54 protein-coding genes, 1 tRNA gene and 1 pseudogene (2 of these 56 only partly in view) are annotated in these 55,078 nt (G+C 68.4%); 30 read left to right on the top strand and 26 right to left on the bottom strand.

The window, feature by feature from the left end; genetic code table 11:
* Window positions 1–288: pseudogene (locus tag J7500_RS03655) on the top strand (4a-hydroxytetrahydrobiopterin dehydratase); its annotated part reaches 6 nt to the left of the window's first position; the annotation flags it as partial.
* On the opposite strand, the gene J7500_RS03650 reads toward J7500_RS03655, so the two are convergent.
* The gene (locus tag J7500_RS03650; RefSeq protein WP_294060080.1) at window positions 285–1,073 is read right to left on the bottom strand and encodes an SDR family oxidoreductase; all 789 of its coding nucleotides are present in this window, start codon (window positions 1,071–1,073) and stop codon (window positions 285–287) included. The pseudogene J7500_RS03655 and the gene J7500_RS03650 sit on opposite strands and share 4 nt — an antisense overlap.
* Window positions 1,074–1,239: 166 nt before the next feature.
* Here J7500_RS03650 and J7500_RS03645 point away from each other — a divergent pair, with 166 nt between their 5' ends.
* Both J7500_RS03645 and J7500_RS03640 read left to right on the top strand, forming a co-directional pair.
* Entirely contained in the window at window positions 1,240–3,702 is a 2,463-nt protein-coding gene (locus J7500_RS03645) for a glycoside hydrolase family 3 protein (protein ID WP_294060078.1), read from the top strand.
* Window positions 3,703–3,730: 28 nt separating this feature from the next.
* Window positions 3,731–4,783, top strand: coding sequence for an aldose epimerase family protein (locus tag J7500_RS03640; RefSeq protein WP_294060076.1), 1,053 nt, complete (start codon window positions 3,731–3,733; stop codon window positions 4,781–4,783).
* 224 nt (window positions 4,784–5,007) lie between these two features.
* Here J7500_RS03640 and J7500_RS03635 read toward each other — a convergent pair whose 3' ends face one another.
* From J7500_RS03635 to J7500_RS03625, 3 genes are all read right to left on the bottom strand, one after another.
* Entirely contained in the window at window positions 5,008–6,582 is a 1,575-nt protein-coding gene (locus J7500_RS03635; RefSeq protein WP_294060075.1) for an aldehyde dehydrogenase (NADP(+)), read from the bottom strand.
* Between the two features lie 91 nt (window positions 6,583–6,673).
* On the bottom strand, window positions 6,674–7,462 hold the full coding sequence (locus tag J7500_RS03630; protein ID WP_294060074.1) for a FadR/GntR family transcriptional regulator: 789 nt from the start codon (window positions 7,460–7,462) through the stop codon (window positions 6,674–6,676).
* 22 nt (window positions 7,463–7,484) lie between these two features.
* Window positions 7,485–7,577, bottom strand: a tRNA-Ser gene (locus tag J7500_RS03625).
* Between the two features lie 162 nt (window positions 7,578–7,739).
* Between J7500_RS03625 and J7500_RS03620 the strand changes: the two genes are divergently transcribed.
* The 6 genes from J7500_RS03620 to J7500_RS03595 all read left to right on the top strand — a co-directional run bounded on the left by J7500_RS03620 (window position 7,740) and on the right by J7500_RS03595 (window position 15,639).
* Window positions 7,740–8,492, top strand: coding sequence for an EipA family protein (locus J7500_RS03620; RefSeq protein ID WP_294060073.1), 753 nt, complete (start codon window positions 7,740–7,742; stop codon window positions 8,490–8,492).
* 81 nt (window positions 8,493–8,573) lie between these two features.
* Window positions 8,574–10,544, top strand: a complete 1,971-nt coding sequence (locus J7500_RS03615; RefSeq protein WP_294060072.1) for a PAS domain-containing sensor histidine kinase — start codon at window positions 8,574–8,576, stop codon at window positions 10,542–10,544.
* A gap of 41 nt (window positions 10,545–10,585) precedes the next feature.
* Window positions 10,586–11,512, top strand: coding sequence for a bifunctional riboflavin kinase/FAD synthetase (locus J7500_RS03610; RefSeq protein ID WP_294060071.1), 927 nt, complete (start codon window positions 10,586–10,588; stop codon window positions 11,510–11,512).
* A 278-nt stretch (window positions 11,513–11,790) separates the two neighbouring features.
* Window positions 11,791–14,715, top strand: a complete 2,925-nt coding sequence (gene ileS, locus J7500_RS03605) for an isoleucine--tRNA ligase (protein ID WP_294060069.1) — start codon at window positions 11,791–11,793, stop codon at window positions 14,713–14,715.
* A complete protein-coding gene (gene lspA / locus J7500_RS03600) occupies window positions 14,712–15,233 on the top strand; it encodes a signal peptidase II (RefSeq protein WP_294060068.1) in 522 nt (173 codons plus the stop codon). The genes ileS and lspA overlap by 4 nt, the downstream gene beginning before the upstream one ends.
* The gene (locus J7500_RS03595) at window positions 15,226–15,639 is read left to right on the top strand and encodes a DUF3035 domain-containing protein (RefSeq protein WP_294060066.1); all 414 of its coding nucleotides are present in this window, start codon (window positions 15,226–15,228) and stop codon (window positions 15,637–15,639) included. Before lspA ends, J7500_RS03595 begins: the two co-directional genes overlap by 8 nt.
* A 72-nt stretch (window positions 15,640–15,711) precedes the next feature.
* On the opposite strand, the gene J7500_RS03590 is transcribed toward J7500_RS03595, so the two are convergent.
* From J7500_RS03590 to J7500_RS03575, 4 genes are all read right to left on the bottom strand, one after another.
* Entirely contained in the window at window positions 15,712–16,494 is a 783-nt protein-coding gene (locus J7500_RS03590) for a TorF family putative porin (protein ID WP_294060065.1), read from the bottom strand.
* Between the two features lie 178 nt (window positions 16,495–16,672).
* Window positions 16,673–17,143, bottom strand: coding sequence for a RidA family protein (locus J7500_RS03585; protein ID WP_294060063.1), 471 nt, complete (start codon window positions 17,141–17,143; stop codon window positions 16,673–16,675).
* Between the two features lie 9 nt (window positions 17,144–17,152).
* Window positions 17,153–17,788 carry an HAD family hydrolase gene (locus J7500_RS03580; RefSeq protein ID WP_294060061.1) on the bottom strand — a complete coding sequence of 212 codons (636 nt, stop codon included), beginning with the start codon at window positions 17,786–17,788 and terminating at the stop codon, window positions 17,153–17,155.
* Window positions 17,785–18,051 carry a DUF3572 domain-containing protein gene (locus J7500_RS03575; RefSeq protein WP_294060059.1) on the bottom strand — a complete coding sequence of 89 codons (267 nt, stop codon included), beginning with the start codon at window positions 18,049–18,051 and terminating at the stop codon, window positions 17,785–17,787. The genes J7500_RS03580 and J7500_RS03575 overlap by 4 nt, the downstream gene beginning before the upstream one ends.
* Window positions 18,052–18,087: 36 nt before the next feature.
* Here J7500_RS03575 and J7500_RS03570 point away from each other — a divergent pair, with 36 nt between their 5' ends.
* Window positions 18,088–18,480, top strand: coding sequence for a response regulator (locus J7500_RS03570; RefSeq protein WP_294060058.1), 393 nt, complete (start codon window positions 18,088–18,090; stop codon window positions 18,478–18,480).
* 66 nt (window positions 18,481–18,546) lie between these two features.
* Here the strand turns inward: J7500_RS03570 and rpmG are convergent, their stop codons facing one another.
* The gene (rpmG, locus tag J7500_RS03565; RefSeq protein WP_046348982.1) at window positions 18,547–18,714 is read right to left on the bottom strand and encodes a 50S ribosomal protein L33; all 168 of its coding nucleotides are present in this window, start codon (window positions 18,712–18,714) and stop codon (window positions 18,547–18,549) included.
* A 242-nt stretch (window positions 18,715–18,956) separates the two neighbouring features.
* On the opposite strand from rpmG, the gene J7500_RS03560 reads away from it, so the two are divergent.
* Window positions 18,957–19,454, top strand: a complete 498-nt coding sequence (locus tag J7500_RS03560; RefSeq protein WP_294060056.1) for a DNA starvation/stationary phase protection protein — start codon at window positions 18,957–18,959, stop codon at window positions 19,452–19,454.
* A gap of 54 nt (window positions 19,455–19,508) precedes the next feature.
* Here the strand turns inward: J7500_RS03560 and J7500_RS03555 are convergent, their stop codons facing one another.
* The 3 genes from J7500_RS03555 to J7500_RS03545 form a co-directional block, all read right to left on the bottom strand.
* A complete protein-coding gene (locus J7500_RS03555; protein WP_294060055.1) occupies window positions 19,509–19,826 on the bottom strand; it encodes a hypothetical protein in 318 nt (105 codons plus the stop codon).
* Window positions 19,827–19,879: 53 nt separating this feature from the next.
* Window positions 19,880–20,143, bottom strand: a complete 264-nt coding sequence (locus J7500_RS03550; RefSeq protein ID WP_294060054.1) for a hypothetical protein — start codon at window positions 20,141–20,143, stop codon at window positions 19,880–19,882.
* A gap of 112 nt (window positions 20,144–20,255) precedes the next feature.
* On the bottom strand, window positions 20,256–20,777 hold the full coding sequence (locus J7500_RS03545; protein ID WP_294060053.1) for a metallophosphoesterase: 522 nt from the start codon (window positions 20,775–20,777) through the stop codon (window positions 20,256–20,258).
* Between J7500_RS03545 and J7500_RS03540 the strand changes: the two genes are divergently transcribed.
* Window positions 20,776–22,353 (top strand): cisplatin damage response ATP-dependent DNA ligase, encoded by a 1,578-nt coding sequence (locus J7500_RS03540; protein WP_294060676.1) that lies wholly within the window; start codon window positions 20,776–20,778, stop codon window positions 22,351–22,353. The genes J7500_RS03545 and J7500_RS03540 overlap by 2 nt on opposite strands.
* 62 nt (window positions 22,354–22,415) lie before the next feature.
* Window positions 22,416–23,249 carry a DMT family transporter gene (locus J7500_RS03535; RefSeq protein WP_294060052.1) on the top strand — a complete coding sequence of 278 codons (834 nt, stop codon included), beginning with the start codon at window positions 22,416–22,418 and terminating at the stop codon, window positions 23,247–23,249.
* A gap of 58 nt (window positions 23,250–23,307) precedes the next feature.
* Here the strand turns inward: J7500_RS03535 and J7500_RS03530 are convergent, their stop codons facing one another.
* Window positions 23,308–24,102: a cold-shock protein gene (locus J7500_RS03530; RefSeq protein ID WP_294060051.1), complete on the bottom strand. Its 795-nt coding sequence runs from the start codon at window positions 24,100–24,102 to the stop codon at window positions 23,308–23,310.
* 275 nt (window positions 24,103–24,377) lie between these two features.
* Here J7500_RS03530 and J7500_RS03525 point away from each other — a divergent pair, with 275 nt between their 5' ends.
* The 6 genes from J7500_RS03525 (at window position 24,378) to J7500_RS03500 (ending at window position 29,084) form a co-directional block, all read left to right on the top strand.
* Window positions 24,378–24,998, top strand: a complete 621-nt coding sequence (locus J7500_RS03525; protein ID WP_294060049.1) for a ribonuclease D — start codon at window positions 24,378–24,380, stop codon at window positions 24,996–24,998.
* 44 nt (window positions 24,999–25,042) lie between these two features.
* Complete coding sequence (gene lptC, locus J7500_RS03520) at window positions 25,043–25,687, top strand: LPS export ABC transporter periplasmic protein LptC (protein ID WP_294060048.1); 645 nt, start codon at window positions 25,043–25,045, stop codon at window positions 25,685–25,687.
* Window positions 25,687–26,229, top strand: a complete 543-nt coding sequence (locus J7500_RS03515; RefSeq protein ID WP_294060047.1) for an LptA/OstA family protein — start codon at window positions 25,687–25,689, stop codon at window positions 26,227–26,229. The genes lptC and J7500_RS03515 overlap by 1 nt, the downstream gene beginning before the upstream one ends.
* A 121-nt stretch (window positions 26,230–26,350) precedes the next feature.
* The gene (gene lptB / locus J7500_RS03510) at window positions 26,351–27,127 is read left to right on the top strand and encodes an LPS export ABC transporter ATP-binding protein (RefSeq protein ID WP_294060045.1); all 777 of its coding nucleotides are present in this window, start codon (window positions 26,351–26,353) and stop codon (window positions 27,125–27,127) included.
* A 4-nt stretch (window positions 27,128–27,131) separates the two neighbouring features.
* Window positions 27,132–28,643 (top strand): RNA polymerase factor sigma-54, encoded by a 1,512-nt coding sequence (rpoN, locus tag J7500_RS03505; RefSeq protein WP_294060044.1) that lies wholly within the window; start codon window positions 27,132–27,134, stop codon window positions 28,641–28,643.
* A 45-nt stretch (window positions 28,644–28,688) separates the two neighbouring features.
* Window positions 28,689–29,084, top strand: a complete 396-nt coding sequence (locus J7500_RS03500; RefSeq protein ID WP_294060042.1) for a hypothetical protein — start codon at window positions 28,689–28,691, stop codon at window positions 29,082–29,084.
* 33 nt (window positions 29,085–29,117) lie between these two features.
* Here J7500_RS03500 and aroC read toward each other — a convergent pair whose 3' ends face one another.
* The 9 genes from aroC to J7500_RS03455 all read right to left on the bottom strand — a co-directional run bounded on the left by aroC (window position 29,118) and on the right by J7500_RS03455 (window position 40,591).
* Window positions 29,118–30,185 carry a chorismate synthase gene (aroC, locus tag J7500_RS03495; protein WP_294060041.1) on the bottom strand — a complete coding sequence of 356 codons (1,068 nt, stop codon included), beginning with the start codon at window positions 30,183–30,185 and terminating at the stop codon, window positions 29,118–29,120.
* Window positions 30,182–30,709, bottom strand: coding sequence for a GNAT family N-acetyltransferase (locus J7500_RS03490; RefSeq protein WP_294060040.1), 528 nt, complete (start codon window positions 30,707–30,709; stop codon window positions 30,182–30,184). Before J7500_RS03490 ends, aroC begins: the two co-directional genes overlap by 4 nt.
* Before the next feature lie 126 nt (window positions 30,710–30,835).
* Window positions 30,836–31,639, bottom strand: coding sequence for an enoyl-ACP reductase FabI (gene fabI, locus J7500_RS03485; protein ID WP_294060039.1), 804 nt, complete (start codon window positions 31,637–31,639; stop codon window positions 30,836–30,838).
* Window positions 31,636–32,586 (bottom strand): YihY/virulence factor BrkB family protein, encoded by a 951-nt coding sequence (locus tag J7500_RS03480; protein ID WP_294060037.1) that lies wholly within the window; start codon window positions 32,584–32,586, stop codon window positions 31,636–31,638. Before J7500_RS03480 ends, fabI begins: the two co-directional genes overlap by 4 nt.
* 20 nt (window positions 32,587–32,606) lie before the next feature.
* Entirely contained in the window at window positions 32,607–33,557 is a 951-nt protein-coding gene (locus J7500_RS03475) for a J domain-containing protein (RefSeq protein ID WP_294060036.1), read from the bottom strand.
* Between the two features lie 66 nt (window positions 33,558–33,623).
* Window positions 33,624–34,514: a transglutaminase family protein gene (locus tag J7500_RS03470; protein ID WP_294060035.1), complete on the bottom strand. Its 891-nt coding sequence runs from the start codon at window positions 34,512–34,514 to the stop codon at window positions 33,624–33,626.
* The gene (locus tag J7500_RS03465) at window positions 34,514–37,000 is read right to left on the bottom strand and encodes a circularly permuted type 2 ATP-grasp protein (RefSeq protein WP_294060034.1); all 2,487 of its coding nucleotides are present in this window, start codon (window positions 36,998–37,000) and stop codon (window positions 34,514–34,516) included. The genes J7500_RS03470 and J7500_RS03465 overlap by 1 nt, the downstream gene beginning before the upstream one ends.
* Before the next feature lie 232 nt (window positions 37,001–37,232).
* On the bottom strand, window positions 37,233–39,686 hold the full coding sequence (ligD, locus tag J7500_RS03460) for a DNA ligase D (RefSeq protein WP_294060675.1): 2,454 nt from the start codon (window positions 39,684–39,686) through the stop codon (window positions 37,233–37,235).
* 5 nt (window positions 39,687–39,691) lie between these two features.
* Window positions 39,692–40,591, bottom strand: a complete 900-nt coding sequence (locus J7500_RS03455; RefSeq protein ID WP_294060032.1) for a Ku protein — start codon at window positions 40,589–40,591, stop codon at window positions 39,692–39,694.
* 85 nt (window positions 40,592–40,676) lie between these two features.
* Here J7500_RS03455 and pdxH point away from each other — a divergent pair, with 85 nt between their 5' ends.
* From pdxH to J7500_RS03440, 3 genes are read left to right on the top strand one after another with little or no spacing between them, the layout of a single operon-like run.
* Window positions 40,677–41,255: a pyridoxamine 5'-phosphate oxidase gene (gene pdxH / locus J7500_RS03450; protein WP_294060031.1), complete on the top strand. Its 579-nt coding sequence runs from the start codon at window positions 40,677–40,679 to the stop codon at window positions 41,253–41,255.
* The gene (locus J7500_RS03445; protein ID WP_294060030.1) at window positions 41,252–42,178 is read left to right on the top strand and encodes a cation diffusion facilitator family transporter; all 927 of its coding nucleotides are present in this window, start codon (window positions 41,252–41,254) and stop codon (window positions 42,176–42,178) included. Before pdxH ends, J7500_RS03445 begins: the two co-directional genes overlap by 4 nt.
* Window positions 42,175–42,969 carry a PhzF family phenazine biosynthesis protein gene (locus J7500_RS03440; protein WP_294060029.1) on the top strand — a complete coding sequence of 265 codons (795 nt, stop codon included), beginning with the start codon at window positions 42,175–42,177 and terminating at the stop codon, window positions 42,967–42,969. The genes J7500_RS03445 and J7500_RS03440 overlap by 4 nt, the downstream gene beginning before the upstream one ends.
* On the opposite strand, the gene mnmA is transcribed toward J7500_RS03440, so the two are convergent.
* Entirely contained in the window at window positions 42,966–44,075 is a 1,110-nt protein-coding gene (gene mnmA, locus J7500_RS03435; protein WP_294060028.1) for a tRNA 2-thiouridine(34) synthase MnmA, read from the bottom strand. The genes J7500_RS03440 and mnmA overlap by 4 nt on opposite strands.
* A 154-nt stretch (window positions 44,076–44,229) precedes the next feature.
* Between mnmA and J7500_RS03430 the strand changes: the two genes are divergently transcribed.
* From J7500_RS03430 to J7500_RS03420, 3 genes are all read left to right on the top strand, one after another.
* Window positions 44,230–44,457: a hypothetical protein gene (locus J7500_RS03430; protein ID WP_294060026.1), complete on the top strand. Its 228-nt coding sequence runs from the start codon at window positions 44,230–44,232 to the stop codon at window positions 44,455–44,457.
* 102 nt (window positions 44,458–44,559) lie between these two features.
* Window positions 44,560–44,859 carry a DUF1153 domain-containing protein gene (locus J7500_RS03425; RefSeq protein ID WP_294060025.1) on the top strand — a complete coding sequence of 100 codons (300 nt, stop codon included), beginning with the start codon at window positions 44,560–44,562 and terminating at the stop codon, window positions 44,857–44,859.
* Window positions 44,860–45,055: 196 nt separating this feature from the next.
* Entirely contained in the window at window positions 45,056–45,310 is a 255-nt protein-coding gene (locus J7500_RS03420; protein ID WP_294060023.1) for a GlsB/YeaQ/YmgE family stress response membrane protein, read from the top strand.
* Window positions 45,311–45,375: 65 nt separating this feature from the next.
* Here the strand turns inward: J7500_RS03420 and J7500_RS03415 are convergent, their stop codons facing one another.
* Window positions 45,376–46,101 (bottom strand): SIMPL domain-containing protein, encoded by a 726-nt coding sequence (locus J7500_RS03415; RefSeq protein WP_294060022.1) that lies wholly within the window; start codon window positions 46,099–46,101, stop codon window positions 45,376–45,378.
* Between the two features lie 80 nt (window positions 46,102–46,181).
* Entirely contained in the window at window positions 46,182–46,442 is a 261-nt protein-coding gene (locus J7500_RS03410) for a GlsB/YeaQ/YmgE family stress response membrane protein (protein WP_294060021.1), read from the bottom strand.
* 219 nt (window positions 46,443–46,661) lie between these two features.
* On the opposite strand from J7500_RS03410, the gene J7500_RS03405 reads away from it, so the two are divergent.
* The 3 genes from J7500_RS03405 (at window position 46,662) to J7500_RS03395 (ending at window position 52,323) form a co-directional block, all read left to right on the top strand.
* Window positions 46,662–47,861, top strand: coding sequence for an efflux RND transporter periplasmic adaptor subunit (locus J7500_RS03405; protein WP_294060674.1), 1,200 nt, complete (start codon window positions 46,662–46,664; stop codon window positions 47,859–47,861).
* A 12-nt stretch (window positions 47,862–47,873) separates the two neighbouring features.
* Window positions 47,874–51,029 (top strand): efflux RND transporter permease subunit, encoded by a 3,156-nt coding sequence (locus J7500_RS03400; protein WP_294060020.1) that lies wholly within the window; start codon window positions 47,874–47,876, stop codon window positions 51,027–51,029.
* An 88-nt stretch (window positions 51,030–51,117) separates the two neighbouring features.
* Window positions 51,118–52,323 (top strand): DUF445 domain-containing protein, encoded by a 1,206-nt coding sequence (locus J7500_RS03395; protein WP_294060672.1) that lies wholly within the window; start codon window positions 51,118–51,120, stop codon window positions 52,321–52,323.
* Window positions 52,324–52,564: 241 nt separating this feature from the next.
* Here J7500_RS03395 and J7500_RS03390 read toward each other — a convergent pair whose 3' ends face one another.
* Complete coding sequence (locus tag J7500_RS03390; protein ID WP_294060018.1) at window positions 52,565–53,236, bottom strand: HAD family phosphatase; 672 nt, start codon at window positions 53,234–53,236, stop codon at window positions 52,565–52,567.
* Between the two features lie 114 nt (window positions 53,237–53,350).
* On the opposite strand from J7500_RS03390, the gene J7500_RS03385 reads away from it, so the two are divergent.
* Both J7500_RS03385 and J7500_RS03380 read left to right on the top strand, forming a co-directional pair.
* Entirely contained in the window at window positions 53,351–54,460 is a 1,110-nt protein-coding gene (locus J7500_RS03385; protein WP_294060016.1) for an ABC transporter permease, read from the top strand.
* Window positions 54,460–55,078: the 5' portion of an ABC transporter ATP-binding protein gene (locus J7500_RS03380; protein WP_294060670.1), read on the top strand. Its footprint extends 185 nt past the window's final position; the window shows 619 of its 804 coding nt (coding positions 1–619); its start codon is at window positions 54,460–54,462; its stop codon lies beyond the right edge, outside the window. The genes J7500_RS03385 and J7500_RS03380 overlap by 1 nt, the downstream gene beginning before the upstream one ends.

Below are 55,078 nucleotides of genomic sequence, written 5' to 3'. Positions count from 1 at the left end.
ATGGTCGAGCAATTGAGCGATGCCGAGCGCGCCGATGCGCTCGATGACCTGGACGATTGGGATTATGACGAGGCGCGCGACGCGATCACGCGCAGCATCACCTTCCGCGACTTCAACGAAGCCTTTGGCTTCATGACCCGCGTGGCGCTGCTCGCCGAGAAGGCCGACCACCATCCGGAATGGTCGAACGTCTGGAACCGCGTCGACATCCTCCTCACCACGCACGACGCGGGCGGGCTTTCGGGACGCGACATTGAGATGGCGCACGCGATCGACGCGATGGTCTAGGAAAGCCGCCGCCGCATCTGCTTGCGGAGCGTCCCCGGCATCCAGCGCGCGGCGAAGGCGAGTCTGCGCGCGGTGCGGCCGACGATCAGGTGCACCCTGGGGTTCTCCGCGGCGTTCCACACTGCCTGGGCGACCGTCTCCAGCGGCGTGAACTCCAGCCCCGCCTCGCGGACCGATTCGCGCACGCTGCGGTTGCTCCCCGCGACGGTCGAATCGAGCAGCGGCGTGTCGATGAAGCTCGGCATCAGCACGCGCACCGTGATGTCGTCGGCGGCCCATTCGCCTTCGAGCGCCTCGGAGAAGCCGCGCACCGCGAACTTGACCGCCGCATAGAGCGACATGCCAGCGCCGCCATAGATCGCCGCCGCCGACGCGGTGTTGACCAGGCAGGATCCGGGCGTCGCCTTGAGCAAAGGATAGGCCGCGCGCGCGCCGTTGATCATCCCCATCAGGTTGATCGCCACGATCCGGTCGACGTCCTCGTCGCTGGTGTCGGCGAGCATCCCGCCCACGGCGATGCCGGCGTTGTTGAACATCAGGTCGAGCCGTCCGCCGCTCGCCTGGGCGAAGTCGGCGAGCGCCTTGGTCCAGGCCGCGCGGTCGCGCACGTCCATCACATGCGTGGTCACCGGCCCGCCCTCGATCGCAGCGGCGGCGTCCTCCAGCCCTTCGGCATTGATGTCAGCGAGGCCCACCCGCCAGCCGCGTGCCGCGAAATATCTGCCGGTCGCCAGTCCGATCCCCGAAGCGCCCCCGGTGATGAAGATCGCCTTCTCGCCCGCCATGTCCTCTCCTTGGTTGCTGCCCCTTCATTCCGCACAAAGCGGGTGTGCGCCAGAGCTTACTTTCAAAAATGTCAGTAACCTGGTTGCGCAGGACAGGGGCTGGGAAGTGGACTCGGACGCCGGGCTTGGGGTACGCTGGCGCAAAGCGAGACGAGGGAGAGGAAGGATGAAGGGGATCAAGCTGCTGCTGGCGACCAGTATTTTGTGGTCCGTGCCCGTTTTTTCGCAGCAGGCGCCGACAGCGTTGTCTCAAGGCCCGACCGTCGCCAATCCCGAGAAATGGCCGGCGACGCAGAGCGCGGGGCTGATCGATCCGGAGACCGAGAAGTTCGTCACCGATCTGATGGCCAAGATGACGCTCGAGGAGAAGATCGGCCAGATGATCCAGGGGGACATCGGCAGCCTCAAGCCCGAGGACCTTCGCAAATATCCGCTCGGCTCGATCCTCGCGGGCGGCAATTCGCCGCCGCTCTCGGGCAACGACCGTTCGCCCCAGGCCGATTGGGTGGCGACCATGCAGGCGTTCCGCGCCGTCGCGATGGAAAAGCGCGGCAACCATGCGCCGATCCCGCTGATGTTCGGCGTCGACGCGGTGCACGGCAACAACAACGTCATCGGCGCGACGCTCTTCCCGCACAATATCGGCCTCGGCGCCGCCAACGACCCCGCGCTGATGCGCCGCATCGGCCAGGCGACCGCAGCCGAGACCGCGGCCAGCGGCCCCGACTGGGCGTTCGGCCCGACGCTCGCAGTGCCGCAGGACGATCGCTGGGGCCGCACCTATGAAGGCTATTCGGAGGATCCCGCGATCGTCCGCAACCTGGCCGGCGACATGGTCCGCGGGCTCCAGGGCGATCCCGACACGCGCGGACGCATCCAGAAGGGGCTCGTCGCCGCATCGGCCAAGCACTATCTCGGCGACGGCGGCACCTATGACGGCATCGACCAGGGCGACACCCGCGTCTCCGAGGAAGAGCTGATCCGCATCCACGCGGCGGGCTATCCGCCCGCGATCGAGGCGGGCACGCTCACCATCATGGCCTCCTACAGCAGCTGGAACGGCCAGAAGATGCACGGCAACAAGTCGTTGCTCACCGACGTGCTCAAGGGCCGCATGGGCTTCCAGGGTTTCGTCGTCGGCGACTGGAACGGCCATGGCCAGGTGCCGGGCTGCACCACCACCGATTGCGCGGCCACCTTCAACGCCGGGCTCGACATGGCGATGGCGCCGGACAGCTGGAAGGGCATGTTCGAATCGACCGTCGCCCATGTGAAGGACGGCACCATCCCGATGGCGCGGATCGACGATGCCGTGCGCCGCATCCTGCGCGTCAAGGTCAAGCTCGGCCTGTTCGACCCCGCGCGCCCGCTCGAGGGCAAGGCCGGCGTGCTCGGCAGCCCCGAGCACCGCGCGATCGCGCGCCAGGCAGTCGCCGAATCGCTCGTGCTGCTCAAGAACCAGGGCGTGCTGCCGGTGAAGGCCTCTGCCCGCGTGCTCGTCACCGGCCCCGCGGCCGATTCGATGATGCTCCAGAGCGGCGGCTGGACGCTGAGCTGGCAGGGCGACGGCAACCCCAATGACCTCTTCCCCAATGGCGAGACGATCTATTCGGGGATCAAGAAGGCAGTCGAGGCCGGCGGCGGCACCGCCACACTCTCGGCCGACGGCAATTTCACGGCCAAGCCGGACGTCGCCATCGTGGTCTTCGGCGAGCAGCCCTATGCCGAGATGCGCGGCGACATCCGCACGCTCGAGTTCCAGCCCGGCGACAAGCAGGCGCTCGCCCAGCTCAAGAAGCTCAAGGCTGCCGGCGTGCCCGTGGTCTCGGTCTTCCTCTCGGGCCGCCCGCTCTGGGTGAATCCGGAGCTCAACGCCTCGGACGCCTTCGTCGCGGCCTGGCTGCCGGGCAGCGAGGGCGGCGGCGTGGCCGACGTGATCATCGGCGATGCCGCGGGCAAGCCGCGCCGCGACTTCCACGGCAAGCTCTCCTTCTCCTGGCCGAAGAACGCCGCCCAGTTCCGCCTCAACAAGGGGCAGCCGGGCTACGATCCGCTCTTCGCGCTCGGCTATGGCCTGACCTATGCCAAGGGCGGCAACGTGCCGATGCTCAGCGAGGAATCGGGCGTCGACCCGTCGCTCGCCAACACCGGCACCTTCTTCGCCAAGGGCGCCACGCCCGCGCCGTGGCGCTTCGTCTCGCAGGGGGCGATCCGCCAGCGCACCGTCGAGGGGCCGCAGACGCAGGAAGGCGGGCAGCAGTTCACCTGGGCCGGGCCGGGCACGCTCAGCATCCAGGGCATGGAGCTCAACCTCAGCCGCGAGGCGAACGCCGATCTGTCGCTGCAGATCAGCTACCGGCTCGACGCCGCCGCCACGGGCCCGGTGCGGCTCACCATGCTCGGCGGAGCGACCAAGGGCGGGATCGACGCGACCAGCCTGTTCACCGGCCAGACCGGCGCGTGGCGCACCGCCAAGATCCTGCTCAAATGCTTCCAGACGAACGGAGTCGATCTGACCAAGGTCACGGCGCCGGTCGCGATCGAGGGCGACACACCGCTCAGCCTGTCGATCGCCGACGCGCGGATCGTCTCCGATCCCAACAACTCGATCTGCCCCGGGGCCAAGTGACCCGGGCGGGCATTGCAGGGAGGCGGCGATGAACCCCTGGCTGGTAGAAGGCGGCACGATCGAAACGATCGCGATCGCGCGCGGGCGCTACCGCGCCGAGATCCTCACGCTCGGCGCCGCGCTGCACCGGCTCGACGTGCCGGGGCGCGACGGGCAGGCGGCGAATGTCGTGCTCGGCTATCGCGATCTCGACGAATATCGCGCCGCGCCGCGCTTCTACGGCAGCATCGCCGGCCGCTATGCAAACCGCATCGGGGGCGCGCGCTTCAGCCTCGACGGCCATGAATATCGGCTTCCGAAGAACAGCGGCGAGCACAACCTCCATTCGGGGCCGCTCGGCTTCGACCAGCAGTTCTGGACGATCGAGGGGCGCGGCGAGGATTGGGTGACGCTCGCGCATCTGAGCCCCGACGGGTTCAACGGCTTTCCCGGCAATCTGCGCACGCGCGTGCGCTACAGCATCGGCGCCGACGGGCTGGCGATCGGGTTTCGCGCCACCACCGACAAGCCGACCGTCGTCAACCTGACCAACCACGCCTATTTCAACCTGGCCGGGGAGGCGAGCGGCACGACCGTCCTCGACCATTGGCTCCAGATCCCCGCGAGCCGCTTCACGCCGGTCGAGAACCAGATCCCCACCGGCGAGCTGCGGCTGGTGGCGGACACGCCGTTCGATTTCCGCGCGCCCAAGCCGGTCGGCCGCGACATCGCCGCCGCCGATCCGCAGCTGGGGCCGGCGCTGGGCTATGACCATAATTTCGTGCTCGACGCGCCAGCGGGCCGGCTGCGCCGCGCCGCGACCTTGTTCGACCCCCATTCGGGCCGCGTGATGGAGCTGCACACGACCGAGCCAGGGCTCCAGCTCTACACCGGCAACCATCTGGCGCACGGTGCGCCCGGCACCAGCGGCGGCAGCTATCCCAAGTACGGCGCGCTGTGCCTCGAGCCGCAGAAATTCCCCGATAGCCCCAACAAGCCGGCGTTCCCTTCGGCGCGGCTCGATCCCGGGCAGGAATATCGCCACGAGCTTGCGCTCCGGTTCCGGACCGCAAAGGACGTGGCGAGCGCTTTCGCGAATTGACTGAACCCCGGCGAAGGCCGGGGTGACGATGAGAGGGTGCGCCGAAGGCCCCTCGGACCATTTACCGGCGACTTCCCCTCGGCGCGGCTGAAATCCAGGCCATGCCCTCGTGGCCTGCGCTCCCCTCCCGTTTGCGGGAGGGGTCGGGGGAGGGCCTGTCAGCTCGGAGCGTCAGGCCATCCCCTCCCCTAGCCCCTCCCGCAAACGGGAGGGGGACATTTACTTCAGACCGTCGGCTTGCCGTCGACGCGGCGCGGGATGCCCGCGTCGCCGTCCTGCAGCTCGGCCGGCAGCAGCGCGGTCGGCAGGTCCTGGTAGCTCACCGGCCGCAGGAAGCGATCGATCGCCAGCGTGCCCACCGAGGTGCTGCGCCCGTCGGCAGTCGACGGATAGGGCCCGCCATGGACCATCGCGTCGGTCACTTCCACGCCGGTCGGCCAGCCGTTGGCGAGGATGCGGCCCGCGAGCCGCTCGAGCCGCGGCAGCAGCTGTCGGGCGATCTCGACGTCGGCGTCGTCGAGGTGCAGCGTCGCGGTGAGCTGGCCTTCGAGCAGCGACACCACCTGCAGCAGCTCATCGATGCTGGCGCAGCGCACGAGCAGCGAGGCCGCGCCGAACACTTCCTCGGCATGGCTCGGATCGGCGATGAAGTCCGCACCGGTCATGGTGAAGATCGCGCCGCGGCCGCAGGTCGGGCCCTGCGGCTCCTGGCCCTGGGCGAGCAGCTTGAGCGCGGGCGCCTCGGCCCAGCGCGCGACGCCGCTCTCATAGGCGCGGTGGATGCCCGGCGTGAGCATCACCTGCGCGGGCGCGCCGGTCATCGCTTCCGAAGCCGAGGCGAGGAAGCGGTCAAGGTCGGGCCCTTCGAGCGCGAGCACCAGCCCCGGGTTGGTGCAGAACTGGCCCGCGCCCATGGTCAGCGAGGCGACGAACGCCTTGCCCAGCGCCTCGGCGCGGCTCGCGAGCGCGGCCGGGAGCAGGAAGACCGGGTTGATGCTGCTCATCTCGGCATAGACGGGGATCGGCACCGGCCGGTTTGCGGCCAGCTTCATCAGCGCCGTGCCACCCCCGCGCGATCCGGTGAAGCCCACTGCCTTGATGCGCGGATCGGTGACGAGCGCCGAGCCGACGCTGTTGCCGGCGCCGTTGATCAGCGAGAAGACGCCGGCGGGCATGCCGGTCTTCTCCGCTGCGCGCGTGATCGCGCCGGCAACCAGCTCGGAAGTGCCCGGGTGCGCCGAATGGCCCTTCACCACCACCGGACAGCCGGCGGCGAGCGCCGAGGCGGTGTCGCCGCCCGCCACCGAGAAGGCGAGCGGGAAGTTGGAGGCGCCGAACACGGTCACCGGGCCCACCGGCACCATGCGCAGGCGCAGGTCGGGCTTGGGAAGCGGCTGGCGGTCGGGGATGGCATGATCGATGCGCGCGCGCAGATACTCGCCGAGCCGCAGCTCCTTGGCGAACAGGCGCAGCTGGCCTGCGGTGCGGCCGCGCTCGCCGGTCAGGCGTGCCTGCGGCAAGCCGCTCTCTTCCATCGCGCGCTGCACGAGCTCGTCACCGAGCGCCTCGATCTCGTCGGCAGCGGCCTCGAGGAACTTGGCGCGCTCTTCGCGCGGCAGCGCCGAATAGATCGGGAAGGCGGCCTCGGCGGCGGCGGTGGCGGCCTCGACGTCCTCGAGCGTCGCGACGCTGAAGCTGGGCTCGATCTCGGCGCCGGTCGCCGCGGCGACTGCCTTGAAGCCCGGGCCCTCGCGCTTCACGCGCTTCGAAGCAATGAACAATTCCCCAGTCAGCGCCATGTCGCTCTCCCGATTCTCGATGGAAGTTAACGGTAACATTAGTCGGCGGACTTAGGAGCGCGGGGCTCCCGGTTCAACCGTGCAATGCGCTTCAGCAGCAAACCGCCCGGATCGCCGCGCGGGCGCCGGGGTCGCGTGCCTCCATCGTGTCGGTCAGCCCGCGCTCGACGAGCCGCGCCATCGCGTCGTGTGCCCCCTGCGGATCCCCGGCCTCGATCGCCGCGAGCACGTTGAGGTGAACCGGCAGCGCGTCGTGCGGCGCGGGCAGGCGATGCTGCTTGAACGCCGTGGTGATGGCGATCGCCGCGGCAACGCCGCTGGTCAGCGAGATGACGAAGTCGTTGCCCGAGGCCTCGAGCAGCGCCGAGTGGAACTGCTCGTCGCAGCGCCGCCCGACCTCGGACGCGAAGCCGTGTTGCGCGACGCCTTCCAGCCCCGCCTTCATCCGCGCGAGCTGCTCGTCGCTGCGGCGGATCGCCGCAAGCCGCGCCGCATCGGGCTCGACGATCCGACGCAGCTCGAAAAGATGCGCGATCAGCTCTTCGTCGGGGTCGCCCTCGAAGATCCAGGCGAGCACATCGGGGTCGAGCAGGTGCCATTCGCGCCGCGGCGAGACCTGGGTGCCGATCTTGGGGCGCGAATGGACCAGCCCCTTGGCGGCGAGGATGCGGATCGCCTCGCGATAGGCCGTGCGCGAGACCTTGAACTGCTCGCTCGCCGCGATCTCGCCTTCGAGGATCTCCCCAGGCTTGAGCGCGCCGGAGACGATTCGAATGCCCAGCGCGCGCGCCACCGTGCCGTGCAGCCGAAGCGAACGCGGACGCGGCGGGCGGCGGCGCTTGCGGATCGACGGCTGGGTCTGGGGCGGGGCTGCGGTCATCGGGCTCCCGGCTGGCGGGCGGTGGCGGAGACGGAGGGATTCGAACCCTCGGTACGAGTAATCCCCGTACGGCGGTTTAGCAAACCGCTGGTTTCAGCCACTCACCCACGTCTCCGGAAAAGGGCCCGAGCCGCGGCCTATAGCGGCGGCTTCGACAGGGATCAACGGGCAAGCTGACGAGCGTGAAATCGACTCGTCCTGCCGCCCGTTCATTGCAGCGAAAGCCCGGAAAGCCTAGGCTGTCCTGCCTTTTTGTTCTGGGGTGGGGCTTATATCGATGCGCGCGCGTGACTGGATGGGGTGGGCTGCTGCGGTCGTACTGGGTCTCGGCGCGCTTCCCGCGGCCGCCCAGATCACTACCATCGATCCCAACACCGCGATCGATTCGGACCTGAACACGCCCGCGCCGGCGACGCAGGACGCCCCCCAGGTCGACCAGGGTCCCTATCAGCAGAGTACGCCGTCACCGGCGCCGGTCGACCCGCAGCCGGTCTCGCCGCAGCAGCATCCGGCTGCCCCGGCGGCAGGCGCGCGCTCGCAGGCCACTGGCACTTTCCAGAAGGACGACCTGATCGGCGCGGCCGAGGGCGTGTTCGGCAAGGGCGCCTCGGGTCTCGCCGGCCTGCTCGAGGACATCCTCAAGGAACAGGGCGAGCCCAATGCCTATATCGCCGGGCGGGAGGCCTCGGGCGCGATCGGCGTCGGGCTGCGTTACGGATCGGGCGAGCTGTTCCACAAGGTCGAGGGCCAGCGGAAGGTCTATTGGACCGGCCCGTCGATCGGCTTCGACATCGGCGGCGACGCCAACAAGGTGTTCGTGCTCGTCTATAACCTCTACGACAGCCAGGAGCTCTACAAGCGCTTCCCGCAGGGCGAGGGCCGCGTCTATTTCGTCGGCGGCTTCTCGGCGAGCTATCTGCGCCGCGGCGACGTGGTGCTGATCCCGGTGCGCATGGGCGTCGGCTGGCGGCTCGGAGTCAATGCCGGGTACATGAAGTTCAGCGAGAAGCAGCGCTGGCTCCCGTTCTAGGACAGTTACGGTCGGAACGATCCCGGGGCAGGGCCGTTATGCGCTGAAGTCGGGGCGTATCTACGGTCCCGCGGGGACCGGATGTCGAATAACTGCCTTGCCACGGACATGGAAACGAACCGGATCGAGCTGCTCGTCCAGAGCGTGACCGACTACGCCATCTACATGCTCGATCGCGACGGCGTGGTCGCGAGCTGGAACCCCGGCGCCGAGCGGTTCAAGGGCTATACGCCCGACGAGATCATCGGCCAGCATTTCTCGCGCTTCTACACCGAGGAAGACCGCGCGCGCGGCATCCCCGCGCTGGCGCTGCGCACCGCCGAGACCGAGGGCCGGTTCGAGGCCGAGGGCTGGCGCGTGCGCAAGGACGGCACGCGCTTCTGGGCCAATGTCGTGATCGACCCGATCCGCGACCCGGACGGCGCGCTGATCGGCTTCGCCAAGGTGACGCGCGACCGGAGCGATCACCGCGAGACCGAGGAGGCGCTTCGGCGCAGCGAGGAGCGCTTCCGCCTGCTCGTCCAGAGCGTTACCGACTATGCCATCTACATGCTCGACCTCGGCGGCCATGTGGTGAGCTGGAACGCCGGCGCCGAGCGGTTCAAGGGCTATGCCGCCCATGAGATCATCGGCGAGCATTTCTCGCGCTTCTACACCGACGAGGACCGCGCCGAGGGCCAGCCCGCGCGCGCGCTCGACCATGCCCGCAACGACGGCCGGTTCGAGGCCGAGGGCTGGCGCGTGCGCAAGGACGGCACGCGCTTCTGGGCGAGCGCGGTGATCGACCCGGTGCGCGATTCGTCGGGCACGCTGATCGGCTTCGCCAAGATCACGCGCGACCTGACCGAGCGCCGCCAGGCGCAGATCGCGCTCGAGCAGGCGCAAGAGGCCTTTTTCCAGGCGCAGAAGATGGAAGCGGTGGGCAAGCTCACCGGCGGCGTCGCGCATGACTTCAACAACCTGCTCGCCGCGATCGTCGGCAGCCTCGACCTTGCGCGGCGCAAGCTCGCCGACGGCGGCGATGTCTCGCGCTTCATCGACAATGCGATGCAGGCGGCCGAGCGCGGGGCCACGCTCACCCAGCGGATGCTCGCCTTCGCGCGGCGGCAGGAACTCAAGCTCGAGACGGTCGATCCCGCCGCGCTGGTCCGCGGCATGGCCGAGCTGCTCCAGCGCACGATCGGTCCCGGAATACGCATCGACACCCAGTTTCCGCTCATGCTCCGCCCGATCCGTGCCGATCCGGCGCAGCTCGAGCTCGCGCTGCTCAATATCGCGGTCAACGCGCGCGACGCCATGCCCGAGGGCGGACGGCTGGTGATCGCCGCGCGCGAGGAGCATCTCGCGGGCGGGCCCGGGCTCAAGGCGGGCGATTATGTCTGCCTCAGCATCGCCGACACGGGCGAGGGTATGGACCAAGAGACGCTCGAGCGTGCGATGGAGCCCTTCTTCACCACCAAGGGCGTGGGCAAGGGCACCGGGCTCGGCCTGTCGATGGTGCACGGCTTCGTCGAGCAGTGCGGCGGCAGGCTGGTGCTGCGCAGCCACCCGGGCGAAGGCACGGTCGCCGAGCTCTGGCTTCCGGTGTCGGAGGACGAGACTGCCCCCCAGCCCGATACTGCCAAGGAAGAAGCCCCCGTCGCCGCCACCGATCACCTTTCGGTGCTGGCGGTGGACGACGATCCGCTCGTCCTCACCAACACCGCGGCGATGCTGGAGGACGCGGGGCACCGCGTCGTCCAGGCCACCTCGGGAAGGCAGGCACTCCAGCTGCTGGGCGAAGGCCTCGTCGACGTGCTCGTCACCGACGTGGCGATGCCGGCGATGAACGGCATCCAGCTCGCCGAGGCGGTGCAGGCCGGCTGGCCCGACCTGCCCGTGCTGCTCGTCTCGGGCTATGCCGAGCTTCCCGCCGGAGGCGCCGCGGACCTTCCCCGCCTCGCCAAGCCCTTCCGCCAGGACCAGCTGGTCCGCGCGCTCAACGATCTCGTCACCGTGCGCCACCGCAGCGGAGAGGTCCTTCCCTTCAAGAGCCGCCGTAAGAAGGGCTAGGGGGCTTTCCCCACTTCTCCCCCGCTCCTATAGCGCAGGCCATGGAGCGGCTGGACAGCGGCTCGGGGGTTCCGGCCGCGCTGCGCGGCGGCATCGTCGCGCTCGGCAATTTCGACGGATTCCATCTCGGCCACCAGGCAGTGGTGGGCCGCGCGGTGGCGCGTGCGCGGGCCGAGGGACGGCCGGCGATCGTCGCCACCTTCGATCCGCACCCGCGACGCTTCTTCCAGCCCCAGGCCGAGCATTTCCGCCTGACCACGCTCGACCAGCGCGAGCGGCTGTTCGCCGAGGCGGGCGCCGACGCGATGTTCGTCTTCCGCTTCGATGCCGACCTCGCGGGCCTCGGCGCGCGCGGCTTTGCCGAGCAGCAGCTCGTCCGGCTTATCGGCGCGGCGGGGGTGGTGACGGGCGACGACTTCACCTTCGGCAAGGGCCGTGAGGGCGATGTCGCCGCACTTGCCGCGCTCGGCGCGGAGCTGGGCTTTTCGGCCGAAGTCGTGCCGCCGGTGATGCTCGGGGGCGAGACCGTATCCTCGACGCGCATCCGCGCGCATCTGCGCGAAGGCCGCCCGCGCGAGGCGGCGGCGCTGCTCACGCGGCCCTTCGCGATCGAGGGCGTAATCGAGGGCGGCGACCGGCGCGGGCGCGAGCTGGGTTTTCCCACCGCCAACATGACGCTCGCCAATTATCTGCGCCCTGCCTACGGCATCTACGCAGTGCGCGGCCGGCTGGCCCACGGGCGCTTGCTGGGCGGCGTCGCGAACCTGGGCGTCCGCCCGATGTTCGATCCGCCGCGCGAGCTGCTCGAAACCTATTTCTTCGACTTCTCGGGCGATCTCTACGGCCAGACGGTCGAAGTGGCGCTGATCGACTATCTCCGCCCCGAGGCGAAGTTCGATTCGCTCGACGCGCTGATGGTGCAGATGGACCGCGACGCTATCGCCGCGCGAGCGGCGCTCGCCATTTGATTCACGCAAAGGCGTGCAGGCACGAAGAAAGAGAGTTTCGCGCAGAGGCGCAGAGCGCGCAGAGATTGTATCCGGCTTGGAGGTCATCCGTCGCCACGACGGATTGGATCAAGCTTCGCGAAGATTTCTGCCGCTGACGCGGAGACTGGCATCTCTGCGTTCTCTGCGCCTCTGCGCGAACAAAAATCTCCGCGCCTCCGCGCCTCCGCGTGAATCTGGAACAGCGCTGCGCGCAAGGGATGACTCGGGCTCGCGCACCCGCTAATCCCCGCGCACTCATGAGCGACGCACCCGACACCCAGCGCGACTATCGCGACACCGTCTTCCTGCCGAAGACCGATTTCCCCATGAAGGCCGGCCTTGCCCAGAAGGAACCGGCGATCCTCGAACATTGGGCGAAGATCGGCCTCTACGAGCGGCTCCGCAAGGAGCGCGCCGGACGCACCCGCTTCCTGCTCCACGATGGCCCTCCCTATGCGAATGGCGACATTCACATGGGCCATGCGATGAACAAGATCCTGAAGGACATCGTCGTCCGCTCACAGAGCCTGATGGGCAAGGATGCGCCCTACGTGCCCGGCTGGGACTGCCACGGCCTGCCGATCGAGTGGAAGGTCGAGGAGGCGTATCGCGCCAAGAAGCTCAACAAGGACGAAGTCGATCCCGTCGCCTTCCGCGCCGAATGCCGCGCCTATGCCGAGAAATGGGTGGCGGTGCAGCGCGCGCAGTTCGAGCGGCTGGGCGTCATGGGCGATTGGGACGATCCCTATCTCACCATGAAGTTCGAGGCCGAGGCGACGATCGCCGGCGAGCTTCTGAAGTTCGCCGAGAGCGGCCAGCTCTACCGCGGCGCCAAGCCGGTGATGTGGTCGCCGGTCGAGAAGACCGCGCTCGCCGAGGCCGAAGTCGAATATGAGGATGTCGTCTCGACCCAGATCGACGTCGCGTTCGAGATTGTCGAGGCGCCGAACGCACCCGAGCTGGTCGGCGCGCATGCGGTGATATGGACCACCACGCCGTGGACGATCCCGGTGAACCAGGCTTTGGCTTATGGGCCAGAGGTTGAGTACGTCCACCTCCATCCTAGCTACGACCGGAGCCTCTCGGATAAGGCTTGGGAAAACTCCGAGGCTGTCGGCAACAAAACAATCGTTGTTGCTGGGCCTTTGATCGAGGCGTTCAAGAAGCGCGTTGGGTTCACCAGCTATCAGGTCCTCGGGACCTATAACGGCGCGGACCTCGCCGGCACGGTAGCCCGGCACCCGATGCACCATCTCGGCGGCTTCTTCGACAAGCCGCGCCCTTTCCTGGCCGGCGACTTCGTCACCACCGATGCCGGCACCGGCCTGGTCCATATGGCGCCCGATCATGGCGAGGACGACTTCCTGCTCTGCAAGGCGCACGGCATCGATCCGGTGTTCGCAGTCGACACCGCGGGCATGTACCGGCCCGATTGGGCATGGCTCGGCGGCCAGGGTTCGGTGATCAACAAGAAGTTCACTGCCTCGGACGGGCCGATCTGCTCGGACCTGCGTGAAGCCGGCGCGTTGCTCGCCGCGTCGGACGACTTCGCGCACAGCTATCCGCACTCGTGGCGGAGCAAGGCCAAGATCATCTTCCGCTGCACGCCGCAGTGGTTCATTCCGATGGATCGCGCCACTTCAAGCCCCTCCCCTTCAGGGGAGGGGTTGGGGTGGGGCAGTGCCGCAGATGCTGACCTCGGTGAGACGTCCCCCACCCCTTCCCCTTCCCCTGAAGGGGAGGGGCTTAAGAGCCGCTCCAACGCCCCCACGCTCCGCGAGCTCGCGCTGAACTCGATCGAGCACACCCGCTGGGTGCCCGAGCGCTCGATCAACCGCATCCGATCGATGGTCGAGGGGCGCCCCGACTGGGTGATCAGCCGCCAGCGCGCCTGGGGCGTGCCGATCGCGCTCTATGTCCATCGCCAGACCGGCGAGTATCTGCGCGACCCGGCGGTCAATGCGCGCATCCTCGACGCCTTCCGCGCGGGCGGCGCCGATGCCTGGTTCCAGGCCGATCACCAGGCGCTGCTCGGCTCTGACTACAGGCTCGAGGACTATGAGGTCGTCACCGACATCCTCGACGTCTGGTTCGATTCGGGCTCGACCTACGCCTTCGTGATCGAGGCGCGCTATGGCGAGGGCGTCCGCGCCGACCTGTACCTCGAAGGCTCGGATCAGCATCGCGGCTGGTTCCAGTCGTCGCTGCTCGAAGCCTCGGGCACGCGCGGCCGCGCGCCCTATGACGCGGTGCTCACCCACGGCTTCGCGCTCGACGGCAACGGTCGGAAAATGTCCAAGTCGCTCGGCAACGTCGTCGATCCGCTCAAGGTGATCGGCGAGAGCGGCGCCGACATCCTGCGCCTCTGGGTCGCGCAGACCGACTATTTCGAGGACGTGCGCATCGGCAAGGAAGTGCTCGCCGGCACCGGCGACACCTACCGCAAGCTGCGCAACACCTTCCGCTACCTGCTGGGTGCCTTGGACGGCTTCAGCGATGCCGAGAAGCTGCCGGTCGCCGAGATGCCCGAGCTGGAGCGCTACATCCTCCACAAGCTCGCCCAGCTCGACGTGGAGCTGCGCGCCGCGGCGGAGGCGTTCGAGTTCAATCGCTACTCCAGAGCGCTCACCGATTTCGCGAACGAGGACCTGTCGGCCTTCTTCTTCGATATCCGCAAGGACTGCCTCTATTGCGATGCGCCCTCGGATCCGAAGCGGCGCGCCTATCGCACGGTGCTCGACCTGCTGTTCCATGCGCTGGTCCGCTATGCGGCGCCGATCCTCGCCTTCACTGCCGAGGAAGTGTGGCAGGCGCGCTATCCGAGCGAGGACGGGTCGGTCCATCTGCTCGAATGGCCCGAGCTGCCCGCGCTGGGCGACACGCTCGCCGCCGATTGGGAGGCCGTCCGCGCGCTGCGCCAGCAGGTGACCGAGGCGATCGAGCCCTATCGCCGCGAGAAGAAGGTGCGATCGAGCCTGGAGGCAGAGGTGACCGTGCCCGATCTGCCGCTTGGCGGCGACGATCTGGCCGAGCTGTTCATCGTCTCGTCAGTCGCGCCGGGCGAAAGCGTCACCGTGACGCCCACCGGGCGCCACAAATGCGGCCGCTGCTGGCGGCATCTTCCTGAGGTTGTGACGGACGGCGCGCTGTGCGACCGGTGTGCGGGGGTTGTCGGCGAATGAACAAGACGCGAATGATCGGCCTGGGCGTGGCCGTGCTGGTGTTCCTGCTCGATCAGTTCACCAAATATTATGTGACCGGGCCGCTCGGGCTCAACGTGCCGGGCGCCGCGGTGGAGGTGCTGCCGATCTTCGACCTGCGCTTCGTCCAGAACGTCGGCGTGTCGCTGGGGCTGCTGCCGGCGAGCGGGGAGGCGATGCGCTGGTCGCTGGTCGCGCTCACCGGCGCGATCGCCGCGGGCGTGCTGTGGTGGATGATGAAGGAGCGCAAGCTGCCCGAATTGGCGGCGCTCGGGCTCGTGCTCGGGGGAGCGCTGGGCAACATCCTCGACCGTACCCGGTTCGGCTATGTCGTCGATTTCGCCGACCTTCATTTCGGGACGTGGCGTCCCTTTTTGGTCTTCAATGTCGCCGATGCGGCGATTACCATCGGCGTGGTGGTCCTGTTGATCCGCGCGCTGTTCGTGCGCGATAAGCCGGCTGCGCCGTCGGCTGCTGTGGAGAATGAAGTCAATGCGTAAGCTCATCGTCATCGCGGCCGGCATCGCGCTCGCCGGGTCGCTCTCCGCGTGCGGGAAGAACGGCTACAACCGCGCCCGTCCGGACGAATTCGCCGTCGCGCGCCAGGCGCCGCTGGTGATCCCGCCCGATTTCTCGCTGGTCCCGCCGCAGGCCGGCACCGTGCGCCAGGACAACAATACCCAGCAACAGACGCTCGACGCGCTGTTCGGCGGCTCGCAGGCGCGCAGCGCCTCGGAGAATGCCGCGCTCAACGCCGCCGGCCGCACGAGCGCCGATATCGGCGCGCGCAGCACCGTCGGCAGCCCGACGACCAATGTCGTCGACAAGGGCCAGACCACGCGCGACATCGTCGCGGCTCCCGAGGGCGACGGCAAGGACGCGCGCGCGAGCACGCCGCAGCAATAAGCCGCTCCCCGAGCGGACAAGCAAAAGGGCGCGCAGGCTGACCTGCGCGCCCTTTTCTTTTGCCCCTTGCGATCAGAAGCTGACGGTGAGCGATCCGACGATGCCACCCTCGGCGGCGTCCTTGCCGCTGGGGGTGATGAAGAAGGTGTCGGTGTCGACATATTGCACGCCGAGCGTCAGCGCCTTCCAGGTGTAGGTCGCGCCCAGCGACCAGTCGGTGTATTCGTCGGTCGGGCCCGACAACCAGCTCGGGCCGAAGGTGTGGCCGAGGTGCGCCGTGACGCCGATCGGCGTGTTGGGGATGGTTGCCGACAGGTCGCCCGCCAGGTAGAGATTGTCTTCCTTGGGAAGCGTGCCCGTGGCGCCCTGGTCGATCGCCAGCGCCTTCTGCTTGGGCGCATAGGCGGCGGTCGCCTTGGCGGTCACCGGGCCCAGCGCATAGGAGACGGCGAGATAGGGCTCGATGAAGTCCGACGCGCTGTCGTCGCCCGCCGCGCGCGTGCCTGGATAGACGTAATAGAGCGCGCCGACGTCGACCGTCGCGCCGCCGAAGCTCTTCTTGAACCCGGCGATCAGGTCGATCTCCTGGTTGGACGTGCCGTGCATCGTCACATAGTCGTCGATCGACGACCCCCAGACGCTGACATAGAAGCCCGATTCGTGGCTGACGGTGATGCCGCCCTGCACCGCGAAATTGCCGTCGGTCTGCGAGATGCCGCGGAAGCGATAGTCGCTGACCACGGCCGCGCTGCCGTTGACGGTCACTGCGGGGGCGGGTTCGGTCTCGTCCTGCGCCAGCGCAGGCGTGGCGGTGGCGAGCATGAGCGCGCCGAGGCTGATCATCGAAAAGCGCATGGAAATCCCTTTCAATCCAATATCAAAGGGTCCCCACCTGCTGCCGATCGTCGCCGCGTCTGCACGCGCAGCGTTGGGCCGGCACAAGATCATTGCAATATTGCGACCGGCCGCACAACATTTTTGCCGGGCGGGGAGACGATGCGGGCGGCTGTGTTGCTGCGCTGCAACAGAAGCCTCAGGCCGGGCGCACCGCCACGATGGCGTCGACTTCGACCGCTGCGCCGAGCGGCAGCGCGGGCACGCCCACTGCGCTGCGCGCGTGGCGGCCGGCCTCGCCGAACAGCGCCTGCATCAGCTCGGAGGCGCCGTTGGCGACCTTGGGCTGGTCGGTGAAGCCTGCGGCCGAATTGACGAACACGCCCAGCTTCACGATCCGCTCGACTCGGCCGAGATCCCCGCCCAGCGCCTTCTTGATCTGCGCGACGAGCATCAGGGCGCAGCGCTGCGCGGCCTCGGCGCCGAACTCGAGTTCGCGGTCCTCGCCCAGCCGGCCGGTCATCAGCGCGCCGTCCTTGAACGGCAGCTGGCCCGAGACATGGAGCAGCCCGCCCGCTTCGACCGCGGGCACATAGGCCGCGACCGGGGCGGCGGCTTCGGGGAGGGTGAGGCCGAGCTCGGCCAGCTTCGCGTCGATGGCGGCAGTCATGCCCCCGGATCAACCATTCGCGGGCGCGGCGGTCAACCCCTCGGCGAAGCGCGCTTCGATCCAGGCCCGTGCGTCGCGCCAGTCGTCGATGCGGGCATGCGCATGCGGCGCGGCCGGCACGCGCGGCGCCAGGCTCGGCTCGGCGACCATGTGCAGTCGGTGGACCTCCGGCGCGTGGCGGGCGACCGACTCGTGGTGCTGGGGCAGGTCGTCGACGAACACGGTGACCGGGTTGCCGAACTCGGCCGCGATCCGCGCGACGGGCGCGCCCTTGCCGCCCTGGTTGCACTCGACACGATGCGCGATGCCGTGCGTGGCGAGCTGCGCGATACGATGCTCGCGGCAATGGTCGCCCAGATTGGTGAGCACGACGATCTCGGCGACTTGCGACAGCGCCTGGAGCGCCTCGCGGGCATGCGGCACCAAGGTCTGGCGCGCCATCTCGGCAGGGAAGAAGCCGTCGAGCAGCCCCCACATCGTCGCGGGCTCGACCAGCGCGCCGTCCCCGCGGCGGCGCATCGAATTGGCGAAATCGCCGCCGTCGGGCGCGAAGTCGATGTCGTGCGCCTCGTCGAGCCACACGCCGAAATGCCGCACCATGTGGAGCAGCACCTCGTCGCAATCGGTGATCAGCAATGGCTTCACGCGCGTTCCAGCTCCTGCCGCGCGGCGACCAGCGTCGCGGGCTTTTCCTCGATCGCCTCGGCGCAGGCGATCAAATCGGGTTCGTAGGATTCGAGGAAGCCGAGCGTCGCGGCGAGGAGCGCCGGCTCGCCCGCCCGAGCGCGCAGCCCCGCCGGATCGAGCCCGGTCAACGCGAGCAGCCGGCTGGCGCGCGCCGAATCGCCGAGCGTCCACGCAAGCGCGCGGAGCCCGATCGCCTCGGCGTTTGTTTCTTGCGCGGGCATGGCCTAGTGGATTCCCCGAAGAACAGGATGATGCGCGTGGCAAAAAGGGTGCTCGTTGTCGAGGACAACGAACTCAATCTCAAGCTCTTCTGCGACCTGCTGCGCGCGCATGGCTTCGCCACCGAGCCGGTGAGCGACGGGCGCGAGGCAGTGGCGAAGGCGCGCGCATTCGTGCCGGATCTTGTCGTGATGGACATCCAGATGCCGCACGTCACCGGGCTCGAGCTGATCCGCGAGATGAAGGCCGATCCTGGTCTCAGCGCCATCCCGATCATGGCAGTGACTGCCTATGCCGGGCACGAGGACGAGGAGCGGATCCGCGCCGCGGGCGCCAATGCCTATGTCTCCAAGCCGATCAGCCTGGCGCGCTTCATGGAGGAAGTCCGCGCGCTGGCACCCGACGACACAGCAGAAGCCCCGCAGCCCTGAGGGGGCGCGGGGCTCATGAGAAGCGTCCCTGCCGGGGCAGGGAAGTAATCGCCGCCGAAGCGCCGCTTACTTGATCTTCGCTTCCTTGAACTCGACGTGCTTGCGCGCAACCGGATCGTACTTGCGGAAGCTGAGCTTCTCGGTCTGGGTGCGCGGATTCTTCTTGGTGACATAGAAGAAGCCCGTATCCGCCGAGCTGACGAGCTTGATCTTGACAGTGGTCGGCTTGGCCATGACCCGAAACCCTTGAATCGTGCGAAAAGAAAAGAGCGGCACGCGCAAGCGCACCGCTGCCAGACGCGGGCCGATGCGCGAGTCCCGGCCAAAAGTCAAGGCTCGGCGGCGCCGATCTGCCGCCGTACCCGTCAATTCGGGTTCTTCGATCGCGCTGATCGGCAGAATCCCGGTGGGCAGAGGCGGAGCCGGACCTATATGGGGTCGTTGTGCCCACGAACCGATTCACCCGGGAGGAAAAGATGGCAGAGAAAACCGCGCCCCTGCAGACACCGACGGACCTCAACCGCAACGACACGCGCAGCGTCGCCGATGCGCTCAACAGCGCGCTCGCCGATTGCTACGCGCTCTACCTCAAGACCAAGAACTTCCACTGGCACGTCTCGGGCCCGCATTTCCGCGACTATCACCTGCTGCTCGACGATCAGGCGACCCAGATCCTGGGCGTCACCGACCTGATCGCGGAGCGCGTGCGCAAGACCGGCAATGTGACGTTGCGTTCGATCGGCGACATCGCGCGTCGGCAGACGCTCAAGGACAACGACGCCGATTTCGTCGCGCCAGGCGACATGCTGAGCGAGCTGCGCGACGACAATCTCAAGCTGGTCGAGAGCTTCCGCGTGGTGAAGCAGGCGGCGGAAGACGCCGGCGACAACGCCACCAGCGGCATCGTCGACGACTGGACCGACCAGGCCGAGGAACGCGCCTGGTTCCTGTTCGAGGCCAGCCGCAAGGGCTGAGCCCCTCGAATTCGTACAAGGGGCGGGCCCGGCGGGCGCCGCCCCTTTTTCATGTCACTTGATTGCGGCCAGGTCGGTCTCAACCTTCTTGAGCAGCGCGTCGGTCAGCTTGCCCTGCGAGAAGGGCTGCACCGCGTGCAGGCTGAGCATCTTGAAATCCTCGTAGGAGGGATGGCTCATCAGGGTCGGCAGGTCGGCGTCGAGCACTGCCTTGGCCTTGGGATCGGCCGCGAGCGTCTCGATAGGCGTGTCGAGGTTGAACTTGGCCGCGGCCGGAGCGGTAGCGGTGGAGGCCGCGGGCGCCGTCTGGGCTTGGGCCAGCGCGGGCATCAGGCAAGCCACCGCGACGACGGTCGAAATCACGATCTTCATTGGAATGCGAACTCCCCGGAACTGGCGCGCCCCCGGCACGCCGGACGTGCAGTCTAGCGCGGTGCGCTTGCTCGCGCCATGGGGCCGAGCGTGAGCATCCACCAATCGGGCGGCGCGCCATAGCGCAGCGGAAGCACGCTCGCGCCGAGCCCCGACGTCACAATGGTGATCCGGCCGGGCTCGCGAACGATGCCGCACCGATAACGCTCGCCGAAGCGCGAGGCGCTGGCGAGCGCGCCGACCAGCGGCAGCACGATCTGGCCGCAATGCGTATGGCCCGCGAGCACGAGCCCGAAGCGCGCGGGCAGTTCCGGCACGACGTCGGGGCTGTGCGTGAAGACCAGGGTGGGCCGGGCAATCGCGCTGCGCCGCGCGCTGCGGCCGCGATATCGGCGTTCCTTGTGTGGATGTCGCCGACTCCGACCAGCGTCAAAGCGCCCGCGCGGACGGCATGGTTGTCGAGCACCGGGATTCCCGCCTGTTCGAGCGCTCGGCGCATCGACGGCCCGTCGCGCCAGTGATCGTGATTGCCCAGCACCGCATAGACGCCCAGCGGCGCCGAGAAGCGGCGCAGCGCCGACGCGATTCCGTGTCGCTGAAGTCCCGGATACCGATCTTCCGATCGCCGACGAAGTCGCCGGCGAGCAGGATCAGATCGGGCCGATGCTTGGCGAGCAGGGCAGCCAGCCGAGCCACGCGCTCGGTCGGCATGTCGGGGCCCTGCACATGCACGTCGCCGATCAGCGCCACACGCAGGGGCCGCGCGCCCGCAGGCCAGTCTCGATAAGCCAAGCGCGTCTCCCGCATCACCGGATCGCGCAGGATGTTGGCATAGCCCCAGCCGAGGAACAGCAGCGCTGCGCCCGCCAGCCCTGCTGCCCATTTCCAAAATCGCCCCATGCGATGTTCGTAACGGGAGCGCATCGGCATGGCCATGCGTTGGATGCGCATGCGCGCCTTTGCGGACCTGCTCGATCGGCTGATCTACACGCGGTCGCGCAACGCCAAGCTCAAGCTGATCGGCGATTATCTGCGCGCGACTCCCGATCCGGACCGCGGCTGGGCGATGGCCGGGCTCACCGGCACGCTCGACTTGCCCGCGGTCAAGCCCGCGCTGATCCGTGCGATGGTCGAGGAACGGGTCGATCCCGTGCTCTTCGCGCTCAGCCGCGATTTCGTCGGCGATTCGGCCGAGGCGATCGCTTTGCTCTGGCCGGCGCGGCACGAGCCCGACGAGGAGCCCGCGCCGCTCAGCCTGTCGCAGGTCGTCGAGACGCTCCAGCATCTCTCGCGCTCGGACGCGCCCGCCGTGCTGGCAGCGATGCTCGACCGGCTCGACGCCGACGAGCGATTCGCGCTACTCAAGCTCGCCACCGGCGGCCTGCGCGTCGGAGTGTCGGCGCGGCTCGCAAAGACTGCGCTCGCCCAGGCCTTCGGGCTCGACGTGGATGCGGTGGAGGAAGTGTGGCACGGCCTCGCGCCGCCCTATGCCGCGCTGTTCGACTGGGCCGAGGGGCGCGGCAGCCAGCCGACGGCGGCCAACGTCCCCGTCTTCCGCCCCTTCATGCTCGCGCATCCGCTCGAGGCGGAGCGTGTCAGCCTGCAGGACTATGCCGCCGAATGGAAATGGGACGGCATCCGTGTCCAGCTCGTCCATATCGCGGGCCAGACCCGTCTCTACAGCCGCGCCGGCGACGACATCACCCACAGCTTCCCCGAAGTCGCCGCCGCATTCGCGCGCGAGGGCGTGCTCGACGGCGAGCTGTTGGTGAGGGGCGAGTTCCAGGGCGGCGAGGCGGCTAGCTTCAATGCGCTCCAGCAGCGGCTCGGGCGCAAGCTGGTCTCGGCCCGGACGCTCGCCGACTATCCCGCCTTCGTCCGGCTCTACGACATCCTGTTCGATGGCGGCGAGGACCTGCGCCAGCTCGCCTGGACCGAGCGCCGCGCGCGGCTCGAGCGATTCGCCACCGGCCTCGATCCCGAGCGGTTCGACATGTCGGCAGTGATCGACGCCGCCGACTTCGACGCGCTCGAGGAGATCCGCGCCGGCGCGCGCGACGCCTCGATCGAGGGCGTGATGCTCAAGCGCCGCGATTCGCCCTATGTCGCCGGCCGGCGCGCAGGGCTCTGGTACAAATGGAAGCGCGATCCGCTGATCGCCGATTGCGTGCTGATGTATGCCCAGCGCGGCAACGGCAAGCGCAGCAGCTTCTATTCGGACTATACTTTCGGCTGCTGGACCGAGGAGGGCGAGCTGCTGCCCGTCGGCAAGGCCTATTTTGGCTTCACCGACGAAGAGCTGAAATGGCTCGACCGCTATGTGCGCAACCACACGGTCAATCGCTTCGGCCCCGTGCGCGAAGTCGAGAAGGCGCTGGTGCTCGAAGTGGCGTTCGATTCGATCCATGAATCGCGGCGTCACAAATCGGGCCTGGCGATGCGCTTCCCCCGCGTCAGCCGAATCCGCACGGACAAGCCGGCGGCAGAGGCCGATACGATCGCGGGATTGCGCAGGCTCGTCACCTGATCCTAGTCTCGCTCGATGCGAAGCACGGACTGTGTTGGGCCCTGGCCGTCGGGTCGCCGGACGTGAACGCACCCTGGCTCCCGGCGGCGATGATGATCGCTTCGGGATCGATCCACGCAGTCGTCAACGCGATCCTCAAGGGCGGCAAGGACAAGATGGCGGGCCGCGCGGTGATCGACGCGACCAGCGCGCTCATCCTGTTGCCGGTCACGTTGTTCGTACCGCCGCCGCACGGCGCCTGGCCCTGGATCGCCGGCACAGCGCTGGTGCATTGCGCCTATCTCTATGCGCTGGTCCGCGCCTTTCAGACGAGCGATCTGTCCGCAGCCTATCCGATTCTGCGAGGCACGGCCCCGCTCGTCACCGCGGCGGTGGTGATTGGCCTGCTCGGCGAGCCGGCCAGCCCGCGCGAGCTGGCAGGAATTGCGCTGATCGGGGCGGCGATGTTCGTGCTCGTCTTCGGCCGCCACATCTCGCGCGCGGGACTCGGCTGGGCGCTGGTCACCGGCGTGACCATCTCTGCCTACACCGTTATCGACGCGCACGGCGTTCGCGCCGCTCCGACTCCGCTCGGCTATATCGTCTGGATGTTCGTGCTGATGGGCGCGGCGACCGTCACCATGTTCGCGCTGCTGTCGCGCGGGGCGATTTTCGCAGCGAGGGCGCAGCAGTGGCGGCCGGGCGTAGCGGCGGGCGCGCTGTCGATCCTGACCTATGGCTTGGCGCTCTGGGCCCTCGCGCTCGGGCCGACGGCACCGCTCGCAGCGCTGCGCGAGACGGGCATGGTGACCGCGCTGGTCATCGCGACGCTGTTCCTCGGCGAGCGCGTCACGCCGGGGCGAATCATGGCCGTGTTCGGCATCCTTGGCGGCGCTGCGTTGATCCTCACGCGGTGAAAAGCAGAAGGGCCGGACGTTTCCGCCCGGCCCTTCCTTGATTCGCTGGTCGAACCGCTCAGCTCGCCGGCTGGAGGTTCACCGCCGCGTACTTGCCGCGACGATCGACCTCGAGCTCGAACTCGAGCCGGTCGCCTTCGTTGAGCGTCGGCATGCCGGCACGCTCGACGGCGCTGATGTGCACGAAGGCATCAGGCTGGCCGTCGTCGCGCTGGATGAAGCCGAAGCCTTTCATGGCGTTGAAGAACTTGACCGTTCCGGTCGCCTTCTCGCCGGTCAGCTGGCGCTGCGGGCCACCGGCGCCGCGCGGGCCACCCGGGCCTGCGTCGCGATCGCGCGGCGGACCGCGGTCCTCGACGGGCATCGGCTCGCCTTCGATCTTGAGCTCGGTCGCCGAGATGCGGCCGCCGCGATCGACGAGAGTGAAGCCCAGCGGCTGGCCCTCGGCCAGGCCGGTGAGGCCCGCCTGCTCGACCGCCGAGATGTGCACGAACACATCCTCGCCGCCATCGTCGCGCACGACAAAGCCGAAGCCCTTCTGCGCGTTGAAGAATTTGACGACGCCAGTACCTTCGCCAACGACCTGGGGAGGCATGCCGCGGCCGCCGCCGAAGCCGCCGCCACCACCGCCGCCGAAGCCGCCACCACCGCCGCCGCCGCGATAGCCACCGCCACCGCCGCCGCCGCCGAAGCGGTCACCGCCGCCGAAACCACCACGGCCGCCGCCGCCACCGAAGCCACCACGGTCTTCGAAGCCGCCGCCGCCGCCGTAGAAATTATCGTCGCCGAAGCTGTCGCGCTTGTCTCTGCCGCGCCCGCCGCGCTCGCCGCGGCGCCCTCTATCGAAACTCATGCCCTGTTCGTCTTCCCGGCTCGCCCTACAACTAATCAAACCCAAGCGTCCGGACGAAAAACGCATGTGTTCGGGCACAAAAATAAGCGCCACGGAATCGGTCATAGCCCAAAATTGGACAGGGGGCGAACAAAATCCGACTTGAATTAGGCTGCGGGACGAAGCGCACTGAATCGGCGACGGACCGACCGCTCGGCACGATGGGTCGCGGATTCCTGCCAATTTCCTCCCCCCGGCGGATTGAGCCTGAGGGCCAACGGAGCTAGGCGGAGCGCATGACCGTCTATTTCCACGAAGAAGATCTGCCCGAAGACGTGTTCGCGCCGGGCGCGTCGATCGCCGTCGATACCGAGACCATGGGCCTGGTGACGATGCGTGACCGGCTGTGCGTGGTGCAGCTTTCCGACGGCTCGGGCGACGAGCATCTCGTCCGCTTCGGCCCGCGTTCGGCCTATGACGCGCCCAACCTGCGCGCGGTGCTCGCCGATCCCGAACGGCTCAAGCTCTATCACTATGCGCGATTCGATCTCGCGGCGATTCGCTTCTATCTCGGCGTCACCGCGGGGCCGGTGTATTGCACCAAGACGGCGTCGCGACTGGTGCGCACCTACACCGACCGCCACGGCCTCAAGGATCTGGTGCGCGAGCTGCTGGGGCAGGAAATCTCCAAGCAGCAGCAGTCGTCGGACTGGGGCGGGCCCGAGCTTTCCGATGCGCAGCGCGACTATGCCGCGTCCGACGTCCGCTTCCTCCACGCGATGAAGATGGAACTCGACCGGCGTCTCGAGCGTGAAGGGCGCATGCCGCTCGCCCAAGCCTGTTTCGACTTCCTGCCCTGGCGCGCCGAGCTCGACCTCGCAGGCTGGCCGGAGGTGGACATCTTTGCGCATATCTGAGCGAGCGATGCGCCAGCCGCGCGGCCATAGGGAGGGCAGGGGCCTTGTCTGAGGTTGCCGTGCGCCTGCTCTCGCAGCGCCGGTCCTGGGCGCACCCCGGCAGCAGCCACGATCGTCTCGTCCGGCTGTCGCTGATCCTGCTGCCGCTCGGCATTTTGGTGCTCGGCGCGTTCCTGATCGTCGCGCCCTTGATGATGGGCGGCGACGTGAGCTTCGTGCTCGACAAGAACAAGGTCGACATGGCCAGCGAGCGGCTGCGGATCGAGGCCGCCGAGTATCGCGGCGTCGATGCCAAGGGCCGGCCCTTCCGCCTCCACGCCGGATCGGCGGTGCAGCGCAGCTCGACCGAGCCGGTGGTCAAGCTCAACGACCTTTCGGCCGAGATCAAGCTGGAGGAGGGGCCCGCCACGCTCCGCGCCGATCGCGGCCACTACGACATGAACACCCAGAAGGTCGCAGTGGAGGGGCCGCTGCGTTTCCAGACCTCGGACGGCTATACACTCAACACGCACGACGCGGTGGTCGATCTGCGCACGCGCCAGCTGCAGAGCGGAGGCGCCGTGACCGGCAATACGCCGATGGGGACCTTCAGCGGCAACCGACTTTCCGCCGATCTTGAGCGCCGGACCGTGGCGCTCGACGGCAATGCGCGCTTGCGGATCGTGCCCGGGCGCGCAAATAGGCGATGATGATCCGCGGCCTTGCCTTGCTTCCGCTCGGGTTCCCGCTGGCGCTAGCCGCGTCGGTCCCCGCCCATGCGCAGACGCGCCATGACAGCTCTGCGCCGATCGACTTCGCCGCAGACCATATCGAGCTGCAGGACCGCGCGAATCGCGTGATCCTGACCGGCAACGTCAAGATCACCCAGGCCGAGATGACGCTCACCGCCGCGCGGATGACCGTTTCCTACACCGGTCAGATCACCGACGGCTCGCCCCAGGTCTCGCGCCTCGACGCGGCCGGCGGCGTCACGGTCACGCGCCCCGATCAGAGCGCGCGCTCGCAATATGCCGTCTATGACCTCAACCGGCGCGTGATCACCATGGTCGGTGGCGTCACGCTGCGCCAGGGCGCGAACACCGTCTCGGGCGGGCGGCTGTCGATCGACCTCGACACCGGCCGCGCGACGATCGACGGATCGGGAGTCGGCGGCACCGCCGCGCCGGGCGTCCAGAACCAGGGCGGACGCGTCACCGGCCGCTTCTCTGTCCCGCGGCGGGAAGGTCAGTAAGCAGCCGATTTCCACGGACTGCCGCACGCCCCCTTCCCTCGCGGACCATTCTCATGCAGGAATCCTGCCAAACGGTCCGCTCCACCGGGCTCGTCCAAGCCAAGTCATGCAGGATCCTGCCATGAACGACGTCGCCACGCTCGAACACGCGCTTCCCGATCCGGCTCCGCTGCCGGAGCAGGGGCTTGCGGTGGTCTCGATCGCCAAATCCTATGACAAGCGCGTGGTGCTCACCGACGTGTCGGTCTCGGTCGGTCGCGGCGAAGTGGTGGGGCTGCTCGGCCCCAACGGCGCGGGCAAGACGACCTGCTTCTATTCGGTGATGGGGCTGGTGAAGCCCGATTCGGGCCGAATCATGCTCGACGGCGAGGACATCACCAAGCTGCCCATGTATCGCCGCGCGATCCTGGGGCTCGGCTATCTCCCGCAGGAAACGTCGATCTTCCGCGGCCTCACGGTCGAGAAGAACATCATGGCCGTGCTCGAGCTCTCCGAGCCCGATCGTAACGCGCGCCAGGCCCGGCTCGACAAGCTTCTCGACGAATTCGGCCTCACTCGTCTGCGCGCCGCGCCGTCGATGGCGCTCTCGGGCGGCGAGCGGCGCCGCGCCGAGATTGCCCGCGCGCTCGCGGCCGATCCCACGATCATCCTGCTCGACGAGCCCTTCGCCGGCATCGATCCGATCTCGATCTCCGACATCCGAGAGCTGATCAGCGACCTCAAGAACCGCGGCATCGGCGTGCTGATCACCGATCACAATGTCCGCGAGACGCTCGACATCGTGAACCGCGGCTACATCATCTACGACGGCCGCGTGCTCTTCGCCGGGTCGCCCGACGATCTCGTCCGCGACGAGAATGTCCGCCGCCTCTATCTCGGCGAGAGTTTCGAGCTCTAGCCCGATGAGTCTCGCGCCTCGCCTCGACCTGCGGCAGTCGCAATCGCTGGTGATGACGCCGCAGCTCCAGCAGGCGATCAAGCTGCTGGCGCTGTCCAACCTGGAAATCGAGACCTTCATCGCCGAGGAGCTGGAGAAGAACCCGCTGCTCGAGGCGCAGGGTGGCGAGGAATCGCCCGAGCTTGCCACGCCCGAACCCGAGCCGGACTTCGATGCCGTGCGCGACGGCCCCCCCGACGCGAGCGAGCTGCTCGAAGCCGGCGCCGCCGCGGGCGAGGCGGCGCTCGATGTCGATCTCACCGCCGAGACCTTCCACCACGACAGCCCCACCGACGCGATCGGGTCGCTCGACGGCGGGCTGGGGCTCAATGGCGGCAGCTCCGGCGGCGGCTCGGAGGACGGGCCCGACTTCGAGAATCTCGGCAGCTCGGACCTGAGCCTGACCGATCACCTGCTCGCCCAGGCCGGGGCGAGCGTGGCGGGATCGGACCTGTTCATCGCCCAGCATCTGATCGATCAGATCGACGAGTGCGGTTATCTCACCGTGCCGCTGCTCGACATCGCCAATCGCCTGGGCGTGCCGCTCGCGCGCGTCGAGGGCGTGCTCGGCATCATCCAGACCTTCGATCCCACCGGCGTCGGCGCGCGCAACCTCGCCGAATGCCTCGCGCTCCAGGCCAAGGAGGCGGACCGCTACGATCCCTGCATGGCGCGGCTGCTCGACAATCTCGATCTCGTCGCGCGTGGCGATCTCGCGCGCTTGAAGCGCATCTGCGACGTCGACGACGAGGATCTGGCGGACATGATCCGCGAGCTGCGCAACTATGATCCCAAGCCCGGCTGCCGCTACGGCGGCGAGCCGGTGCAGGCCGTGGTCCCCGACATCTTCGTTGCGCGCCGGGCGGGCGGCTGGGCGGTCGAGATCAACGCGGCGACGCTGCCGCGCCTGCTCGTCAACCGCGCCTATTATGCCGAGGTCTCGACCGCGAAGAGCGACAAGGCCAGCCGCGCCTGGCTGTCCGACTGCCTTGCCAGCGCCAACTGGCTGGTCAAGGCGCTCGACCAGCGCCAGCGCACCATCGTCAAGGTCGCGGGCGAGATCGTGAAGCAGCAGGAGGAATTCTTCCTGCGCGGAGTCGCGCACCTGCGCCCGCTGACGCTGCGCCAGGTCGCCGAGGAAATCGGCATGCACGAATCGACCGTCAGCCGAGTGACCTCGAACAAATATCTGAGCTGCGCGCGCGGGCTGTTCGAGCTCAAATATTTCTTCACCAGCGCGATCCAGTCGGCCGACGGGGGCGAGGCCGTCTCGGCCGAGGCGGTCAAGAGCGCGATCCGCAACCTGATCGCGGCCGAGGATCCCAAGGCGATCCTCTCCGACGATACGCTGGTCGAGATGCTGCGCGAAAAGGGGTTCGACATCGCGCGGCGCACCGTTGCCAAATATCGCGAGGCGATGGGAATCGGCAGCTCGGTCCAGCGCCGCCGGCAAAAGGCGCTCGAAGGCGTCGGCTGAGGCAAGCAACGATTCCGTAAGGACGAATCGGCTAAGGTCTGCTTTATGTCCGCCGAGTTTTCCATCGACGTGGAGCCCGAGCGCGATCTCGTCCGGATCGCGATGAGTGGCTTCTTCACGCCCGCCGACATCGCCGATTTCCTCGAGGAACGGCGGAAGGCGCATCTCCGGCTGCACTGCGCGCGCAACCAGCATCTCACGATCAATGACCTGCGCGGCATGAAGATCCAGCCGCAGGACAGCGTCGCCGAGTTCCAGCGGATGCTCGGCGCACCCGAATATCGCTCGCGCCGCCTCGCCTTCGTGATCGGCCCCACGCTCGCGCGCAGCCAACTCTCGCGCGCGCTGTCGGGCCGCGACGCGCGCTGCTTCCAGACCGTGGTCGAAGCCGAAGCCTGGCTCTTCTCGGCCACTCCCTCCGGCGAGATCCGCGCCGCCTGAACGGCACGCCCTGCGGTTAGGCTGCGGCGGGGCTCAGCCGCACTGGGCGCGGTGGAGCAGCTTCTGGTCGGCGAGCACCAGCGCGACCATCGCCTCGACCACAGGCACGCCGCGGATGCCCACGCAGGGGTCGTGCCGCCCCTTGGTTGCGATCTCGGTCGCCTCGCCCGCGCGGTTGATCGTCTCGACGGGGGTCAGGATCGAGCTGGTCGGCTTGAACGCAGTGCGCACGCGCACCGGCTGGCCGGTCGAGATGCCCCCGGCGATCCCGCCGGCATGGTTGGCCAGGAAATGCGGACCATCGGCGCCGGGGCGCATCGCATCGGCATTCTGCTCGCCGGTCAGCGCCGCCGCGGCGAACCCATCGCCGATCTCGACGCCCTTCACGGCGTTGATCGACATGCACGCCGCCGCCAGCTCGCTGTCGAGCTTGGCATAGAGCGGGGCGCCCCAGCCGGCGGGCACGCCCGTCGCTTCGCACGCCACTACTGCGCCGATCGACGACCCCGCCTTGCGGGCGCCATCGACCAGCGCTTCCCAGCGCGCCGCCGCCGCAGCGTCGGGACAGAAGAAGGCGTTGTTGTCGATCTCGGCGTCGTCGAAATTGCCATAGTCGATCGCGTCGCCGCCTATCGCCTCTACCCAGGCGCGGATGCGCACCCCGGGGATCGCCAGCCGCGCCACGGCGCCCGCCGCGACGCGTGCCGCGGTCTCGCGCGCCGAGCTCCGCCCGCCGCCGCGATAGTCGCGGAAGCCGTATTTGGCGTCATAGGCATAGTCGGCGTGACCGGGGCGATAGGCCTGGGCGACCTCCGAATAGTCCTTCGAGCGCTGGTCGACATTCTCGATCATCAGGGTGATCGGCGTGCCGGTCGTGCGGCCCTCGAAAACTCCCGACAGGATACGCACCTGGTCGGGCTCGCGGCGCTGCGTGGTGAAGCGCGACTGGCCCGGGCGGCGCTTGTCGAGGAAGGGCTGGATGTCGGCTTCGCTAAGCGCCAGCCCCGGCGGGCAGCCGTCGACCACGGCGCCCAGCGCCGGCCCGTGGCTCTCGCCCCAGGTAGTGAAGCGGAATACGCGCCCGAAGCTGTTGTAGCTCAATCCTGTCCGCCCAGTTCTGCGAACGCAGCCGCGTGCGTCGCCGCTCCGCGCTCGCCGCACGGCATGGCGCCGCCCTGCAGCGGCAGCGCCATCAGATAGTCGCCTGCATAGGGCGAGGCAAATCCCTGCGCCCAGTCGGCCGAGAAGCCGAAGCGCTCGTAATAATCAGGCTCGCCAAGCACGAAGGCGAGCATCGCCCCCGCGTCGCGAAGCTGCGCCAGCCCCGCCTGGACCAGCGCCTCGCCCACGCCCTGGCGGCGATAGTCGGCCTCGACCGCAAGCGGCGCCAGCGCCACTGCCGCGATGACCCTGCCGCCCACGTCCACCGCCATCCGGCTGAACACCACTACGCCCGCCAGCGCGCCGCTCTCCTCGTCATCTGCGACGAGAGTCAGCACCATGTCGCCGGCGATGCACAGCCGCTGGACGAGCAGCGCCTCGTCGGCGCGCGGAAAGGCGCGTCGCAGCAGCGCGTCGATCGCGGCGACATCCCCGCCGGTCGCGGGGCGGATGGCGATGCTCATGCCGAAAGCCCTCTCCCCTCCGGGGAGAGGGTTGGGAGAGGGGAGTCGCGCGTTCGGCGCGATCGAAAGGAGCCGCCCCGGCAGCCCCTCTCCCCGACCCTCTCCCCGGAGGGGAGAGGGAGATTTTTAGACCAGCGCGATGTCGGGCGCGTCCTCGGCCTTCATGCCGATGACGTTGTAGCCGGCGTCGACATGGTGCGTCTCGCCGGTCACGCCCGAGGCGAGGTCGGACAGCAGGTAGAGTCCCGCGCCGCCGACATCCTCGATCGTGACGTTGCGCTTGAGCGGGCTGTTGAGCTCGTTCCACTTGAGGATCAGGCGGAAGTCGCCGATGCCCGATGCGGCGAGCGTCTTGATCGGCCCGGCCGAGATCGCATTGACGCGGATATTGTCGCGGCCGAGGTCGACCGCGAGATACTGGACGCTGGTCTCGAGCGCGGCCTTGGCGACGCCCATCACGTTATAGTGCGGGATCACCTTCTCGGCGCCGTAATAGCTGAGCGTCAGCAGGCTGCCGCCGTTGGGCATCATCGCCGCCGCTCGCTTGCACACCGCCACGAACGAATAGACGCTGATGTTCATCGTCATCAGGAAATTGTCGAGGCTGGTGTCGACATAGCCGCCGCGCAGCTCGTTCTTGTCGGAGAAGCCGATCGCATGGACGACGAAGTCGATCGTCGGCCAGCGCGCGGCGAGCGTGTCGAACGCCGTGTCGAGCGCCACCATGTCGGAGACGTCGCAGTCGATCAGGAAGTCGCTGCCCAGCTGCTCGGCGAGCGGCCGCACGCGCTTCTCCAGCGCCTCACCCTGATAGCTGAACGCAAGCTCGGCGCCCTGCTCGCGCAGCTTCTGCGCAATGCCCCAGGCGAGCGAACGATCGTTGGCGAGGCCCATGATCAGCCCGCGCTTGCCCTGCATCAATCCCGTCACGATGCCACTTCCTCCTCTTCGGGCGCCTCCTCTAGACCGTCCGAGGGGGTTTCCGCCAGTGCGGCGTTGAGCTCGGCGCCCGCGACCATGCCGAGGCCGATGAACTGGAAGAAAATCAAGGCGATCATCACGCCGGCAAGGCTGCCATAGGTCAGGTCGTAGCTGCCGAGCCGGCCCAGCGCCACCGGAAGCAGCGCCGTAGTGCCCATCCACCACAAGGTGGTGAAGGCCGCACCGGGCCATTTGGGGCAGCGCGAATTGCGGTAGCGGCGCGGAGTCAGCGAATAGAAGAGGATGTAGAGCGCGGCGAACAGCGCCAGCGCCGGCGCAAACCGGCTCAGCGAGACGATCGTGCGCGCCTGCGACGCCCAGGGCAGCAGGCGATAGATGAACTGTTCCGCCGCGGTCAGCACCACCTGGAAGCTGAACGCCGCCATCGCCAGGATCACTGCCCCGATGATCATCCCGATCGCGCCCAGCCGATAGCGCCAGAACGGCGTGCTCGACTGGACTCCGTACGCCTTCCTGAGGATGCCGCGCAGCGTCTCGATGAACCCCGCGGTGGTCCAAAGGCCCACGAGCCCGCCCAGCCACAGCAGGTTGCCCGTGCGCGCCTGGAGCACGTCCGACACCGGCTTGCGCAGCACGTTCGCCACATCGGGCGGCACGGTGTGCAGAAATGCCTCGAGCGTATGGATCGCCTCGGCGTTGCGCCCCACCAGCTGGGCGATCGCCGCGGCGACGATGAAGAAGGGAAAGAGCGTGACCAGCGACAGGTAGGCAAGGTTGCCCGCGTAGGTGAACCCTTCGTTGAAGGTCCGTATGATCACCTTGCCGGCCACAGCGAAGAATCGGTCGGAGACCCCCAGCCGGTTCAATGCGGCGCGGATGCGGCTCCAAAGGCCCGGCCGCGCCTGCTCGCCGGCGGAAGTTTCCCCTGTATTCACGCCATCATGTCCCTCGGACTTCAGACGCCCATCCGGCCGCGTGGGTTCCCCTTGTTCTGCCAGCCCTGGGCGAACTCGATCAGCGCGTCGTCGTCCACCGGCAGGTCGACCATCAGCGTGACCAGCAGGTCACCGCGCCCGCCGCCCTTCTTGTGGAAGCCGCGCCCCTTGAGCCGCAGCACCTTGCCCGAGGTCGAGCCCTTGGGGACGGTGAGCATCACTGCGCCGTCGGGCGTGGGCACGCGCACCTGCGCGCCGAGCACGGCCTCGGACAGAGTCACCGGCAAGTCGAGCCGGATGTCGTCGCCGTCGCGCGTGTAGAAGCGATGCGGCTGGACTTCGATCGTGACGATCGCGTCGCCGAAGCCGCCGGGCCCCTCCTCGCCCTTCCCCGAGAGGCGCATCTGCGTGCCGGTCTCGACGCCTGCGGGCAGCTTGAGGTCGATCGTCTTGCCGTCGCGCAGCGTGATCCGCTGGGGTGCGAGCCGCGCGGCGTCCTCGAACGACACCGCCAGCCGATAGGCGACGTTGGCGCCCTTGGCCGCGGGCCGGCGCCCGAAGCCGCCGAAGCCGCCGCTGAAACCGCCGCCCTGGCCGGCGCCGCGCCGCCCCGCGCCGCCGCCGAACAGCCCCTCGAAGATGTCGCCCAGGTCGCCGGCCTCGCCGCCGAAATCGAACTGCGCGCCACCGGGACGGAATCCGCCGCCCTGTCCGCCCGCGCCCGTGCCGAAGCCGAAGGGCGAGGTCGGGTTGCCGTCGCCGTCGATCTCGCCGCGGTCGAAGCGCGCGCGCTTGTCCTTGTCGGTCAGCAGGTCATAGGCCTGGGTCACCTGGCTGAAGCGCTCGGAGGCCTTGGGGTTGTCCTTGTTCCGGTCGGGGTGCAGCTCCTTGGCGAGCTTGCGATAGGCTTTCTTGATGTCAGCCTCGCTCGCCGTGCGCGCCACGCCCAGAGTTGCATATGGATCGGCCATTTCGTCCCCTATTCTTTGGCCAAGTATTTCGGCGCGGGATGCGTTTCGCGCAAGTGGGCCCGGGCGTCAGCTCGAACCCTCGTCGAGCGGCTCGACATCGACCGATACGTCGAGCTTCTGCGCACCATAGCCCAGCATGATCCCGTCGATCGGCGCGACATCGGCGTAATCGCGCCCGATCGCCACCACGACATGGTCGCCTGCCATCCAGATGCCGTTGGTCGGATCGACCCCCACCCAGCCGAGCGCGGGCCCCGCCCAGACCAGCACCCAGGCATGCGTCGCGTCCGCGCCCGCGAGCCGCGGCTGGCCGGGCGGCGGCAGGGTGCGGATGTACCCGGAGACATAGGCCGCCGGCAGCCCCGCCGCGCGCAGGCCCGAGATCATGATCTGGGCGAAGTCCTGGCACACGCCCCCGCGCTTGGCGAAGGCCTGGTGCGGCGGGGTATCGACCAGCGTCGCCGAAGGATCGAAGGCGAACTCGCGCTGGATGCGCGTGGCGAGCGCGATCGCCGCCTCGAGCACGCCCCGATCCTGCGCCAGCTCGGCCGCGCACCACTCGGCGATGTCCCGCTCAAGCGGGATTCGCGGGGAGGGGAAGAGATAGGCCGCCGGGCTCGCCGGTCCCGCGTCGCGAACCTCGCGCGCCAGCCGCGCCACTTCGCCGATGCTCGGATCGGTCGGCGAGGGCGCGGGCACCGGCCGGTCGACGCGTACGCGCGCGCTGCTCTCGATCACCAGCACGCGCGCCGGCTCCTCGATCACCATGCGGACGACGTTCGCCAGCCCCGCCTCGGCACGCACCGGATGGGTGCGCGCGCGCGGCTGGATGGTGAGCGCATAATCCTCGAGCACTTGCCCCGACCAGAGTATCGGCTGCAGCCGCAGGTTGTTGCGCGCAAAGGCAGCGGGCTCGGCATATTCGAACCGCGTCACGTGCCGGATGCGGTAGAGCATCAGGCCAGCACGAGCCCAGCGGCGCGCAGCGGCTCCGCGCCGTGGAGGAAATAGCGCCGCGCGACGGCATCGGAGAGGCGCCCTAGCCGGCCCTCGATCCCTGCCAGCATCGAATCATGGATGCGATCGGCGCGCGTCGTGGCGAGCTGCGCGGCGAGCTCGCGCGCCTGTTCCTGTTGCGGTTCGGCGAGTCCGTCGTCGGAGAGCACCGGCAGCCGCGACAGATGCTCGTGGATCGCCATCGCCTGGAAGGCGACCGCGCGCGGGTTGCTCGGGTCGAGCACCACCAGGTCGATCACCGGCAGCCGCGCGATCCCCGTCAGGTAGCGCTGGCGATAGCTGATCTGGCTGTCCATCAGGTCGAGCAGAGTCGACAGGTCATCGCTGGTCCCCTCGGGCCCGCCGAAGGCGCGGACGAAGCGGATCGTCGACATCGCCCGCTCGACGCGCCGCCCCATGTCGTGGAAGCGCCACGCGTCGGTCCGTGCCATATGCTCGGCGGCCTGGCCCGCCAGCGCCGAATAGCGCCGCTGCAGCGTCCCCGCGCGCTCGAGCAGCACGCCGCGGTCGGGGAAGGGGGCGTCGAGCAGCCGGATCATGTCGGCCGAGAGCCGCTCGCGCGAGACTTCGCCGATCAGCTTGGCCTGGCGGTTGATCGCGCGGACGCTGTACCAGCCCTGCTCGGCTTCCAGCGCAGTGCGCGCGAGCTGGTTGAGGTCGGCACGCTTCAGTCCCTTGGGCTCGGGTGCTGCCTCGGCGTGCACGATCAGCCGGGCGAGCCGCGCGACCGTGTCCTCGGCCAGCGCTGCGCCGGTGTCGGCGCCGATCGAATGGCCGAGCAGCACGCGGATCACTTCGAGCAGCGCCTCGCCGCGCTCGAGATAGCGGCCGAGCCAGAAGAGATTGTCGGCGACGCGGCTGGGAAGCGTGCCCGGATTGCGCCGCAGCTGCACCGAATCGGCCGCGGGCAGCAGCGAGACCGGGGCGACGGGCTCGGCGCCGTGGACGATCACATCGGCCGACCAGCTGCCTTCGCCCATCACCGCGGCCGCCGTCTCCGGGTGGCCGGCGATTCGCGCGAAGCCGCCCGGCAGCACCGTCCATTGCCCGTCGCCGCCGCGCGCGGCGAAGACGCGCACCGTGAAGGGGCGCGGTACCAGCGCACCGTCGGTCACCATCGGCATGGTCGAGAGCCGCACCATTTCCTGGCCGACGTAGTCCTGCGGGCGGCGCGCCATGTCGTCGAGCAGCGCGGCGCGCGCAGCGGCATCGAGCGTGTGTCCCGCCACGGGTCCTTCGCCGGGCAGTCCCAGCGGTTGCGGCCCGAAGGCGGGGCCGATCAGCAGCGAATCGAGATTGGCCTCGACATGCGCGCGCTCGGCATCCTGACCGCACCACCACGTCGCGACGTTGGGCAGCGCGAGCGCCGCGCCGGTCAGCACTTCGGCGAGCCGCGGCAGGAAGGCGGCAAAGGCAGGCGATTCGAGCAGCCCGGCGCCCGGCGCATTGGCGACGACGACATTGCCCGCCGCCATCGCGTCGATCAGCCCCGGCACGCCGATCGTCGAATGCGAATCGAGCGCGAGCGGATCGAGCAGCCGCGGGTCGATCCGCCGCCACAGCGCGTCGACACGCTTCAGCCCGGCGATGGTGCGGACGTAGAGCTGGTCGTCGAGCACCGCCAGGTCCGCGCCTTCGACCAGCAGGAAGCCCAGATAGCGCGCGAGATGCGCCTGCTCGGCATAGCTGGCGTTGAGCCGGCCGGGAGTGAGAAGCGCCACGCGCGGCTCGTCGCGGCGGCACAGCGCCGCCAGCCCGTCGCGAAAAGTCGCGAAGAAGGGGGCGTGCCGCTCGATGTTGAGCCGCGTCTGCAGCCCGCCCAGCGTGCGCGCCATCGCCAGCCGGTTCTCCAGCGCATAGCCCGCGCCGGCGGGCGCGCGCAGATGGTCGGCGAGCACGCGCCACGCGCCGTCGGGTCCGCGGCACAGCTCCATCGCGACGAACGCCAGATGGCTGCCCCCCGGCGGAGCGAGGTGCGCGAGCGGGCGCAGGAAATAGGGGCTGCCTGTGACCAGCGCCGCGGGGACGTGCCCGTCCGCCACCAGCTGCGCCTCGCCATAAAGGTCGCGCAGCACCGTCTCCAGCAGCTCGGCGCGCTGGGCGACGCCGGCAGCGATGGTTTCCCATTCGGTCTTGTCGATCAGCAGCGGCACCGGCGAGAGCGGCCACCGGCGTTCCTCGCCTTCGCCTGCGATGCGGAAGCCCGTGCCGATGTCCTCGGCGTGGCGCTGCGCCCGTTCGCGCGCGGCGCCCAGGCTGTCGCCCGAAAGCGCCGCCAGTTCCTCGAACAGCGACGACCAGCCCGGATCGCCGGCCTCCCGCCCGACGAGCACGTCGCCCGCTGGCGCGTGGGCGCGATAATCGGCGATCCATCGGTCGGCGATGATGCTGGTGTCGAACAGCGATGTCGCGGCGCGGCTGGCCAAGGCGCTCCTCCATCGAGCTCCCGCGTGATGGGCGAAAGCCTGCTGCCTTGCAACAAGGGAACGAATCACGATGCACGGCTTCGGAGAGGAAAAGCGTGCCAGGCCATTCCCCAACGAGGCCGGGGCCCAGTTTCGAGGGCGAGTGAGAGGGTTTCCCGCCCCAACCAAGCGGCTCGACACCGGGGCCAGGCCTTCGCCGGGGAACGGCCCGGATCAGAAGTGTCGATCCGTCCTAGAGATCCGGCAGCACTTGGTCGCCCTCGCCCCAGCCCTGGAGCGCGCGGCTGGCGGCGCGTTCGAGCAGGATCTCCGCATCGCGGATGGTGAAGCGCTTGGCGGTGTCGAGATCGCGCAGCTCGGTCCAGCTCACCGGCGCCGCCACCGGCGCGCCTTCGCGGGCCCGCGCGACATAGGGCAGGACCGCGGTCGCGCCGCGCTGGTTGCGCAGATAGTCGATGAAGATCTTGCCCTTGCGGTTGGCCTTTTTGAGGTTGGCAGTGAAGCGCTCGGGCTCGGCCGCCGAAAGCGCGCGGGCGAAGCGTTCGGCGAAGCTGCGTACCGCCGGCCAGTCGGCGCACGGCACCAACGGCACCACCACATGCACGCCCTTGCCGCCCGACAGCATCGGCCAGCTCGTCAGGCCGATGTCGGCAAGGTGGGTCTTCAGGTCCTGCGCCGCCTTCTTGACCATCTCGAAATCGAGCCCCTCGTCGGGGTCGAGATCGAATACCAGCCGGTCGGGCTTCTCGATGTCGGCGACCGGCGCGCCCCAGCCGTGGAATTCGATCGTCCCCATCTGCACGCAGGCCATCATCCCTTCGAGGTCCGCGACGTACAGGTAGGGCTGCACCGACCCGTCCTTCTCGCGCACGTCGACATGGTGGACATGCTCGCCGAAGCTCCCCGCATCGTGCTTCTGGAAGAAGCAATGCTTGGCGCGCCCCTGCGGGCAGCGCACCAGGCTGATCGGCCGGTTGGCAAGCCAGCGCAGCAGGATCGGCGAGACCGCGGCGTAATAATCGGCGAGCTCGCCCTTGGTGAGCCCCGCCTCGGGGTAGATCACGCGGCCGCGGCTGCTTATCTTGGTCTTGTAGACCGGCGCCGCGGCCGCCTCGGGCACGTGTACCGGCTCCTCGGCGACCACTTCCTCGGCCTTCTTGTCCTCGCGCAGCCCCAGGAAGCTCGCGTGGCGCACCACCTTGTCGGCAGTGAACTCGGCGAAGGCGATCTCGGCGACAAGCTCGGGCTTGAGCCAGCGGGCGCCGCGCGCCTCGGCCCGCGGCACCTTCACCGGCGGCTCCTTCGCCGCGATCCGGTCGAAGCGCTCGCGCAGCGCGTGGAGCGTGGTCATGTTGAACCCGGTCCCCACCTTGCCGGCATAGACCAGCCCTTCGGGACCGTTGAGGCCGAGCAGCAGCGAGCGGAAGCCGCGACCCTTCGCCTCGCTCGGGGTCCAGCCGATGATCACGAATTCCTGGCGACGGATGCACTTCGTCTTGAGCCACGCCTTGGTCCGCGCCCCTCGATAGGGCGCGTCGACGCGCTTCGAGACCACGCCTTCATAGCCCTCGCGGCACATCGCCTCGAACAGCTCTTCGCCGTTGCCGAGGACATGTTCGGAGAACTGGATGCGCTCGCCGCCGCCTTGGACGAGCGGGCGCAGCCGCTCCTTGCGGGCGAGCTGGGGAAGGGCGGCAAGGTCCTCGCCCTCGGCCTCGAGCAAGTCGAAGGCGAACAGCGTCAGTCCCTTGCCCCCCGCGCCGATCGCCTCCTGCAGCGTCGAGAAATCGGGCTTGCCGTCCTTGAACGCGACGATCTCGCCGTCGATCAGCGCGCCCGGCGCGAGCCCTTCGGCTGCCTTGGCGATGCCGGGGAATTTGTCGGTCCAGTCGAGTCCCGAGCGCGTGTAGATGCGTGCCGGATTGCCGGTCGCCACCAGCGCGCGATACCCGTCGTACTTGACTTCGTGGAGCCACTGGTTGCCCGCCGGCACGCTGTCCACCAGCGTGGCGAGCTGTGGTTCGCGGAAGGCGAGGGGCTTGCCCGCGGGGGCGCGCTTGGCGGCCTTCGGGCGCGCCGGTTTCGCTGCGGCCGGGCGCTTCCCGGCGCGCTTGCCCTCGGCGATCTCCTGCATCGTCCGGCCGGTGACGACGCTGGTCAGCCCGGTCTCGACGAGCAGGTCGGTCGCCCCGGCATATTGGTCGTCGATCTTGCGGAGCAGCCAGTTCTCGGTGCGCTCCTTGCCGCGCGGCTTGAGCCGGATCAGCAGCCATTCGCCCTTCATCCGCTCGCCTTCGAGCCTGAAGTGGAGGTGGCCCTTCTCCAGATCCTTCGCGCTCTTGCCCTCCACTGGCTCCCAGCGGCCGCTGTCCCACAGCATCACCGTGCCGCCGCCATATTCCCCCTTGGGGATCGTCCCCTCGAAGTCGGCATAGGAGAGCGGATGGTCCTCGGTGCGCACCGCGAGCCGTTTCTCGTCTGGGTCCAGGCTCGGTCCGCGCGTCACTGCCCAGCTCTTGAGCACGCCGTCGATCTCCAGCCGGAAATCCCAGTGGAGCCGCGTCGCATCGTGCTTCTGGACGATGAAGCGGTTGCCGCCGTTATCGGCGATCTTGCCCGCGGGCTCCGCGGTCTTGGTGAAGTCGCGCTTGGCGTTGTATTTGGCGAGGAGATCGGCGTCGGACATGCGCGTCATGCCCGCTTGCGCGCGGGCGCCTTCTTGGCCGCCGCGCTACGGCTACCCGACCGCGCCGCCGGCTTTTTGGCCGGAGTCTTCTTAACCTCGGCATCGTTCGCTGCCCCGGGCTTCTCGAGCGACTTCTTCAGCGCCGCCATCAGATCGACCACGTTCGAGCCGCGCGACGGCGCCTCCTCGCCTTCGTCCTCGATGATCTTGCGGCCCTTGGCCTTCTTCTTGCGCTCGATCAGGTCCTTGAGCGCATCGACATAGCGGTCGTGGAATTCCTTGGGATCGAAGCTCCCGGTCTTCTTCTCGATCAGCGTCTCGGCGAGATCGAGCAGCTCCGGGTCAGGCGCGCTGTCCGGGATGTCGCGGAAATAGCCCTGCGCCTTGTTGACTTCGTCGGCGTAGCGCAGCGTCTCCAGCACCATCCCGCGCCCGCAGGGCTTCAGGCTCACGATATATTCGCGGCCCCTCAGCGCCAGCTGGCCGAGCCCCACCTTCTTGGTCCGCTTCAGCGCCTCGCGCAGTACGATGAACGCCTCCTCGGCCAGGTCGTCGGCGGGCACCACGAAATAGGGCTTTTCGTAATAGAGCACGTCGATCTCGCTCGAATCGACGAACTGGGTGAGCTCCAGCGTCTTCTTCGATTCGAGCTTCACGGCGTCGATCTCGTCCTGCTCGAGAAGGACGTACTCGCCCTTCTCATATTCATAGCCCTTGACGATCTCGTCGACGTCTACCGGTCCGACCCCGGGCGCGACCTTCTCGTACTTGATCCGCTTGCCGCTCGGCTCGTGGATCTGGTGGAAGCTGATCTGCGCGCCCGATTTGGTCGCCGAGTAGATCTCGACGGGAATCGACACCAACGCCAGCCTGATCTGTCCCTGCCAATAGGCCCGCGCGGCCATGGCGATGCTCCTCGTTGCGAAGCCGATTCAATCCGCGAGGCCGGAGTCCGTTCCGCTTGCGCCGAGGATCGTCTAAGGCGCGCGCATGACGACCGATCCCTTCCAGCTCTTCGCCCAATGGTTCGCCGAGGCGCAGGCGAGCGAGCCCAACGATCCCAATGCGATGGCGCTGGCGACGGTTGATGCGGGCGGCCAGCCTTCGGTGCGCATGGTGCTGCTCAAGGGGCATGGCCCGGACGGCTTCGTCTTCTACACCAACCGCGAGAGTCGCAAGGCACAGGACCTGCTCGCCAGCCCGCGCGGGGCTTTGCTCTTCCACTGGAAGTCGCTCCGCCGCCAGATCCGCATCGAGGGTCCCGTCGCGCAGGTGAGCGACGCCGAGTCCGACACCTATTTCGCCAGCCGCGGGCGTGATTCCCAGCTCGGCGCCTGGGCCTCGGACCAGTCGCGGCCGCTCGACCTGCGCGCCACTTTCGAGACGCGCTACGAGCAGGCCCGCCAGCGCTACGAGGGGCAGGAGGTTCCCCGTCCGCCGCACTGGGGCGGCTATCGCGTCGCGCCCGAACGGATCGAGTTCTGGCAGGACCGCGCGCATCGCCTCCACGAGCGCCGGCTGTTCCTGCACACGCCCGATGGGTGGAGCGAAGGGCTGCTCTACCCATGAACGGCACCGAAGGTCTTGCCCGCCGCGCGGCGCTGGCCAGCGTCTGCTGCGCGCTGCTGCTCGGCGCGCTCAAGGCCTATGCCGCGTGGAGAACCGGGTCCGTAGCGATGCTCGCGAGCCTCGCCGACAGCCTGCTCGACCTCGTCGCCTCGCTGGTGACGCTGGGCGGGGTGCATTGGGCGATGCAGCCCGCCGACGACGACCACCGTTTCGGCCATGGCAAGGCGGAAGCGCTTGCCGCGCTGTTCCAGGTCGGGCTGATCGCCGTTTCGGCCTTTGCGATTCTGCTGCGGGCGTTCGAGCGGCTGGTCGATCATCAGCCCGGCGCCGCCCCCGAATATGGCATCGCCGTCTCGCTTATCGCGATCGTGGTGACGCTGGCACTCACCAGCTATCAGCGTTCGGTCGTGCGGCGTACCGGTTCTATCGCGATCAGCACCGATCATATCCATTATACGTCGGACCTGCTGCTTAACGCCGCGGTGATCCTGGCGCTGATCCTCGAAGGCTATGTCGGGGTGCGCGGCGCCGACGCGTTGTTCGGCCTCGGCATCGCCGCCTGGCTGTTGTTCGGCGCGTGGCGCGCCTCGATCGCCGCGATCGATCAGCTGATGGACAAGGAATGGCCCGAGGAGAAGCGCCGCCGCTTCGTCGAGGTCGCCGCTTGCCATCCCGAGCTGATCGGTCTCCACGATCTGCGTACGCGCACCAGCGGCCATCGCGATTTCGCGCAGTTCCACATCTGGATGGACCCGCAGATGACCGTCGCCGCGGCGCATGACGTGGTCGATCGGCTCGAGCATGCGCTCGGCGCCGAATTCCCCGGCACCGAATTCCTGATCCATGTCGACCCCGAGGGACAGGTCGACCAGCCCGGAAACGCGCTCGCCGAGACCGATCTTCTCAAGGAGAATCGCGCATGAAGCTGCCCTTCGCCCAGATCGACGCCTTCGCCGACCGGCCCTTCACCGGCAATCCGGCTGCGGTGATGCCGCTGGAGGAATGGCTCGACGACGCCGTGCTCCAAGCGATCGCGGCCGAGAACAACCTCGCCGAGACGGCCTTCATCATCGAGGACGAGAGCGACGAAGCCGATTACGAGCTACGCTGGTTCACGCCCGCGGTCGAAGTCGCGCTGTGCGGCCATGCGACGCTGGCAAGCGGGCACCATGTCCTGGCGCAGGACCCGTCGCGCGACCTCGTCCGCTTCCGCACGCGCAAGGCCGGCGTGCTCGAAGTCGCGCGCCACGGCGACGGCTATCTGATGGCGCTCCCCGGCTATGCGCCCGAGCCGAAGCCCATGCCGAAGGTGCTCGCCGGGCTCGGGCTGGGGCGCGCGGTCGAGACGCTCTGGCACCCGAACGGCTATGGGCTGGTCGTGCTCGAAAGCGCCGAGCAGGTGCTCGCGCTCGAACCCGATTTCCGCGCGCTCGCCGCAGTCGGCGACGTGCTCAACATCGTGACTGCGCCGGGCAAGGATACCGATGTGATGAGCCGCGTCTTCGCCCCCGCCGCAGGTATCGACGAGGATCCGGTCACGGGTTCGGCGCATTCGGTGCTCACGCCCTATTGGGCCGGCCGCCTCGGCCGGGCCTGCTTCACTGCGCACCAGTCGAGCCGCCGCGGCGGCTATGTCGACTGTGAGCTTGACGGCGGGCGCGTCATCCTGGGCGGCAAGTGCGTGACGGTGATCGAAGGCGAGTTCTCGATCTAGGCTTCCGCCAGCTCCGCTCGCTCGGTCTCGGCGATCCAGCCGCCGCCGAGCACGCGGTCGCCGGCGTACAGCACTGCCGCCTGCCCCGGCGCGACGCCGTACTCCGGCGTCTCGAACACCACGCGGTCGTCCTCGAGCCGCGCGGGCACCGGCTTGGCGAGCGAGCGGACCTTGGCGGTCATCGGGCCCGTATAGTCGCCGCCGAGCCAGTTGATTCCCTCGATCCGCGCGGCGCGTACCGCCAGCGCGCGCTTGGGACCCACGATCACGCGGCGCGTCTCGGGCTCCAGCCGCAGCACATAATAGGGCTCCGCCGCCCCGCCGATCTCCAACCCCCGGCGCTGGCCGACGGTGAAGTGGATCAGCCCCTTGTGTTCGCCGAGCTTGCGTCCGGCCTCGTCGACGATGTCGCCGCTCGTCTCGGCCTCCGGGCGCAGCTTCTTGACCAGGCTGGCATAGTCGCGGTCGGGGACGAAGCAGATGTCTTGGCTGTCGGGCTTGGCCGCCACGCCCAGCCCCAGCTCGGCCGCCAGCTCGCGCACCGCGGGCTTGGGCATGCCGCCCAGCGGGAAGCGCAGGAAATCGAGCTGGGCGGCGGTGGTCGCGAACAGGAAATAGCTCTGGTCGCGCGCCGGATCGAAGGCGCGGTGCAACTCGGGCCCGGCCGGCCCCATCACGCGGCGGACATAATGGCCGGTTGCCAGGCAGTCGGCGCCCAGGTCGCGTGCGAGCGCGAACAGGTCGGTGAACTTGGGGCCCATGTTGCACTTCACGCACGGAATCGGCGTGCGGCCGGCGAGATATTCGTCGGCGAAATCGTCGATCACCTGCTCGCGGAAGCTCGACGCATGGTCGAAGACATAGTGCGCGATCCCCAGTTTGTCGCACACCGCGCGCGCGTCGCGGATGTCGCGCCCCGCGCAGCACGAGCCCGCGCGGCCGACGGCCTCGCCATGATCGTAGAGCTGGAGCGTCACGCCGATCGTCTCGGTACCCGAATGCGCGGCGAGCGCGGCCACGACCGAGGAGTCGACACCGCCCGACATGGCGACGACGATCCGCCGCTTGGCGAGCGGCTCGTGGAGCTGGAAGTCTGCGGGAATCACGATGCTGCACATAGGGCGCGCGTGGCCGCGCTTCCAGCCTGCGCGCCGCAAGGATTCGAAAACCTCGGTTAAGCGTGCGTTTTTATGGCCTTTACCGGGCCTTCACTCCGTTTCGCTAATTCGGTCGGATCAAGCGAGTCGGGGGGTGGGTCGAGTGGATTTGAGTTTCGCCAGGCTGGATCGGGACACGGCGGTCACCGCCATGCCGACCGATCTGGCGGTGCTGCTGGTGGGCGTTGCCGCGCGACAGGCGGCGAGCCCCACGGCGTGCACCCAGGCGAGGCTCGACGTGCCGGCAGCGGAAGATCCACTGCTCGCGCCGGAGCACGGGGCGTTTCACGGCCCTGCCGCGGCGGCGATCACACGGCGGAAACAGGAATGAAGCGAATTTTTACCGTGGCACTTTAGCCGATGTTCAAGCGGCGACGGTAATTCGTTTCTACAGTGGAGTTGAGGGGCCCCGGCCCCGGTTTGAGGTTAGTCGATGATTGAAAACCAGAAGATCCGTCCCGCGAAGGTGATCGGTCCGCTCGGTGAGCCGCTGACGCTCGACACGCTGCCCCCGCGCGATACCACGCGCTGGGTGGTGCGTCGCAAGGCCGAAGTGGTGGCCGCGGTGAACGGCGGGCTGCTCTCGGTCGACGAGGTCTGCGAGCGCTACGGCCTGACGGTCGAGGAATTCGCCGGCTGGCAGCGCGCGATCGATCGGTCGGGCATGCCCGGGCTGCGCGTCACGCGGATCCAGCATTATCGTTCGCTGTACGAGCGCCAGCAGAAATACTGAGCCGACTCTCCCGTCGGGCTCGATGCGGCCCGCTCCCGTCAAGCCGGGGGCGGGCCGTTTTCATGTCCGGGCCACGGTCAAGCCCGCGGAAGGTTCCGTCACGGCACTGTAAAATTGGTACGGAACCAATACGAGCGGTTGCGGATTTTCCTTCCGTCGCCCGGCCCGCCGGGTGGAGAACATGGAGGGACTTGTCATGGGTCTTATCGTTTGGCTCGTCATCGGCGGCGTCGTCGGCTGGCTGGCGAGCATCGTGATGCGCACGGATGCCCAGCAGGGCATTTTCCTGAATATCATCGTCGGCATCGTCGGCGCCTTCATCGGCGGCCTGCTGTTCGGTGGTTCGATCAACGACAGCGGGGTGACGGTTACCACCTTCCTCGTGTCGCTGGTCGGTGCGATTGTCCTGCTGGCGATCGTGAACCTCGTCCGTCGCGGCGCCGTTCGCTAGAATAGGCCCGACGGCAAGCAAAAGGGGTCGCTCCCACCGGAGCGGCCCCTTTTTCGTTGCGCGTCTCATTTGAGCAGGAAGCGGACCGTCACCGAAATACCCAGCTCGCGCTCGCCCGCGACGATCTGCGTCGGCGCGGCATCCGCCGCCTGGGCACGGGCGAAAGCGATCGGGCGGGGCGGCGGCATCGTCGCGCCGCTTTCCGAGATCGACAGGATCCGCTCGACGCGCAGTCCCGCCGCCTGGGCATAGAGCGCCGCCCGGGCACGCGCGGTCGCGATCGCGTCCCGCCGTGCCTCATCGAGCGCCGCTTCGGGCTTGTCGATGCCGAGCTCGGGCCCCGCGATGTTGTTCGCGCCCTCGCGCACCAGCGCATCAAGGATCGCGCCGCTCTGCGCGATGTCGCGGAAGCGGATGCTGAGCTGGTTCGACGCCTGATAGCCGGTGATCACCGGGGGCTGGTTCTGCTCGTAGCGATATTGCGGGCTCAGCGAGACGCTCGCCGTCTGGATGTCGCGCTCGGCGACGCCGGCCTTGCGCACCGCGGCGAGCACGCGCGCCAGCCGCGCCGAATTGTCGCGCATCGCCTCGGCCGCCGTCGCCGCTTGCGTGACGACGCCGGCCTGGATCGTCGCCACGTCGGGCGTCCGGCGGCTCGTGCCTTCCGCGACGATCTCGAGCACCGCGCCGTCGAGCGGCGCGAGCATCGGCCGCGCGTCCTGGGCGAAGGCGTCACCTGCAGGAACCACGAGCGCCAGCGCCGCCGCGCCGGCGGAAAGAGTACGAATCATCCTTGCTCTCCCGAAACGAAGTCCCGCCGGCTTGGCGGGCGCGGGGCAAACGCTTGCTGAACGCGACGGTCGGCGCGCGTTCAGGTGCGCCGCGCGATCACCAGCCGGTAGAGCGCCAGCAACACCACCGCGCCCACGGTCGCGGCGGCATAGGCCTGCCATCCGCTGTCGTTGACGTTGATGCCCAGCAGCGGCGTCACATAATAAGCGAGCAGCGCGCCGGCGATGCCGAGCAGGATCGTCACGATGATGCCGCCGGGGTCCTTGCCCGGCATGATCAGCTTGCCCAGGGCACCGGCCACTAGGCCGATCAGAAGCCACCCAATGATACCCGTCGGCATAACTTCCCTCCTGTATTCGCCCTCCGCGCCGGAAGCCTCCCTCGACCCCGGTTCGATTGCAACCGTTTCTTGCCGCAAACGATCGATCTGCTTGCAGAAATGCTACGGAAACGGCATTGCAACGGCGGGCGCTAAACCGGCTTGCTGCCGGTGATTTATTCAGATAATACAGCTAGACCTTTCACACAACGGCCGTGCGGTCGGATCGGTGTCATGCATATGAATTACGAGGCAGGGATGTTCGGACGGCAGGAGCGGCTGGAGTTCACCGGCGAGGAGACCCCGCGGCGCAGCCGCCGCTGGCTGTGGATCGCCGCCGCGGCGCTGGTGGTGTTCGGCATCCTCGGCATCTTCATGATGCGCGGCGCCAAGCCGGCCGAGGCGCCCAAGGAGGCGGCCGCCAAGGGCGGGCCGGGCACGAACTCGCAGCTTCCCACCGTCACCGTGGCGGTGCCCGGTCGCCAGACCGTGCAGACGATCGTCACCGGCACCGGCTCGCTCGCCGCGCGCCGCGAGATGCCGGTCGGCGTCGCCGGTGAGGGCGGTCTGGTCACGCGCGTGCTCGTCGAGCCGGGCAGCTGGGTGAACAAGGGCGCGGTGCTCGCGACCGTCGATCGCTCGGTGCAGGCGCAGACCGCCGAATCGCTCGCCGCGCAGATCCGTGTCGCCCAGGCCGATGCGCGCCTCGCGCAGGCCGACCTCGACCGCGCGCAGCGCCTCGTCGCCAACGGCTTCATCTCCAAGGCCGACATCGACCGCAAGACCGCGACCCGCGACCAGGCCGCGGCGCGCGTCCGCGTCGCGCAGGCGCAGCTCTCCGAGACCCAGGCGCGCAACCGCCGGCTCGACATCCGCGCGCCGGAGGCCGGCCTCGTCCTCACGCGCCAGGTCGAGCCGGGCCAGATCGTCAGCTCGGGCTCGGGCGTGCTCTTCCGCATGGCAATGGGCGGCCAGGTGGAGCTACGCACCCAGCTCGCCGAGACCGACCTCCAGCGCGTCCGCGCCGGCGCCCAGGCCGAAGTGACGCCGACCGGCACCACCCAGACCTTCAAGGGCCAGGTGTGGCAGGTCTCGCCGGTGATCGACCCGCAGACGCGCCAGGGCATCGCCCGCGTCGCGCTCAGCTATGATCCGGCGCTCCGCCCGGGCGGCTTCGCCACGGCGCGGATCGTCGCCGGCGCCCAGACCGCGGTGATGCTGCCCCAGTCGGCGGTCCAGAGCGACACCGAGGGCAATTACGTCTACACGATCAACGCCAAGAACGAGGCGGTGCGCACTCCGGTCACCACCGGCGACGTCACCGAAGCGGGCGTGACCATCACCAGCGGCCTGAACGGCACCGAGCGTGTCGTCCTCACCGCCGGCGCGTTCCTGAACCCCGGCCAGAAGGTCATCCCGAACCTTCAGAAGCTGAAGTAAAGGCGGCCTGCCATGAGCTTCCGGAACATCTCGGCCTGGGCGATCCGCAACCCGGTTCCGCCCATCGTCCTCTTCCTCTTCCTCACCATCGCCGGATTGGTGAGCTTCATGAAGATGGACGTGAACAACGATCCGGACATCGACTTCCCGATCGTGTGGATCTCGATCAGCCAGCCCGGCGCCGCGCCGAGCGAGCTCGAGAACCAGATCACGCAGAAGGTCGAATCGGCCGTCCGCAGCCTCCAGGGCATCGACGAGATCACGTCGAACGTCCAGGAAGGCCAGAGCACCACCGTCGTCCAGCTCGACATCGGCATGCCGATCGACCGCGCGGTCGAGGACGTGCGCAGCGCCATCCAGCAGATCCGCGGCAACCTGCCCGATGGCATCCTCGAGCCGCAGATCGGCCGCGTCGACACGTCGAGCGACAATGAAGTCGCGAGCTTCACTGCCGTCGCCACCGACATGACGGTCGAGCAGCTGAGCTGGTACGTCGACAACACCGTGTCGAAGGAGCTGCTAGCGATCTCCGGCATGTCGGCCGTCGAGCGCAACGGCGGTGTCGACCGCGAGATCCGCGTGATCCTGGATCCTGCCAAGCTCCAGTCGTTCGGCCTCACCGCCAGCCAGGTCAACCAGCAGCTCCGCCAGGTGAACCTCAACGCCGCGGGCGGCCGCGCCGAGATCTCGGGCTTCGAGCAGGCGGTGCGCGTGGTCGGCAACGCCGACAGCGCCTATACGCTCGGCCAGACGCAGATCTCGACCGGCGGCGGCCGCACGGTGCGCCTCGCCGACATCGCGACCGTCAAGGACGCCTATGCCGAGCAGCGCAGCCTCGCCAAGTTCAACGGCCACCAGGTCATTTCGTTCGACATCAAGCGCGCCAAGGGCGCCTCGGACCTCGAGGTGTTCCGCGCCGCCGAGAAACGGCTGAAGGAGCTCGAGAAGAGCAATCCCAAGGTTCGCTTCGAGCTGCTCAACAACAATTCCAAATACGCCGAGCAGCAGTATCACACCGCCATGGAAGCGATGATCGAGGGCGCCGTCCTCGCGGTCATCGTCGTGTTCATCTTCCTGCGCGACTGGCGCGCGACGCTGATCTCGGCGCTCGCCATCCCGCTGTCGGCGATCCCCAGCTTCTGGTTCATGGACATGCTGGGCTTCACGCTGAACCAGATGACGCTGCTCGCGCTCAGCCTGGTGGCCGGCGTGCTCGTCGACGACGCGATCGTGGAGATCGAGAACATCGTCCGCCACATGCGCATGGGCAAGTCGGCCTATCAGGCCGCGATCGATGCCGCCGACGAGATCGGCGTCGCGGTGCTCGCCACCACCATGTCGATCGTCGCGGTGTTCCTGCCCGTCGGCCTGATGCCCGGCATCTCGGGCCAGTTCTTCAAGAACTTCGGCCTCACCGTCGTCGCGGCGGTGCTGATGAGCCTTGCCGTCGCGCGTCTGCTCACGCCGATGATCGCGGCCTATTTCCTCAAGGCCAAGGGGCATGCCAGCCACGGCGAGGGCTGGATCATGGATCGCTACACCGGCCTGCTGCGCTGGACGCTGCGCCACCGCTGGTCAGCGGTGCTCGGCTTCATGCTCGCGTTCGGCGCGACCATCGCCTGCTTCATGATCCTGCCGATGACCTTCCAACCCGCGCAGGACCAGGACAGCGTCACCGCCACGATCGAGATGGTGCCCGGCACCCGTCTCGAGGACACCGATCGCGTCGTGCGTCAGGTTGCGGCGATCCTGCGCGAGGAGCCCGGAGTCACCGACATCTATGAGCGCAGCTTCGTCGGCAACGGCCGCGTCACTGCGCAGCTCAAGGAAGACCGGACCGAGAAGAGCACCGAGTTCGAGAAGCGCGTGGCCCCCCGGTTGCTCGCCATCCCGGACGCGCGCGTCAACTTCCGTTCGCAGTTCGGCTGGGGCTCGAGTGGTCGCGACCTGACCGTCACGCTCGGCGGCGAGGATCCGGTGCTGCTCACCCAGACCGCCACGACGCTGGTCAAGCAGATGGAGGGCATGAAGGAAGTGGTGGCGCCGCGCATCGCGGGCGACCTCAACCGACCCGAGATCGTGATCAAGCCGCGGCTCGATCTGGCGGCGAACATGGGCGTCACCACCTCGGCGCTCAGCCAGGCGATCCGCATCGCGACCCTCGGCGACATCGACCAGAACAGCGCCAAATTCTCGCTTTCGGACCGGCAGATCCCGATCCGCGTGGCGATCAACGAGGATGCGCGCGCCAAGCTGTCGACGATCCAGAACATGCCGGTGCAGACCCAGACCGGCGGCTCGGTGCCGCTCTCGGTGGTCGCCGACATCGGCTTCGGCGCAGGCCCGACCAAGATCGAGCGGCTCAACCTGCAGCGCCGCCTGATCGTCGGCGCCGACCTTGCGATGGATCCCGCCACCGGCAAGCCGTTCGTCAACAACGAAGTGATGCAGAAGATCAAGCAGCTGCCGGTCATGAAGAACCTGCCGCAGGGGGTGGGCGAGCTCACCGTCGGCCAGGCCAAGTGGCAGGCGGAGATGCTCCAGAACTTCTTCGTCGCGCTGGCCTCGGGCGTGTTCCTGGTCTTCGCGGTGCTGGTGCTGCTCTACCGCCGCTTCATGTCGCCGCTGGTCAACATGGGCTCGCTGCTGCTGGCTCCGCTGGGCGGCCTGCTCGCACTGATGGCGACCGGCAATCCGCTGTCGCTGCCTGTGTTCATTGGCATCCTGATGCTGTTCGGCATCGTCGCGAAGAACTCGATCCTGCTGATCGACTTCGCGCTCGAGCAGATGGAGAAGGGCGTCGACAAGTTCAGCGCGATCGTCGACGCCGGGCACAAGCGCGCCCAGCCGATCGTGATGACCACGGTGGCGATGGTGGCGGGTATGGTGCCCACTGCGCTCTCGCTCTCGGGCGACAGCTCGTGGCGCTCGCCGATGGGCATCGTCGTGATCGGCGGCCTCATCCTTTCGACCGTGCTCACGCTGGTGATCGTGCCTGCGATCTTCAGCCTCGCGGTGGGGCTCGAGACCTGGCTCGGGCCGCGCCTCTCGCGCCGCCTGCTCACTTATCGCCCCGGCGACGACGGCAGCCGGGTGCTCGGGCCGCGGCACGACGGCGGGGCGATCGATCACAAGCCCGGCGACGATGCTCCGCAACCGGCGGAGTGAACTTGCCGCCGATTGAGGTATTGGGGAGCGTGTGAACCAGTCACGCGCTCCCCGTTTTTCCGAGGCCCCGCCGCCGGGCCTGCGCCGCATGCGGCTGGTGGCGACCGGGCTGCTCGTGCTGATGGCGGCGGTGTTCCTCCTCGCGCGCGCCTATGCCGATCTCCATCCCGCGATCGCCTATGTCCGCGCCTTTTCGGAAGCCGCGATGGTCGGCGGCCTCGCCGACTGGTTCGCGGTCACGGCGCTGTTCCGTCATCCCCTCCATTTGCCGATCCCCCACACCGCGATCATCCCGCGCAACAAGGACCGGATCGCCGACACGCTCGCCGCCTTCCTGCGCAGCAACTTCCTGATCCCCAGCGTGGTCGCGCGGCGGATGCGCCGCGTCGACGTCGCGGGCGCGACCGGGCGCTGGCTCGCCAATCCGAACAGGTCGCGTGGGCGGCTGCGTGCGGGGCTTGGCCGGCTCGCGGCGGACGTTCTCGAGGCGCTCGACCAGGAGCGGCTGGGCGGCATGGCGAAACGTGCGCTGGCCGACCGGCTGCGCGCGCTGGAGGTGGCGCCGCTGCTCGGCCGCGCGCTGGCGACGGCGATGCAGGAGGATCGGCACCGGCCGCTGCTCGACGGCATCGTCAATTGGGCCGCGAGGGTCCTCGACGCCAACGAGCATCTGATCCGCGAGATGGTCCACGAGCGCGCGGGATCGGTGCTGCGCTGGACCGGCCTCGACGAGACGCTCGCCAACAAGATCATCGCCGGCCTCGCCAAATTGATCGCCGATATGGCCGAGGATCCGGATCACCCGCTGCGCGCCAAGGCCGAGGAGGGGCTGACGAAGCTCGCGCAAGACCTCCAGCACGACCCCGAGCGGCGCGCGCAGGTCGAGGCATTCAAGAACGAGCTGCTCGACAATCCGGCGCTGGGCGATTGGTGGCTGGGTGTGTGGGAATCGGGTCGCACGGCGCTGCTGCGGATCGCACGTGACCCGGACCGCGTGCTCTCGGGCGAATTGGGCGCCGCATTGGCGCAACTCGGCGAGACGCTGCAGAACGACGCCGGGCTGGCCGACACGATCAACCGCTTCGTGCGCCGCACCGCGGTCGGCGCCGCGGCCGATTATGGCGACGGCATCGTCCGGCTGGTCTCCGATACGATCCGCAGCTGGGACGCGCGCACCGTCACCGGCCGGCTGGAAAACGCAGTGGGGCGCGACCTTCAGTACATCCGCATCAACGGGACCTTGGTGGGCGGCCTGGTCGGCACCGCCATCCACGCGGTGGACGTGCTGCTCTGACCGAAGAGTCCTCCTAATCCCAAGCCGCGATCTTCCGGTGGCCTCCGGCGCCAGGCCGGGATGACAAAGAAGAGAAGGTGCGAGGGAAGGAGCACCAGCCCCTCTCGCAAAATAGGATCTCGCATGGAACGAACTAAGAACGTTCTTTCTCATGCGGTATAATCCCCTCATGCGCGCAGGCACGCGCGCGCGTTTGGGTGTCCACTTTGTCAACTTCCGGCGCGTCAACTTCCGCGGCGGCTCAGCGCCAGTCGAGCTCCGGCCAGCCGCGCGCCTTGGCCAGCGCCTTGAGCGGCCCGTGCGCGTTCACTGCGAAACCCTCGTCCGCCCACTCCAGCAGCGGCGCGTCGGAGACATGGTCCGAATAGGCGCGGACATGCAGCGCGCTCCGCTCCAGCCCTTCGCCGGCCATCCAGTCCTCGATCATGCGGAGCTTTGCGGGCCCGTAACAGTTGTCTCCCTCGATCAGGGAGAGAAAATGGCCACGCGGGTCTCGCTTCGCTTTGGTGGCGACCACATGATCGAAGCCCAGACGCCGCGCGATTGCGCCGGCGTAATAGCCGTGCGACGCCGTCGCCATCACCAGCATGCACCCCGATGCGCGGTCCGCCTCGATCTGCGCGCGTGCGCCGTGCAGCACGCCATGCTCGGCTTCGTGCGCAGCGAAGCTCTCCGCGACGCGTTCGATCTCGGCCGGCGCCATCGCGCGGCCCAGCATCAGCCGCTGCGCGAACTGCTTGAGGCCGGCGCGGTCGATCGCTTTCACCAGATAGGCGAGCCCCGCCGCGCCCACGACCGGGAACAGCGCCAGCCGCCACGGCGCGCGCGCCCGCGCCGCGTGGAGCAGGAAGCGCGTCCAGGTCGGCGCCGCGGTGATGGTCTTGTCCATGTCGTAGATCGCGAGGTGCCGCATTGGTGCGCCTATAGCCGGTTTCAGCATGGCTGAAACAGTACGGTACCGCTCCGGCGAAGCTCAAAACGCGCCACGGCTTGCCGATCCACTGCAAATCGCAGAAAGGTGCGGCCCATGAGGGGCAGCGCCGATTTCGAGCGAGTGGACAATGGCGAGGGCGCAACGCTCCGCTTCACCGGCAATCTCTCGCTCGCCTGCCTCAAGGACCTGCCCGATCGGCTGAACGCCGTCGACGGCGATATCGCACGGCTCGATCTGAGCGACGTCGAGCGGATCGACACCGTCGGCGCCTGGCTGATCCACCGCTTCGCGCGCGATCACGGCTCGGAGATTCACGGCCTCGAGCCCGACGAGCAGCACCTCCTCGACCAGGTCGCCGCCGCCGAGCACCCGATCGAGCTGCCGCCCAAGCCCGCCGATCCGTTCACGCGCATGCTCGGAGAAGTCGGCGAGGGGGTGCTCCAGGCCGGGCGCACGCTCTATGGCCTGCTCGGCTTCCTCGGCGCGACGCTGATCGCCTTCTGGCAGGTCTTCACCCATCCCCGACGCTTCCGCTTCAACGCCACCGTGCATCGCTTCGAAGTCGTGGGCGTCTCGGCGCTCGCGATCATCGGGCTGATGAGCTTCCTGATCGGCATCGTCATCGCCCAGCAGGGCGCGGTGCAGCTCCGCCAGTTCGGCGCGGAGGTCTATACGATCAACCTGGTCGGCCGGATCACGCTGCGCGAGCTCGGCGTGCTGATGACCGCGATCATGGTCGCGGGCCGTTCGGGCTCGGCCTTCGCCGCGCAGATCGGCACGATGAAGCTCACCGAGGAAATCGACGCGATGCGCACGATCGGCGTCTCGCCGATGGAGGCGCTGGTCGTCCCCCGCACGCTGGCGGTGGTGCTGATGATGCCGCTGCTCGGCTTCTATGCCTCGTTGATCGCGATCATCGGCGGCGGCCTGCTCTGCTGGGTCAGCCTCGGCATCCCGCCGGTCACCTTCATCCAGCGCATCCGCGAAGTCGTCCCGCTCACCGATCTCTGGGTCGGGCTGGTCAAGGCCCCGGTGTTCGGCGCGATCATCGCCGTGGCGGGCTGTTTCCAGGGCATGCAGGTCGAGGCCGATGCCGAGCAGGTGGGCAACCGCACCACCATCGCCGTCGTCCAGGCGATCTTCCTGGTGATCGTGCTCGACGCCTTCTTCGCGGTCTTCTTCAGCGAAGTGGGCTGGATATGATGGTGCGGCGCGAACGCGACGACGTGGTCATCTCGGTCCGGGGCCTCAGCAACGGCTTCGGTGATCAGGTCGTGCACGAGGGGCTCGATCTCGACGTGCGCCGCGGCGAGATCCTCGGCGTCGTCGGCGGCTCGGGCACCGGCAAGTCGGTGCTGATGCGCTCGATCATCGGCCTCCAGCCGCCGCTCGCCGGCAGCATCGAAGTGTTCGGCGAGAACACGATCGGCCGCGAGGAGACCGAGGCGGTCAACATCCGCAAGCGCTGGGGCGTGCTGTTTCAGGGCGGCGCGCTCTTCTCGACGCTGACCGTGTCCGAGAACATCCAGGTGCCGATCAAGGAATTCTACCCCGGCATCGATCAGGTGCTGCTTGAGGAGATCGCCGCCTACAAGGTTGTGATGACCGGCCTCCCGCCCGACGCCGGCCCCAAATATCCGGCCGAGCTTTCGGGCGGCATGAAGAAGCGCGCCGGGCTGGCGCGCGCGCTGGCGCTCGATCCCGAGCTGCTGTTCCTCGACGAGCCCACCGCCGGGCTCGATCCGATCGGCGCGGCGGCTTTCGACGAGCTCACCGCTTCGCTCCAGAAGACGCTGGGGCTCACGGTCTTCCTGATCACGC

This window comes from Sphingomonas sp., from assembly GCF_017744835.1.
Classification (GTDB): domain Bacteria; phylum Pseudomonadota; class Alphaproteobacteria; order Sphingomonadales; family Sphingomonadaceae; genus Sphingomonas.
Note: the sequence above shows the minus strand (reverse complement) of the source record. Positions and strands in the feature narration are given on the sequence as shown.

Excerpts from the sequence above, each read along its gene's own strand:
- J7500_RS03650 (WP_294060080.1), bottom strand. The coding sequence starts at position 1,073 with ATGGCGGGCGAGAAGGCGATCTTCATCACCGGGGGCGCTTCGGGGATC.
- J7500_RS03645 (WP_294060078.1), top strand. The coding sequence starts at position 1,240 with ATGAAGGGGATCAAGCTGCTGCTGGCGACCAGTATTTTGTGGTCCGTG.
- J7500_RS03640 (WP_294060076.1), top strand. The coding sequence starts at position 3,731 with ATGAACCCCTGGCTGGTAGAAGGCGGCACGATCGAAACGATCGCGATC.
- J7500_RS03635 (WP_294060075.1), bottom strand. The coding sequence starts at position 6,582 with ATGGCGCTGACTGGGGAATTGTTCATTGCTTCGAAGCGCGTGAAGCGC.
- J7500_RS03630 (WP_294060074.1), bottom strand. The coding sequence starts at position 7,462 with ATGACCGCAGCCCCGCCCCAGACCCAGCCGTCGATCCGCAAGCGCCGC.
- J7500_RS03620 (WP_294060073.1), top strand. The coding sequence starts at position 7,740 with ATGCGCGCGCGTGACTGGATGGGGTGGGCTGCTGCGGTCGTACTGGGT.
- J7500_RS03615 (WP_294060072.1), top strand. The coding sequence starts at position 8,574 with ATGTCGAATAACTGCCTTGCCACGGACATGGAAACGAACCGGATCGAG.
- J7500_RS03610 (WP_294060071.1), top strand. The coding sequence starts at position 10,586 with ATGGAGCGGCTGGACAGCGGCTCGGGGGTTCCGGCCGCGCTGCGCGGC.
- ileS (WP_294060069.1), top strand. The coding sequence starts at position 11,791 with ATGAGCGACGCACCCGACACCCAGCGCGACTATCGCGACACCGTCTTC.
- lspA (WP_294060068.1), top strand. The coding sequence starts at position 14,712 with ATGAACAAGACGCGAATGATCGGCCTGGGCGTGGCCGTGCTGGTGTTC.
- J7500_RS03595 (WP_294060066.1), top strand. The coding sequence starts at position 15,226 with ATGCGTAAGCTCATCGTCATCGCGGCCGGCATCGCGCTCGCCGGGTCG.
- J7500_RS03590 (WP_294060065.1), bottom strand. The coding sequence starts at position 16,494 with ATGCGCTTTTCGATGATCAGCCTCGGCGCGCTCATGCTCGCCACCGCC.
- J7500_RS03585 (WP_294060063.1), bottom strand. The coding sequence starts at position 17,143 with ATGACTGCCGCCATCGACGCGAAGCTGGCCGAGCTCGGCCTCACCCTC.
- J7500_RS03575 (WP_294060059.1), bottom strand. The coding sequence starts at position 18,051 with ATGCCCGCGCAAGAAACAAACGCCGAGGCGATCGGGCTCCGCGCGCTT.
- rpmG (WP_046348982.1), bottom strand. The coding sequence starts at position 18,714 with ATGGCCAAGCCGACCACTGTCAAGATCAAGCTCGTCAGCTCGGCGGAT.
- J7500_RS03560 (WP_294060056.1), top strand. The coding sequence starts at position 18,957 with ATGGCAGAGAAAACCGCGCCCCTGCAGACACCGACGGACCTCAACCGC.
- J7500_RS03555 (WP_294060055.1), bottom strand. The coding sequence starts at position 19,826 with ATGAAGATCGTGATTTCGACCGTCGTCGCGGTGGCTTGCCTGATGCCC.
- J7500_RS03540 (WP_294060676.1), top strand. The coding sequence starts at position 20,776 with ATGCGCGCCTTTGCGGACCTGCTCGATCGGCTGATCTACACGCGGTCG.
- J7500_RS03545 (WP_294060053.1), bottom strand. The coding sequence starts at position 20,777 with ATGCGCATCCAACGCATGGCCATGCCGATGCGCTCCCGTTACGAACAT.
- J7500_RS03530 (WP_294060051.1), bottom strand. The coding sequence starts at position 24,102 with ATGAGTTTCGATAGAGGGCGCCGCGGCGAGCGCGGCGGGCGCGGCAGA.
- J7500_RS03525 (WP_294060049.1), top strand. The coding sequence starts at position 24,378 with ATGACCGTCTATTTCCACGAAGAAGATCTGCCCGAAGACGTGTTCGCG.
- J7500_RS03515 (WP_294060047.1), top strand. The coding sequence starts at position 25,687 with ATGATCCGCGGCCTTGCCTTGCTTCCGCTCGGGTTCCCGCTGGCGCTA.
- lptB (WP_294060045.1), top strand. The coding sequence starts at position 26,351 with ATGAACGACGTCGCCACGCTCGAACACGCGCTTCCCGATCCGGCTCCG.
- rpoN (WP_294060044.1), top strand. The coding sequence starts at position 27,132 with ATGAGTCTCGCGCCTCGCCTCGACCTGCGGCAGTCGCAATCGCTGGTG.
- J7500_RS03500 (WP_294060042.1), top strand. The coding sequence starts at position 28,689 with ATGTCCGCCGAGTTTTCCATCGACGTGGAGCCCGAGCGCGATCTCGTC.
- J7500_RS03490 (WP_294060040.1), bottom strand. The coding sequence starts at position 30,709 with ATGAGCATCGCCATCCGCCCCGCGACCGGCGGGGATGTCGCCGCGATC.
- J7500_RS03475 (WP_294060036.1), bottom strand. The coding sequence starts at position 33,557 with ATGGCCGATCCATATGCAACTCTGGGCGTGGCGCGCACGGCGAGCGAG.
- J7500_RS03470 (WP_294060035.1), bottom strand. The coding sequence starts at position 34,514 with ATGCTCTACCGCATCCGGCACGTGACGCGGTTCGAATATGCCGAGCCC.
- ligD (WP_294060675.1), bottom strand. The coding sequence starts at position 39,686 with ATGTCCGACGCCGATCTCCTCGCCAAATACAACGCCAAGCGCGACTTC.
- J7500_RS03455 (WP_294060032.1), bottom strand. The coding sequence starts at position 40,591 with ATGGCCGCGCGGGCCTATTGGCAGGGACAGATCAGGCTGGCGTTGGTG.
- pdxH (WP_294060031.1), top strand. The coding sequence starts at position 40,677 with ATGACGACCGATCCCTTCCAGCTCTTCGCCCAATGGTTCGCCGAGGCG.
- J7500_RS03445 (WP_294060030.1), top strand. The coding sequence starts at position 41,252 with ATGAACGGCACCGAAGGTCTTGCCCGCCGCGCGGCGCTGGCCAGCGTC.
- J7500_RS03440 (WP_294060029.1), top strand. The coding sequence starts at position 42,175 with ATGAAGCTGCCCTTCGCCCAGATCGACGCCTTCGCCGACCGGCCCTTC.
- J7500_RS03425 (WP_294060025.1), top strand. The coding sequence starts at position 44,560 with ATGATTGAAAACCAGAAGATCCGTCCCGCGAAGGTGATCGGTCCGCTC.
- J7500_RS03420 (WP_294060023.1), top strand. The coding sequence starts at position 45,056 with ATGGGTCTTATCGTTTGGCTCGTCATCGGCGGCGTCGTCGGCTGGCTG.
- J7500_RS03415 (WP_294060022.1), bottom strand. The coding sequence starts at position 46,101 with ATGATTCGTACTCTTTCCGCCGGCGCGGCGGCGCTGGCGCTCGTGGTT.
- J7500_RS03410 (WP_294060021.1), bottom strand. The coding sequence starts at position 46,442 with ATGCCGACGGGTATCATTGGGTGGCTTCTGATCGGCCTAGTGGCCGGT.
- J7500_RS03405 (WP_294060674.1), top strand. The coding sequence starts at position 46,662 with ATGAATTACGAGGCAGGGATGTTCGGACGGCAGGAGCGGCTGGAGTTC.
- J7500_RS03400 (WP_294060020.1), top strand. The coding sequence starts at position 47,874 with ATGAGCTTCCGGAACATCTCGGCCTGGGCGATCCGCAACCCGGTTCCG.
- J7500_RS03395 (WP_294060672.1), top strand. The coding sequence starts at position 51,118 with ATGCGGCTGGTGGCGACCGGGCTGCTCGTGCTGATGGCGGCGGTGTTC.
- J7500_RS03390 (WP_294060018.1), bottom strand. The coding sequence starts at position 53,236 with ATGCGGCACCTCGCGATCTACGACATGGACAAGACCATCACCGCGGCG.
- J7500_RS03385 (WP_294060016.1), top strand. The coding sequence starts at position 53,351 with ATGAGGGGCAGCGCCGATTTCGAGCGAGTGGACAATGGCGAGGGCGCA.